Below are 55,664 nucleotides of genomic sequence, written 5' to 3'. Positions count from 1 at the left end.
CGACGAAGCCCGTGAACAGGCTCGTGTCGAAGCTGAACGTGTGAAGGCTCAGGCTCAGGCCGAGATCGAACAGGAACTGAACGGCGTCAAAGACGCGCTGCGCGCCCAACTGGGCAGCCTGGCAGTCAACGGCGCAGAGAAGATCCTGGGTGCCACAATCGATCAAAACGCGCACGCAGAGCTGGTTAACAAACTGGCTGCTGAAATTTAAGCGAGGGCGATCATGGCAGAACTGACCACGTTGGCCCGACCTTACGCTAAGGCGGCCTTCGAGCACGCTCAGGCCCACCAGCAGCTGGCCTCTTGGTCAGCCATGCTCGGCCTGGCTGCAGCGGTGTCACAAGATGACACCATGCAGCGCGTGCTTAAGGCCCCGCGACTGACGAGCGCAGAAAAGGCCAGCACTTTTATCGAAGTGTGTGGCGACAAGTTTGATGCACAGGCACAGAATTTCATTCACGTTGCCGCCGAAAACGACCGTCTCCTGCTGTTGCCGGAGATCTCCGCTCTGTTCGACCTGTACAAGGCCGAGCAAGAGAAATCGGTGGATGTGGATGTGACCAGTGCGTTCGCATTGAACCAAGAACAGCAAGACAAACTCGCCAAGGTTCTCAGTGCACGGCTCGGCCGGGAAGTGCGACTGCACGCTGCGGAGGATGCCAGCCTTATTGGTGGCGTCGTAATCCGCGCCGGCGACCTGGTTATCGATGGCTCGATTCGCGGCAAACTCGCGAACCTTGCCGAAGCATTGAAATCTTGAGTTTGAAGGGGCAGCAGAGCAATGCAGCAACTCAATCCTTCCGAAATAAGTGAAATTATCAAGGGCCGCATCGAAAAGCTCGATGTGACCTCCCAAGCCCGTAACGAAGGCACTGTCGTCAGCGTATCTGACGGCATCGTGCGGATTCACGGTCTGGCCGACGTTATGTATGGCGAGATGATCGAGTTTCCGGGCGGCGTCTACGGTATGGCCCTCAACCTGGAGCAAGACTCCGTAGGTGCCGTTGTATTGGGCGCGTACACCAGTCTGGCTGAAGGCATGAGCGCCAAGTGCACTGGCCGCATCCTGGAGGTTCCGGTTGGTAAGGAACTGCTGGGTCGCGTAGTCGACGCACTGGGTAACCCAGTTGACGGCAAAGGTCCGCTGAACAACACCGAGACCGACGCGGTCGAGAAAGTTGCTCCAGGCGTGATCTGGCGTAAGTCGGTAGACCAGCCTGTACAGACTGGCTACAAGGCTGTCGATGCCATGATCCCAGTCGGCCGTGGCCAGCGTGAGCTGATCATCGGTGACCGTCAGATCGGTAAGACCGCTCTGGCGATCGACGCGATCATCAACCAGAAAGACAGCGGCATTTTCTGCGTCTACGTGGCTATCGGTCAGAAGCAATCGACCATCGCCAACGTGGTTCGCAAGCTGGAAGAAAACGGTGCACTGGCTAACACCATCATCGTTGCAGCGAGCGCTTCGGAATCTGCAGCACTGCAATTCCTGGCTCCGTACTCCGGTTGCACCATGGGCGAATACTTCCGCGACCGCGGTGAAGACGCGCTGATCGTTTATGACGATCTGTCCAAGCAAGCAGTGGCTTACCGCCAGATTTCCCTGCTGCTGCGCCGTCCACCAGGCCGTGAAGCTTACCCAGGCGACGTGTTCTATCTCCACTCCCGTCTGCTGGAGCGCGCATCCCGCGTTTCCGAAGAGTACGTAGAGAAGTTCACCAACGGCGCAGTGACTGGCAAGACCGGTTCCCTGACCGCTCTGCCGATCATCGAAACCCAGGCTGGCGACGTTTCCGCGTTCGTTCCGACCAACGTGATCTCCATCACCGACGGTCAGATCTTCCTGGAATCGGCCATGTTCAACTCCGGGATCCGTCCTGCTGTGAACGCCGGTGTTTCGGTATCCCGTGTGGGTGGTGCCGCTCAGACCAAGATCATCAAGAAGCTGTCCGGTGGTATCCGTACCGCTCTGGCTCAGTACCGTGAACTGGCGGCATTCGCCCAGTTCGCTTCTGACCTGGACGAAGCGACCCGTAAGCAACTTGAGCATGGTCAGCGCGTTACCGAGCTGATGAAGCAGAAGCAATATGCGCCGATGTCCATCGCCGACATGTCCTTGTCCCTGTATGCCGCTGAACGTGGCTTCCTGACGGACGTCGAGATTGCCAAAGTTGGTAGCTTCGAACAGGCCATGATTGCTTACTTCAACCGCGATCACGCCGACCTGATGGCGAAGATCAACGTGAAGGGTGACTTCAATGACGAAATCGACGCTGGCCTGAAAGCCGGTATCGAGAAGTTCAAAGCCACCCAAACCTGGTAAGCCGCAGCGGGAGCCGCAAGGCTCCCGCTTGCTAACCTGATAGGTGTTACATGGCAGGCGCAAAAGAGATTCGCAGTAAGATTGCGAGCATCAAAAGCACGCAAAAAATTACCAGCGCCATGGAAAAAGTGGCGGTCAGCAAAATGCGCAAGGCACAAATGCGCATGGCTGCTAGCCGTCCTTATGCGGAGCGCATCCGCCAGGTTATTGGTCATCTGGCCAACGCCAACCCGGAATATCGTCACCCGTTCATGATCGACCGTGCTATCAAGCGCGTCGGTTACGTTGTGGTGAGCAGTGACCGTGGTCTGTGTGGTGGCTTGAACACCAACCTGTTCAAGGCCCTGGTCAAGGACATGGCGGTAAACCGCGAACAAGGCGTCGAGATCGATCTGTGTGTGGTCGGTAGCAAGGGTGCGGCCTTCTTCCGCAACTTCGGCGGGAACGTCGTTGCAGCTATCAGCCATCTGGGTGAAGAGCCGTCGATCAATGATCTGATCGGCAGCGTCAAGGTGATGCTGGATGCGTACCTGGAAGGCCGGATTGACCGCCTGTCCGTGGTATCCAACAAGTTCATCAACACCATGACCCAGCAGCCGACCGTGGAGCAGTTGATTCCACTGGAGGCAACCCCGGATCAAGAACTCAAGCACCACTGGGACTACCTCTACGAACCGGATGCCAAGGAGCTGCTGGACGGCTTGATGGTCCGTTACGTGGAGTCGCAGGTCTACCAGGCGGTGGTCGAGAACAACGCAGCTGAACAAGCGGCGCGGATGATCGCAATGAAGAACGCTACCGACAACGCCGGTGATTTGATCAGCGATTTGCAGCTGATCTACAACAAGGCGCGTCAGGCTGCGATCACCCAAGAGATCTCGGAAATCGTCGGCGGCGCTGCCGCGGTTTAACGGTTCAAATATTCAGAGGATCCAGCTATGAGTAGCGGACGTATCGTTCAAATCATCGGCGCCGTTATCGACGTGGAATTTCCACGCGACAGCGTACCGAGCATCTACGACGCCTTGAAGGTTCAAGGCGCCGAAACCACTCTGGAAGTTCAGCAGCAGCTGGGCGACGGCGTGGTGCGTACCATTGCGATGGGCTCCACCGAAGGCTTGAAGCGCGGTCTGGACGTCAACAACACTGGCGCAGCCATCTCCGTACCGGTCGGTAAAGCGACCCTGGGCCGGATCATGGACGTACTGGGCAACCCAATCGACGAAGCCGGTCCTATCGGTGAAGAAGAGCGTTGGGGCATCCACCGTCCAGCACCTTCCTTCGCAGAACAGGCAGGCGGCAACGACCTGCTGGAAACCGGGATCAAGGTAATTGACCTGGTTTGCCCGTTCGCCAAGGGCGGTAAAGTCGGTCTGTTCGGTGGTGCCGGTGTAGGCAAGACCGTAAACATGATGGAACTGATCCGTAACATCGCCATCGAGCACAGCGGTTATTCCGTGTTCGCCGGTGTGGGTGAGCGTACTCGTGAGGGTAACGACTTCTACCACGAGATGAAGGACTCCAACGTTCTGGACAAAGTGGCACTGGTCTACGGCCAGATGAACGAGCCGCCGGGAAACCGTCTGCGCGTAGCCCTGACCGGCCTGACCATGGCCGAGAAGTTCCGTGACGAAGGTAACGACGTTCTGCTGTTCGTCGACAACATCTACCGTTACACCCTGGCCGGTACCGAAGTATCCGCACTGCTGGGCCGTATGCCTTCCGCAGTAGGCTACCAGCCGACCCTGGCTGAAGAGATGGGCGTTCTGCAAGAACGTATCACTTCGACCAAGCAAGGCTCGATCACCTCGATCCAAGCGGTATACGTACCTGCGGACGACTTGACCGACCCGTCGCCAGCGACCACCTTCGCCCACTTGGACGCCACCGTCGTTCTGTCCCGTGACATCGCTTCCCTGGGTATCTACCCAGCGGTAGACCCACTGGACTCGACCTCCCGTCAGCTGGACCCGAACGTGATCGGCAACGAGCACTACGAAACCGCTCGCGGCGTTCAGTACGTACTGCAGCGTTACAAAGAGCTGAAGGACATCATTGCGATCCTGGGTATGGACGAGCTGTCGGAAACCGACAAGCAGTTGGTATCCCGCGCTCGTAAGATCCAGCGCTTCTTGTCGCAGCCGTTCTTCGTGGCTGAAGTCTTCACTGGTTCTCCAGGCAAATACGTTTCCCTGAAAGACACCATCGCTGGCTTCAAAGGCATCCTCAACGGTGACTACGACCACCTGCCAGAACAAGCGTTCTACATGGTCGGCGGCATCGACGAAGCGATCGAGAAAGCCAAGAAACTGTAATCCCGGCGCCCGGCAACGGGCGCTAATTTAGGTTGAGGCAAGCAGATGGCTATGACAGTCCATTGCGATATCGTCAGCGCGGAAGGGGAAATCTTCTCCGGTCTGGTGGAGATGGTGGTTGCGCACGGTGAACTGGGTGATCTTGGTATCGCTCTGGGTCACGCACCGCTGATCACCAACCTGAAGCCAGGTCCGATCCGCTTGATCAAGCAGGGCGGGGAAGCCGAGGTGTTCTACATCTCCGGTGGTTTCCTCGAGGTTCAGCCGAACATGGTCAAGGTTCTTGCCGACACCGTGCAACGTGCTGCCGACCTGGACGAAGCCTCCGCTCAGGAAGCCGTCAAGGCTGCTGAGAAGGCCCTGAATGAAAAAGGCGCAGATTTCGACTACGGTTCTGCTGCTGCACGTCTGGCCGAGGCCGCAGCTCAGCTGCGTACCGTCCAGCAGATCCGCAAGAAGTTCGGCGGCTAAGCCGCAGGCTTTCTGTGTGATTGATTAAAAAGGGTAGCCTCGGCTACCCTTTTTATTTTCCGCCATTCACCCCCCTCTTGGTCGCAGTCTGACCTTCCAGGATTGGTAGCCAGTCATGTCTCTCGAAATCGTTATCCTCGCCGCAGGCCAGGGCACCCGCATGCGTTCGGCGCTGCCCAAGGTTCTTCACCCGGTCGCCGGCAACTCCATGCTCGGGCATGTTATCCACAGCGCCCGGCAACTCGATCCACAGCGTATTCATGTGGTGATCGGCCACGGTGCGGATGCGGTGCGTGAGCGTTTGGCGGCCGATGACCTGAATTTCGTGTTGCAGGACAAGCAACTGGGCACCGGTCATGCGGTGGCCCAGGCCGTGCCTTTTATCACTGCTGACACGGTGCTGATCCTCTACGGCGACGTGCCGCTGATCGAAGTCGAGACCCTGCAGCGCCTGCTCAAGCAGGTGGGGCCGGAGCAACTGGGCCTGCTTACCGTCGAGCTGGACGACCCTACCGGCTACGGGCGCATCGTTCGTGATGCCGACGGCAAAGTCGTCGCGATTGTCGAGCAGAAGGATGCTGACGAAGCCACCCGCGCCATCACCGAAGGCAACACCGGCATTCTCGCAGTGCCCGGCAAGCGCCTGGGCGACTGGACCGGCCGGCTGTCCAACAACAACGCCCAGGGCGAGTACTACCTCACCGACGTGATCGCCATGGCGGTCAGCGACGGCCTGATCGTCGCCACTGAGCAGCCCCACGACGCCATGGAAGTGCAGGGCGCCAACGACCGCAAGCAACTGGCCGAGCTGGAGCGGCACTACCAGCTGCGGGCCGGCCGCCGGTTGATGGCCCAGGGCGTGACCTTGCGCGACCCGGCACGTTTTGATGTGCGTGGCGAAGTCACCGTTGGCCGTGATGTGCTGATCGACATCAACGTGATTCTCGAAGGCCGGGTAGTGATCGAGGACGACGTGGTGATCGGCCCCAACTGCGTGATCAAGGACAGCACCCTGCGCAAGGGCGCGGTGATCAAGGCCAACAGCCATCTCGATGGCGCGGTGATGGGCGAGGGCAGCGATGCCGGTCCGTTCGCCCGGCTGCGTCCCGGTACCGTGCTGGAAGCCAGGGCTCATGTGGGTAACTTCGTCGAACTGAAGAATGCCCACCTGGGCCAGGGTGCCAAGGCCGGCCACCTGACCTACCTGGGCGACGCGGTGATCGGTGCGCGCACCAACATTGGCGCCGGCACCATCACCTGCAACTACGATGGGGTGAACAAGCACAAGACGATCATGGGCGAAGACGTGTTCATCGGCTCCAACAACTCGTTGGTAGCACCTGTGGATATCTCCTCCGGCGCCACCACGGCTGCCGGTTCCACCATCACCCAGGATGTGGCCCCGGCTCAACTGGCGGTCGGCCGCGCCCGGCAGAAGAACATCGATGGCTGGAAACGGCCGGAGAAGATCAAGAAGGACTGAGGTTATCCACAACCGCGGAACCCTGTTCGCCGGCAAGTTGGCTCTTACACCCATCTGTAGGAGCCGGCTTGCCGGCGATTTTTTTTCACCTGCGCGCTTGACGAAGTTTCGATCTTGGGTTTTTATTGCTTCCGTTATCTTTCGAATCGAAACTTAAAGCCATCATGTCAAAACGCAACACACCTCAACGTCGCCACAATATCCTCGCCTTGCTCAATGAACAGGGCGAAGTGAGCGTTGACGAGTTGGCCAAGCGTTTCGAAACCTCTGAAGTTACGATTCGAAAGGACCTGGCCGCCCTGGAGAGCAATGGCTTGCTGCTGCGCCGTTACGGTGGAGCGATCACCATGCCCCAGGAACTGGTCAGCGATATTGGCCAGCCCGTATCCCTCTACAAGCAGGCCATTGCCCGCGCTGCGGTGCAGCGTATCCGTGAGCATGCCCGGATCATCATCGACAGTGGCAGCACCACCGCCGCGATGATCCCCGAGCTGGGCCTGCAGCCTGGCCTGGTGGTCATGACCAACTCGCTGAATGTGGCCAACGCCCTGAGCGAGCTGGAGCACGAGCCGGTGCTGTTGATGACCGGTGGCACCTGGGATCCGCATTCCGAGTCCTTCCAGGGCCAGGTGGCCGAGCAGGTTCTACGCTCATACGACTTCGACCAGCTGTTTATCGGTGCCGATGGCATCGATCTGGCCCGTGGCACTACCACTTTCAACGAACTGCTGGGTTTGAGCCGGGTCATGGCCGAAGTGGCCCGGGAAGTGGTGGTGATGGTCGAATCCGACAAGATCGGCCGCAAGATTCCCAACCTGGAGCTGCCGTGGAGCAGCGTCCATACCCTTATTACCGATGATCGCCTGCCCTTAGAGGTCCGCGACCAGATCCAGGCCCGCGGCATAACTCTGATTTGCGCGGCTGTCAGCTAGGAGAGAAACCATGTGTGGAATTGTTGGCGCCGTTGCTGAACGCAATATCACCGCCATTTTGCTGGAAGGCCTCAAGCGCCTCGAATACCGCGGCTACGACAGCGCCGGTGTGGCGGTCTATACCAATGCCGGCAAGCTGGAGCGCATGCGGCGCCCGGGCAAGGTCAGCGAACTGGAGCAGGCCCTGGCCAGTGAGCCGCTGGTCGGCCGCCTGGGCATCGCCCACACCCGCTGGGCCACCCACGGTGCGCCATGCGAACGTAATGCCCACCCGCATTTCTCCGGCGACCTGGCGATCGTGCACAACGGCATCATCGAGAACCACGAAGCCTTGCGCGCTCAGCTCGGCGCCCTGGGTTACGAGTTCACTTCGGACACCGACACCGAAGTCATCGCCCACTTGCTGAACCACAAGCTCAAGGACCTGGGAGACCTCACCAAGGCCCTCAAGGCCACCGTCAAGGAGCTGCATGGTGCCTACGGCCTGGCCGTGATCAGCGCCAGCCAGCCGGACCGCCTGGTTGCGGCCCGCAGCGGCAGCCCGCTGGTGATCGGCCTGGGCCTGGGGGAAAACTTCCTCGCCTCCGACCAGTTGGCCCTGCGCCAGGTCACCGACCGCTTCATGTACCTGGAAGAAGGTGATATCGCCGAAATCCGCCGCGACAGCGTGCAGATCTGGGACATCAACGGCAAGGCCGTGGAACGCGAAGCGGTGCAGTACCGCGATGGCGCCGAAGCGGCAGAGAAGGGCGAGTTCCGCCACTTCATGCTCAAGGAAATCCACGAGCAGCCATCCGTGGTGCAGCGCACCCTGGAAGGCCGTCTGAGTGCCAACCAGGTACTGGTCCAGGCCTTCGGTCCGCAAGCCGCCGAGCTGTTCGCCAAGGTGCGCAATGTGCAGATCGTCGCCTGCGGCACCAGCTACCACGCCGGCATGGTCGCCCGTTACTGGCTGGAAGAACTGGCCGGCATCCCCTGCCAGGTGGAAGTGGCCAGCGAGTTCCGCTACCGCAAGGTGGTGGTGCAGCCCGACACCCTGTTCGTGACCATCTCCCAGTCCGGCGAAACCGCCGACACTTTGGCCGCTCTGCGCAATGCCAAGGAGCTGGGCTTCCTCGCCAGCCTGGCGATCTGCAACGTCGGCATCAGCTCCCTGGTGCGTGAATCGGACCTGACCCTGCTGACCCAGGCCGGTCGCGAGATCGGCGTGGCCTCGACCAAGGCCTTCACCACCCAACTGGTGGGCCTGCTGCTGCTGACCCTGTCCCTGGGCCAGGTACGTGGCACCCTGGCCGCCGGCGTGGAAGCCGAGCTGGTGGAAGAGCTGCGTCGCCTGCCGATCCGCCTGGGCGAAGCCCTGGCCATGGATGGCGTGGTGGAAAAAACGGCCGAGCTGTTTGCCGACAAGCACCACACCCTGTTCCTCGGCCGTGGTGCCCAGTACCCGGTGGCGATGGAAGGCTCGCTCAAGCTCAAGGAGATTTCCTACATCCACGCCGAAGCCTATCCGGCCGGCGAGCTCAAGCACGGCCCCCTGGCGCTTGTGGATAACGACATGCCGGTGGTTACCGTGGCACCGAACAACGAGTTGCTGGAAAAGCTCAAGTCCAACCTGCAGGAAGTGCGCGCCCGTGGCGGCGAACTGATCGTGTTCGCCGACGAGCAGGCCGGCATGACCAATGGCGAAGGTACCCACGTGATCCAGATGCCGCACATCCACGACATCCTCTCGCCGATCCTCTACACCATCCCGCTGCAGCTGCTGTCCTACTACGTGGCCGTGCTCAAGGGCACCGACGTCGACCAGCCGCGCAACCTCGCCAAGTCGGTGACCGTGGAGTGAGTTATCCACAGTGACCGCCCAGGTGCTCGCTCTTGCAACAAGGCGCTCCAGATGAGCGCCTTGTTGCAGGGGGCTGCTTCACATGGCGCCGACTCAGTTGGGCGCTAGCAGCGAGCGAAAGCGTGAATCGCTGCGGGTTGGGGCCAGGGTGTACAGCTGTTCTTTCTTGTCGATCCAGGTGTAGAGCGCGTATTCCTTGTCGCTGTCACCAACGTGTTTGCCCAGGCCATAAACCGAAAGATGACTGCTCGGGGTATTGCCATACGTGTAGAACATTGAGCAGGTGCGGTTACGTTGTTTGTCGCGCCAGGTGTAGTGATGGACAGCTTGATTGCCAATGTACAGGGGCTCGCCATCCACCGTCAGGTTGCCACGATCAAGGCGATCGAAGAGGAAGTTCATGGCTTCGATCTCGAAACCATCATGGTTGAATTGGTCAAGGTTGCCGACCAGTGTGATTGCAGGATTCAAAGTGGGCATATCAGGCCTCTCTCTACTGTGATGGGTTGCCAAAATGGCAAGCCCATCTCAGCGCCATGCCGCTGCCAGCATCAGTAGGAAACAATTCCGCGACAGCATTCGGGGCGATATTTCCTTGGGCTGGCGAGACAGTCTTTAATCTTCACTATCACTCAAGTGATGGTCCTGGATCATCGAAGCTGACACAGCAAGAGGGGAGCCCAGCCAAGCTCCCCTCTTTGTTATTTCCCTTTGCCTGCCTGCAGCGCTCGTCGCTCAGGCGTGGCGGTGCTGAACAGCGCTCAGCGCGAATGCTGTATCGAAACAATGTCGCCAGTCGACGCGTCGATATCCACCCTGAACATTGCCTGGTCACGCTGACGGCTGAACATGCAGGTAAAGATGCTGGGCGAAACCTGCGGGAACTGCTCGAACCAGCTGTAGATACCTGCTTCGAGCTGGCCATTGATCAGTAACTTGTCGGCAATCCTGATCTGTTGCTGGCGGTCGCCGGAGACCACGTAGAGGGTTGCGGCCACGCCCGTATCGTCATCGTTCCACAGGATGGCCAGGTGTTGCCGATCCGGCACCACGATCGCCAGCAGGCCGCGGCTGTTGACCACGCTCAGGAGCTGTTCCTGCCAGCGCCAGCGAGCCTCGACGACCCGGCAAGGAGACCACCCCAGGGCGATCATCTGGTCCACCGTCATGTTTTCGTCGATGACCTTGCCGTCTTCGCGGATCCGCTCGAAATCACTAATCACAACTTTCACTCCACAGGCAGCACACCAGGCGTGCCGACAATTTTCAGATTCCTGTCACCGACGAACTCCACCTGCTGCACGCCGCCCTTGTAGTTCTCCAGCGGGCCGGTGATACCACTGTGAATCTTTTGCGGTGCGGTGGTTTCGACGGTGATCACATGGGATACGTCTGTCTTGAATCGATCGAGGATCACCAGTTTATCCCGAGCGTAGGCCTGGCTGGGAATCGGCTCGGGGGCGGCGAAACCTCCGAAGGCTGGCTTGCCCTGCATGATGGCTTCGGCCTGGCCCTTGGCGACGACCATCTGGTATTGCCTTCCCGGTGGCACTATTTCGGTCTTGACCTGGGTGCCTTCCAGCCAAGCCGGCAAGTTGCCCTCGGCGACCATCGCCTCGTTGACCTGGGCGGCCGTGCGCACCTCGAGCACCTGCGACTGGTTGGCCAGTCGCGCGGCATTGCGTTCGGCGCTCAACTTGGCCATTTTCGGCCCGGCGCCGAGCAGCGCCAGGCCGGCGATACCTTGCAGCAGGTCGCGGTAGCCCGGGCCGAGCCGGTCGCCGAGCTGGCCCAGCAACTCCATGCCGCCATAGATCGCGGCCCCCACCGCCACGGTGGTCAGCAGGGCCGCGAGGCCGGCCATGGCGGCCAGCACCAGCGCGCCGGCGGCGGCGACCAGGCCCAGCGCCTCCAGGCCGGTATGCAGCCAGCCCTCGATATCCAGCACGAATTCCACCTGCAGCGTCGGACCGCCGATGAAGGTGTTCGGGCTACCCGACTTGATATGCGCGCCGCAGGTCATCTTGCTGCTCAGTCGCGCCGCCGGCTTGCCGTTGATATACACGGTAGCGCTGCCTTCGGCGATGGTGACCGGGAAGGGCCAGGGGGGATGCGCCACGGGAAAGCCGGTACAGGAACTGGACACGTCCTCGCCGGCACGCATGGCATTGCGCAAGTTGACGAATACGTTGGGACTGCCCCTTATGAGTTCACCGGTGGTTGGCTCGGGCAGATCGAAGATGGTCGACAGCCCCTTCACCAGCTGGAACATCGACAGGCCACCGGCGGCGACCGAACCCGCCAGGATCACCACCGCCAGGCCGCCTGTTGCCGCGGTCGCCGCAATGATGGCCGCGCCAATGAGAGCGCCTGCGACCGCGCCGGCGAGCATGGCAGCAACTCCGAATCCATGGGCGATGTCGTCGCCCAACCGCGCTGCGGCCTGTACATCCATGCTGAGACTCCGCCTGCGATGCGATACGCATCTTCCCTGGGGCCAGTGGGTGGCCCGAGCGGCGGATTATCAAAGAGTAACCGGGGGCGCGGCAAGAGCTGGAAGGCAGTCTGTCGTCACAGGGGACCACTCGCGCTTCACGCCGCCGGCGGGAAGGAACCAAACGGCTGGGGTGCACCCTTGTCCTTGCTCGCCTGTCCGCGTTGGATCTTCGAAAAACAATTGAAATCAGAGCGTTATTTTTGTGCGACAGTTTTGGTTCTGCGAATCCACTGCGAGTGCCAGTGGACGCCCCGGCGAATCCCGACTTGTGCACAGGCCGGAATTTTTTAGCGCGCTAATGGAAAACCAATGACACTTCGCCTGATTCATGGATGGATGATCGTTCTGATGGTGGCTGTCCTGGGCCTGGGAGTCCTGACCCCAGTGCTCTCCAACAGCCTCTTGCTGCTGATGGACCGAACCAATTTCATTCCTGCTGAATCGTCCATCTGGACCTTTGAACCGACCCTGATCAACCAGGGTTCCTCTTCCTATTGGCTATACGGTGAAGATCAGCAGTACTACTTCTATTTTTCCTACGCCCAAGACCAACCTTACCGGTTGATTGCCAAAACCAACCGTTGCCCTGGATTCGACAAGCACGAGGTGCAGACCTGGTGCGCTCCCTGACGTCGTGGCCGTGGATTATGCTGCGCGTGCGGGGCGCCTGTCGGGCGGGCGCTGCCAGGTGAGATAAGACATGGACAGGTTTCAGGAAATGCAGGTGTTCGTCTGTGTCGCCCAGGAGCAGGGGTTCGCCGCGGCTGCGCGGCGCCTTAACCTGTCGGCGGCCAGCGTCACCCGGGCCGTGGCAGCCCTCGAACAGCGCATCGGCACCCAGTTGCTGGTACGCACCACCCGCAAGGTGCACCTGAGCGAAGCCGGGCAACGTTATCTGGAGGACTGCCGACGCATTCTCGCCGAGGTGCAGGATGCCGAGGCCTCGGCCGCCGGCATCCACGCCCAGCCACGGGGGCAACTGAGCCTGACTGCGCCGGTGCTGTTCGGCGATCTGTTCGTCACCCCGCTGCTGGTGCGTTACCTGCAACGTTATCCACAGGTCAGCATCAACGCCTTGCTGGTGGACCGAGTGGCGAACATGGTGGATGAAGGCATCGATGTGGCGGTGCGCATCGGCGAATTGCCGGACAGCGGCCAGCACAGCATCCGAGTAGGCCAGGTGCGCCGGGTGGTCTGTGCAGCCCCCGGATTCCTGGCGGCCCATGGTTGCCCCCAGCACCCCGATGACCTGCGCCAGGCTCCGCTGATTGCGCCATCCTCCACCGGCCAGGCGCGCCACTGGCAATTCAACGACGCCGGGCGCGCTCTGAGCCTGCGCCCGGAACCGCGGCTGCTGGTGAGCGCCAACCAGGCCGCCATCAGTGCCGCCTGCCTGGGGCTGGGCCTGACCCGGGTGCTGTCCTATCAGGTGGCCGATCAGGTCGCTGCCGGCCAGTTGCAGATCGTGTTGGCGGATTTCGAGCTGCCGCCCTTGCCGATCCACGTGGTGTACCAGGGCGGTCGCAAGGCGCCGGCGCGGGTACGCAGCTTTGTCGATTTCGCCGTGCAGGCCCTGCGCGAGCATCCATCGCTCAATACTTGATCAGCTTTATTGCGCTGGCTGAAATGCCGGATTGCGATTTCTGGTGATTCTGTTGTTTTGCGTCATGGACCAAGATGGCCCTGCCAGCGCGGCCCTTCGACCGCGTCCCAGCCTGCGGAGTCGAGCATGTCCCTGCTTCCCATCAAGTTCTACAACTTTCCCCGGTCCGGCCACGCTCACCGCGTCGAGCTGATGCTGTCGCTGCTGGACCTGCCTACCGAAACCATCTTTGTCGACCTGGCCCAGGGTGCCCACAAGCAGCCCGAATTCCTGGCCCTCAACGCCTTTGGCCAAGTACCGGTGATCGATGACCAGGGCACGGTGCTGGCGGACTCCAACGCGATCCTGGTGTACCTGGCGCAACGCTATGGCAGCGGCCGCTGGTTGCCCACCGACCCGGTGGGCGCGGCGCAGGTACAGCGCTGGTTGTCGGTGGCGGCGGGGCCGATCGCCTTCGGTCCGGCGGCGGCGCGACTGATCACGGTGTTCGGCGCCACCTTCAATGCCGAGGAGGTCATTGCCCGCGCCCACGGCCTGCTCAAGGTCATGGACCAGGAACTGGCGAACCGGCCGTTCCTGGTGGGTGAACAGGCGACCATCGCTGACGTCGCCGGCTACAGCTATATCGCCCACGCGCCGGAGGGCAACGTGTCCCTGGCCGATTATCCCAACGTGCGGGCCTGGCTGGCGCGGATCGAGGCCTTGCCGGGCTTCGTGCCCATGCCGTCCACGGCGGCGGGGCTCAAAAGCGCCTGAGGCGCACCTGCGGAGGCAGCACCATGAGCAGCAGTTCCCCCTGGCATGCCGGCGAGCGGCAGTTGCAGGCCCGGGCCGGAGTGGCCGAGCGCATGGAGGCCTTTGGCACCAAGGTGATCCGCCAGGCGATGCCGGATCAGCACCGGCAGTTCTACGGGCAGTTGCCGTTCATCCTGGTGGGCGCGGTGGATGCCCAGGGCAACCCCTGGGCGAGCATTCTCGAAGGCCCGCCCGGTTTCGCCCAGGCCCCCGAGGCGACCCGGCTGCGCCTGGGCAGCCTGCCTGCCGCCGACGACCCCGTGCAGTTGCAGGAAGGTGCGGCCCTGGGCTTGCTGGGCATTGAACTGCACACCCGGCGGCGCAACCGCCTCAATGGCCGGGTCAGTGCTGTGGACCGTCACGGCTTCAGCGTGAGGGTGCAACAGGCGTTCGGCAATTGCCCGCAATACATCCAGCAGCGCGAGCTGCAGCAGGTGCCCTTGAGCGACCCCGCCAGCCGGCCGGCAAAGTATCGCGACGGCCTGGATGCTGAGGCTCGGGCCCTGATCGGTGGCGCCGACACCTTCTTTGTCGCCAGCTACGTCGACCTGGACGGCCAGCGCTCGGTGGATGTGTCCCACCGTGGCGGCCAGGCCGGGTTCGTCCGGGTCGAGGGCAATTGCCTGACCATCCCGGATTTTGCCGGCAACCTGCACTTCAACACCCTGGGCAACCTGCTGCTCAACCCCCGGGCCGGCTTGTTGTTCATCGACTTTCCCAGCGGTGAGCTGCTGCAGCTCAGCGGCCGCACCGAAATCATCCACGACGGGCCGCTGGTCAAGGCCTTCCAGGGCGCCGAGCGGTTGTGGCGCTTTACCGTGGAGCGGCTGGTACGGCGCCCGGCGGCGCTGTCCCTGCGTTGGCAGTTGCAGGGCTTTTCCCCCAACAGCCTGCTGACCGGCAGTTGGCCGCAAGCCGAGGCTCGGCTGCGCGCCACGGCCCTGGGCCAGCAGTGGCGGCCATTGCGGGTGACCCGGATCGAAGACGAAAGCAGCAGCATTCGCTCCTTCTACCTGGAACCGGCGGATGCAGCCGGCGCCCCAAGCTTTGTGCCCGGCCAGCACCTGCCCGTGCAGGTCGTGCTCGACGGCCAGCCGCTGATTCGCACCTACAGCCTGTCCAGCGCGCCTTCCGATGACTTTCTGCGTATCAGCGTCAAGCGCGAGGGCCAGGTTTCCCGGCACCTGCATCAGGCACTCAAGGTCGGCGACTTGCTGCAGGCCCGCGCCCCACAGGGGCGTTTCACTGCCGATGCGCTGTCGTCACAGCCACTGGTGCTGCTGGCGGCCGGGGTCGGCATCACACCGTTGCTGTCGATGCTGCGGGAGGTGCTGTACCAGGGCCTGCGCACCCGGCATACCCGGCCCACCTGGTTGATCCAGGGTTCGCGCACGCTTGCCGAGCAACCCTTTGCCAAGGAGCTGCAAACCCTGCTGGCGCAGGCTGGGGATTCAGTGCGGCTGCTGCGCCTGCTCAGCCAGCCGGAAGCCGGGGCCCGGCCGGGTGCTGGCTTCGATCATTGCGGGCGCATCGACGTGCAACTGCTGCTGGCGCAACCGGACCTGGATCTTGACCGCGCAGACTTCGTGCTCTGCGGCCCCGGGGCCTTTACCCAGGGCCTGTACGACAGCCTGCGGGACCTGGATATCGACGACCGGCAGATCCATGCCGAAACCTTCGGCCCTTCGACCCTGCGCCGCCGGCCGGACGCCGAGGCCGTGCCCTTTGCCCAACCGCCTGCCGCCACCCGGGCCGTGGCAGTGCGGTTCCAGCAGGCCGGCCGGGAGCTGTCCTGGGAGCCGACCAGCGGCAGCCTGCTGCAACTGGCGGAAAGCGCCGGCCTGCATCCGCCATTCAGTTGCCGTGGCGGCTCCTGCGGCACTTGCCAGACCCGGTTGATCAGCGGCCAGGTGAATTATCCACAGGTGCCTGCACAGTTACCGGAACCGGGGCAGGTGCTGATCTGCTGCGCGGTGCCGGCGGCTGTGGATAACCTGGTGCCAGCGTTGGTGCTGGACCTGTAGAAGCGGGAAAAAAGTCCTTGCGGCGATTGCTGCCAACCGCGCTGCTGCGTAGGCTGGCGGCTGCTTTGTCGCGGTAGCTGCGGGTTGTAAGTGAGGGGGAAGGCCCTGCGGTTCTTTTCGTTGCCTCGCGGGCCCGGTAGCGGCTACAGGCGATGTCGATCAGGTGTATGGCGCCCGGTATTCCGGGGCTTTTGCGTTAAAGGGAATCAACGATTCATGCTCCCCCGGTTTTTGCTCCGTCTTTGCGCCGTGCTGGTCTGCGGGCTGCTGCTCAATGCCTGTCGTCATGAAGAGGGGCCGCCCCTGGATCAGCAGCTCTATATCTGGCAACGCCAGTGGACCCCGGCCCACGCCGACGCCCTGGCAGGCTCGCGGGCGGACTTTTCCACCGTCCGGGTGCTGGCCCTGCAGGCTTTTCCACAGGCCGGCTGGAGCCGGGCGCGGATCGACGCCGCCTTGCTCAAGCAAGACGGTCGCCCACTGATTGCGGTGGTGCGCCTGGATGGCCAACTGCCGTCCCTGAACCAGGACGACATCCTCCAGCAGGTGCAGCAACTGCTGGCCGACTGGCAAGGGCAGGGCCTGACCCTGGCCGGCCTGGAGATCGACCACGATGCCGGCAGCGCCCGGCTGCCGGCCTATGCCGGGCTCCTGCGGCGGCTGCGCGAGGTGCTGCCGCAGCAGCTGGCCCTGAGCATCACCGCGCTGCCCGCCTGGCTCGACAGCCGCGAGTTGCCCGGGCTGCTGGCTCAGGTCGACAGCAGCGTGCTCCAGGTACATGCGGTCAGCGACCCCCGGCGCGGGCTGTTCGACCCGCACCAGGCTGAACAATGGGCCAGGCGCTGGGCTGGGGTAAGCGACAAGCCGTTCTACCTGGCCCTGCCTGCCTACGGCGTGGCCTTGCTGCCCGGCACCGCCCAGGCTCCAGTGGTGGAAAGCGAGGCGCCCATTGCGCGCCGGGGCCAGCGTCGGGAGCTGATGGCCGACCCCGAGCAACTGAGCCAACTGGCCAAGACCCTGCGCAATGATCCGCCGGCCCATCTGGCCGGGCTGATCTGGTTTCGCCTGCCGCTCAAGGGCGATGTCCGCGCCTGGAGCCTGGATACCCTGCGCGCGGTGGCCCGTGGAGACGTGCTGGACAGCCGCTTGGGCATCAGCCTGCAGGAGCAGGACGGTCTCTTCGATATCCGCTTGGACAACCCGGGCAATCTCGACCGCCCTTTGCCTGAACAACTGACCCTGGCCGTTGCCCAATGCGACGGATTCGACGGGCTGGGCGGTTATGCCGCCGAGCTGCGTGACGGCCAGCTGCTATTGACCCGCCAGCAGGCCGGCCGTCTGGCGGCGGGCGGCACCCGGGCCGTGGGCTGGGCCCGCTGTACAAAAATTGACCAAGGAGCTGCACATGTTCGTCCCTAGATCCCGCTACCTGCTGTGCCTGAGCCTGTGCCTGCCCTTGGCCCCGGCCTTGGCGTGCGGCCCGACCTTTCCCATGCGCCTGCTGGGGGATCGCCCGCAGACCCTGGCGCAGTTGCCGGAAGGCAGTTTCCTGTTCGAGGTCAGCCGCCTGGGCAAGCCCATCGTCGGGCTCAAGCCAGTCGTCCAGGATGGCTTCAGCCGCGATTACAACCTGCCTGAAAGCTATGAGGTGCAGGAGCGTAACTGGGCCGAACAGCAAGGGCTGGACGACGCCCAGAAAACCCTGGTCAGGCAGTTGCGCACGCTCAATGACCCGCGCCTGGCGGAGCAGCAAGGGGCCAGCCTGCCGCCGGAGATCAACCTCTACACCGCGGGCGCGGTGGCCTTCAGCGCCGGGGATCACGAGCGGGCGGCAGAGTATTTCCGCAAGGTGCTGGCGCTGCCCGCCGAGCAGCGGGCGCTGCGCAGTACCTGGGCCGCCTATTCCCTGGGCCGGGCCCTGCAAGCCATCAGTGAAGAAGCCAACGAGCTGGATGATCAGGGGCGCAGCGACACTTTGCTGGCGGCGCGCCAGGCGTTCGCCCAGACCCGCCAATTGAATATCGACGGCTTCAGCGACCCCCTGGAACTGGGCATCGCCAGCCTGGGGGAAGAGGCGCGCATTCTGAAGAACCAGAACCACTGGAGCGAGGCCATCGACCTGTATGCCAGCCAGAACCTGATGGGTTCGGACGTCGGCTACAGCTCGCTGAAGCAGGTGGTGGGGGAGTTGGGCGGCCTGTCGGACGCGCAGTTGCGCGAGCAGCTCAAGCAGCCTTCGGTGGCGCGCTTGCTCACCGCTTCGCTGGTCTCGCACCTGGGCTGGTCCTTCGGCGAACGGCCGGAATCCGAGGTGAAACTGATCAAGCTGCTGAGCCAGGGCACCGCCGGCACTTTCGACAACGCCGACCGCCTGGCGGCGCTGAATTACCAGAACGGCGATTTCGTCACCACCCAGCAGTTGCTCGAACATGCCGGCGACGGCGGCCTGGCCTGGTGGCTGCGGGCCAAGATGGCCGTGCGCAACGGCGACAAGGTGGCGGCTGCCGCGGCCTATGCCAAGGCCGCCGCGGCTTTCCCCCGGGAAGAGAGCTGGGGCTTTCGCGGTGATTACGACGGCAACTACGAAGACCTCAAGCCGGGCTGCCGGGTAGAAGGCGAAAGCGCCGTGCTGGCCCTGGACCGTGGCGACTATGTGCAGGCGTTCGAGCTGCTCTACCGCAGTGGCGACATTTACTGGCACGACGCGGCAACCGTGGCTGAGCGGGTGCTGACCCTGGATGAACTCAAGCATTTCGTCGACACCCAGGTTCCGGCGCCGCCGCTCGTCCCCCAGCAGCCCGATGCCTACTACGAGAGCCTGCCGATTGCCGCCCAGGTGCGCGAACTGCTGGGCCGGCGGCTGTTGCGCGAGGGCCGCTACGAAGAGGGCTGGGGCTACTTCTACACCCCCGAGCGCCAGGCTATCGCCAAGGCCTACGGCGAGTACCGGCGCAGCGCCGAGTCGGCCTGGCTGCCAACACGGCGAGCCGAGGCCTATTACCAGGCGGGCAAGCTGGCACGGGCTTCGGGGATGGAGATCCTCGGCTACGAGATGGGTCCGGACTACCACAGCCTGTGGGGCAGCTACAGCCTGGAAATCCCTCCGGTACAGGCCGGCCCGCTGATCAGTGCCGACGAAGTGCAGCGCCAGCAGGCCACCACTGCCGAGCCCGATGTGCGCTACCACTATCGCTACGTGGCCGGCGAGCTGGGCAACCAGGCGGCGGACTTCCTGCCCCACACCAGCCAGGCCTATGCCGCGGTGCTGTGCAAGGCGGCGCGCTGGACCCGGGGCAGCGATGCCGAGATCGAGTACTACCGGCGCTATGTGCAGAACGGTCCCTTTGTGGAGTGGGCCGGCAACTTCGGCATGAACTGTGAGGAACCGGACTTCGGCAGCGCCAACAAGCGCTACCTGACCCAGTGGCTGGACGCATCCCGTTCCGCGGTGGCCGAGCACAGGCTGGCTGCCGGCGCCGGTGCCGGCGTGCTGCTGTTGGGGGCGGCCTACCTGTTCCGACGCCGCCGCGCGGTGTCCTCGCACAAGGCGACATAAAAGCGTGCCCAGGATCCTGTAGCCGCTGCGGCAGGCTGCGTACGAGCTGGGCGGCACTCCGACGCAGCGGTCGCGGCGATTTCTGGGGCGAACATTTTGCCGGGGATCGCCAGGCAAGGTCCTGCGGACCTTCGCGCAGCTTCGCCGAGGCTCGGCAGCGGCTACAGGTGCCGTCAGGCCTGCTGGACGAACGTCAGGCGCAGGGCGAAGCCGATCAGCAGGCTGCCGAACAGCCATTGCTGCACTCGTTGCGCCGACGGGCTGCGCTGCATCCAGCGGCCCAGCACGGCACCGGCCAGGGCGTAGCAGCAGTCGAACAGGCCGCCCACGGCCACCAGCAGCACCCCCAGGGTCATGAATTGCGGGACCACCGCACCGGCCTGGGGATCGACGAACTGCGGCAGCAGTACCGAACAGAACAGCAATGCCTTGGGGTTCAGTAGGTTGGTCAACAGGCCGCGCTGGATCGCCTCGCGCCAGCGCAGGGGCGTGGCTGCGGCGGTGCCGGGCTCAAGGTTGGGCAACAGGTTCGCCCGCAGGCACTGGATACCAATCCACAGCAGGTAGGCGGCGCCCGCCAGGCGTACCAGGTCGAAGGTCCAGGGCGCGGCCTTGAACAGCGCGGCCAGGCCCAGCGCGGCCAGGGCCACATGGCAGCCGCGGGACAGGGCCAGGCCCAGCGCGGTGGCCAGAGCCTGGGCCTTGCCCTGGCGGGCGCCGGTTTGCAGCAGCAGGATCATGTCGGGGCCGGGCAGCAGGTAGACCACCGCCAGAGCCAGGAAATACATCCACAGTTGCGCCACCTTGCACCCCCTTCGTTGTCGAGTCGGTGCGCCCAGTTTAGGGCCACAGGCCAGGGCAGGTGCTTGCGTAATCAACCAACGGGAAAGCTGAAATTGGCATAATGTTCCACTAATGAACGGAATCACCATCTGGATATGCCAAACATGAAACTTGATGCCTATGACCGCAAGATCCTCGCCGCGCTGCAGCGCGATGGTCGCCTGAGCAACGTGCAACTGGCCGAAGAGATCGGCCTGTCGCCGTCACCCTGCCTGCGCCGGGTGCGCATGCTGGAAGAGGCCGGGGTGATCCGTGGCTACCAGGCCACCCTGGACCGCGACGAGGTGGGCCTGGGGCTGACCGTGTTCGTCGGGGTCAAGGTGGAGCGACACAACGATGCCGAGGCCGAAGCCTTCCGCCAGGCGGTATTGCAGTTGCCGGAGGTGATCTCGGCGTTCCTGGTATCGGGTGAATCGGATTTCCTGCTGCAAGTGGTGGTCCCGGACCTGCGTGGGTATGACCGCTTTCTGACCGGCCACTTGCTGAAGATCCCCGGGGTCAGCGACATCCGCAGCAACTTCGCGATTCACACGGTGAAAACCCCGGGGCCCCTGCCATTGGGGCATCTACCGGGCTGAAGGGTTCAGGTCCACCAGTAGCGCACCAGGTGGAAGAAGATCGGCGCGGCAAAGCACACCGAATCCAGGCGATCGAGCATGCCGCCGTGGCCCTCGATCATGTGCCCCCAGTCCTTGACCCCGCGATCGCGCTTGATCGCCGACATGACGATGCCGCCGGCAAAGCCCAGCAGGTTGATCAGCAGGGCGATGAGGAACGACTGCCAGACATTGAACGGGGTGATCCAGAACAGCGCCCCACCGATCATCGAAGCCAGCAGGATGCCGCCGACAAAGCCTTCCACGGTCTTGGACGGCGACAGGTTGGGGGCGATCTTGCGCTTGCCGAAGAGTTTTCCACAGACGTACTGCAGCACGTCCGAGAGCTGCACCACGATCACCAGGTAAGCGATCAGCAGCAGGTTGCGGCCTTCATAGCCGGCGATGTCCAGGGTCAGCAGGGCGGGCACGAAGGACACGCAGAACACCGCGATCATCAGCCCCCACTGGACCTTGGAGGCACGCTCCAGGAAGTGCGTGCTGTCGCCACCGAGCGACGCGAGGATCGGCAGCAGCAGGAACACGTAGACCGGAATGAAGATCGAGAACAGCCCGTACCAGTCGGAGTAGATCAGCAGGTATTGCAGGGGCAGGGCCAGGTAGAAGGCCGCCACCAGGGCCGGGTAGTCGCTGCGCCGGGTCGGGGTCAGGGTGAGGAACTCGCGCAGGGCGTAGAACGACACCGCATAGAACAGCAGGATCACCGCCGCGGTGCCGAGCCAGAAGGCGATACCGATCACCAGCACCATCACCCACCAGGCATTGATCCGCGCATTGAGGTTGTCGATCACCGGGTTGGGCGCGCCACGGGTGCGCCATTGGAGGATGAAACCGATCAGCGAGGCCAGCACCAGAATGGCGCCGATGCCGCCGAATAACATCAGGGTCTGCTTATCCATCTCAGGCGTGCTCCGGGGCCAGGGCCAGCAGCGCGGCGCGGCTGCGTTCGAGGAAGTGTTCCTTGCTTTCGTCTTCTTCCAGGGTCAGGGGGGCGCCGAAACTGGTGGTGCACAGCAGCGGCAGGGGCAGGAAGCGGCCCTTGGGCATGACCCGGTTGAGGTTGGCGATCCACACCGGAATCACCTCAACCTGTGGATAACGTTTGGCCAGGTGGTAGATCCCGCTCTTGAACGGCAGCAGGCCGTCTTCGGGGTTGCGCGTGCCTTCCGGAAAGATGATCAGCGAGTCGCCGTTCTCCAGGGCATCGATCATGGGTTGCAGGGGGTTGTTATCCACAGCCTCCTTGCGCTCGCGGTCGATCAGCACGCCGTTGAACACCCGATTGATGATGTAGCGGCGCAGGTTGCTTTTCTGCCAGTAGTCGGCGCCGGCCACGGGCCGCGTCAGTTTGCGCAGGGCCGGCGGCAGGGAGGCCCAGAGCAGTACGAAGTCGCCGTGGCTGCTGTGGTTGGCGAAGTAGATCCGCTGCACCGCGCGCGGTGCCGAGCCCAGCCACAGGCTGCGGGCGCCGGTGATGCTGCGGGCGGCGGAGGTGATGAGATTGGCGACCAGGGGTTCGAACATGGGCATTCCTTATCCGGCAAAGGTCAGCCAGGGGCTGACCAGGATCACGCTCAGTATCACCAGCACTTGTGCTGCCAGCAGTAATGCCTGGCGGCGCAGCAGGCCCAGGGCCCCGCGGCTGCGTTGGTCCCAGGGCCGGCCGCCGCGCTGCGCGGGTTGCAGGCCGAGGGCGCTCAGGGCCTGGTCCAGGGCCTGGGTACTGTGTTCCAGGGTAGTTGGGGCGTCGGCCACGCGTTGAAACAGGTCGGCGTCGAAGGCTACCCGCAGCGCCAGGTACTTTTCCACAAGCCCCAGCAGCACCAGGGCCAGGCTGACCAGCAGCCCGCCCAGGGTGACGCTGGTCAGCAGGTACTGGCCCAGGCCATACAGCGCGCCGAGCAGGGTCAGGCCTGTGGATAACTGATCCAGGGCGCGGCCCCGGCGCAGCAGGCTGGCCACGCTGTAGAGCTGCATTTCAGTGGACATGGGCCGTTCTCCCGGCGCTGCTCAGGGCTTGCAGCGCCTGGCGGTGGGCGGGGTGCAGGACGATCTGTGGGCGGGCCCGCTGGATCTGCACGATGGCGGCATCCACCGTGGCTGCGCGGCCGCTGTGCAGCAGCCAGGCGGCAATCGCCGTGGCGCTGCGCGAATAACCCAGGGCGCAGCACACCAGCAGCGGCCCTTGCTGGCGCAGGCGTTCGATGGCGTGGGCGGCGGCCAGGCACTGCTCGGCACTGGGGGCGCACAGGTCCAGCACCGGCAGGCTCTGGTAGGCCCGCAGCCCGCGGCTGTCCAGGGACAGCTCGGCGCACAGGTCGAGCACGGCGTCGAACGGGCTGTCCTTGAGCTCGGCCGGTGTCGGCAGGCGCCCGAGCCAGACGTTATCCACAACCGGGTCCGGCTGTGGATGTTTTTTTGTCCACAGCCGCGAGTTGATCCAGGCCGCCGCCAGGTAAGGCGCCAGCAACCAGCGTGCAGCGGGGCTGAGGCTGCCGTCCTGGCGCTTCTGGAAACCCTCGGCACCCAGCAGGGCGTAGTTCAAGGCCACCAGCAACAGCGCCACGGCGGGCCAGATCAGCCACAGCGCGGCGCCGCCCCAGGCAAAGGCTGCCCCGGCGAACAGCGCCGCACCCAGGCCATAGCGCAGGGCCAGCTGGCGGCGCTTCGGGTCCTGGGTCGCACGGGCACTGAACAATGGGCTGGGACGGTCCAGCGGCCATAGCCAGACACACAGCCAGCCGGCCAGGGCGCCTGTGGGTACATCGATGAAGTGGTGTTGATAAGTACTCAGCACCGAGACCCCGATCAGCGCGAACCAGCCATGCACCAGCCAGCGCCAGAAACCCTGGGTATGCCGTGCGTAGCAGACCCAGAGCACCACCAGCAGGGCGATGTGCAGCGACGGCGCCTGGTTGAAGGGCTTGTCGAAGCCGGCCAGCACCGCGAACAGCCAGCCGAAAACCCCGTCCAGTTCCGGCCGGGAGAAGGTGAAGCTCAATGGCCAGATCAGGAAGCAACTGACCGCGATCACCTGGGCGGTGAGCAGGCGCAGGGCGTGGCGCTTGAGCTCGTCACGGCTGCGCGGCAACAGCAGGGAGAAGCCGTAGAGCAGGTCGATGGACCAGTAGGGCACGATGGTCCAGGCCCAGAACGGCATGTGCCGTTCCCAGTCGAAGACCATGCTGCCGACGTCGTCGCGCTGGGCGGTGACCCAGGTGGCGAAGCCGTAGGTGCTGAAGAACAGCGGTGCCAGCAACAGCAGCCAGAGCACCGCGGGTTTCAGCAGGCCCGGCTCCCGGGCCGGCAAGGCGCCTGCGGCCATCATTGCACCCGTTGCGCCAGGGATACGCTGAAAATCCCCCATTCATCCACACGCATGGTGACCTTGCGAAAGCCGGCGGCCTCCACCAGTTGGTCCATCTCCGCCTGGGTGCGGCGGCGCATGACCCAGGCCTGGCCTTCGCGGTGGCTGGTCAGGGCGCGGGCGATCAGTTCCAGCTGCGGGTGCCACGGCTGGCCGGTGTACACCAGGTAGCCGCCGGGCTCCACGGCACTGGCCAGGCCCGCCAGGGAGCCGCCGACCATCTGGTTGTCGGCGAACAGCTCATAGAGCCCGGAGACCACCGCCAGGGTGGGTTTCGGGTCCAGGGCTGCGAGGTCCTCGCGGTCGAAGGCGTTGCCTTTGACGAAGCGGGCGATGTCCCCCAGGCCTTTCTCCTGGATCAGCGCACTGCCGTCGCGCACGTTGATATCGCTGTAGTCGCGCAGCAGGATCGATTCCGGCAGCGGGCTGACCCCTTGCAGGGCTTCGAGGATGTAGCGGCCGTGGCCGGCGGCGATATCGACGATGCGCACTTCGCTGTTTTGCTCACGGAGTTTTTCCATGGCCAGGCGCAGCAGTTCTTCCACATGCAGCTTGCGCTGGCGGATGCCGCGCCAACCGATGGAGTTCAGGTAGTTCTGGTCGATCATCCGGCCCAGTGCGGAATGCCCGGTGGGGCGGTTGCGGTAGACGTAGTCCAGGGTGCTGCCGGAGTCGAAACCGGTGTCGAAGCCCAGCTTGACCCCCGCCGACAGCTGGCTGCCCAGGCGCATGCTGGCACGGGTGGCGCGCCAGTACAGGTCGCGCAGGGAATTGTGCGGCAGCGGCGCGGCCAGGGCTTCGGACTCGGCGCAGGTAACGCCCAGGCGGTCGGCGTCCAGCAGGGCAGGGCGGTTCAGCGGGCGCTCGAAATTCTGCAGGATGAAGCGACGGATGCTGGCCATGGCCGGCGCCCGGTTCTTTTCCCCCAGGGTGTCGTGGAAGAAGCCCGGGAGGATGTGCTTTTCCTTGTGCAGGCTGCCCAGGCGCTCGAAGAACTGCTCCTGGGGCTTGCGATGCACCACGAAGTCGGAGCCGGAGATCAGCAACTGGGTCGGCACCTGGATCGCCTGGGCGTCGGCTACCACCCGGTCTGCCGCTTCATACAGGCCCAGCAGTACATTCACCGAGATCGCCTTGGTGATCAGTGGGTCGCTGTCATAGCTGCGGACCCGCTCCGGGTCGTGGCTCAGGAAGCGCGCCTTGACGTAGCTGTTGACGAAGAAGTTGCCACGAAAGCGCCGCATCAGGGCCAGGCCGGGCCGGGCGAAGGGCACGTACAGCTTGACCTTGAACGCTGGCGAGGCCAGCACCAGGGAGCGGATGCGCGGCGCGTAGTCGTGGACCCAGGTGGACGCGATCACCGCGCCCACGCTCTGGGCCACCACGGCGATGTTTTCCTCGGCGATCCCGTGGGTGCTGCCCAGGTGATCACAGAAGGTCTGCACGTCGCGCACGCTGGTAGCGAAGCTCGGGCTGTCGCCACGGGCGCCCGGCGACTGGCCATGGCCACGGGCATCCCAGGCGAAGAAATCGAACTGGGGCAGGTTCAGCTCTTCCACCAGGTGGGCAATGCGCCCGGAGTGTTCGTGACCGCGGTGGAACAGCATCACCGCTTGCCGCGGTTCGCCAGGGGCCACTTCAGTGGCTGGCCAGTGGCGGTAGAACAGTTCGACACCGTCATGGGTTCGGAACGTCTGGTGTTGAGCGTCGCGCATAGCCATTTCCTTATGCAGAGGGAGCATTGTGCTGAACTTCTTTGAGGCCCTGGCGGACCCGATTGATCAGGGTGTAGACCAGCAGTGCGGCGACCAGTGCCAGCACGCCGTTTATCCACAGGGCGCTGAGCCAGCCCAGGGCGATGCCGGTGGCCAGTACGCCGAGGATGAAGGCGCGGTCGCTCTTGCCCATGGGCCCGTCGTAGCGCCGCGAGGCCCCGACCATGGGCCCGAGCACCCCGGCGTATTCACTGAACAGCGCCAGCAGGGTCACGGCCAGCACCAGCAGCAGGCTGGCCCCGGGCAACAGGGCGAAAGGCAGGATCAGGGCGCTGTCGGCGACCACGTCGCAGAGTTCGTTGAGGTAGGCCCCCAGGCGCGATTGCTGGCCGAATTCCCGCGCCAGCATGCCGTCGATGGCATTGAGCGCCATGCGCAGGATCATCCACAGGGGAATCAGGGCGAACAGCCAGGCATGGCCGGGGAACAGGGCGATGACGGTGCCGACCAGGACCGAGATGACGGCGGCCAGGACAGTGATCTGGTTGGCCGTGGTGCCGTTGTCGTACAGGCGCTGCACCAACGGCCGCAGCAGGTTCTGAAAGCGCGGTTTGAGCTGGTAAATCGAGAGCATGATGGGACGGTTCCTTGTCGCACGCGGTGAGCAGGGCTGGATTATTGCCTTAAATGCCAGGGGGCTGACATCAGAAGTTTTGTCATGAGCAAACAGCTGTCTCTGTGTCTACGACGTACGCAATAGATGAAAAGGCATGGCGGGGGACAAAAATTTCACTCGGCTCGTTATATAGTAACGAATTGTTTCGAATTTCTTCGGCTCGTGGGTTTATCCACAGGGCCGGACCAGAGCGGCGGGGTGGTATGCAAGTCGATCTTGAGACGCAAGGTGGCGAGGTGGCTGCCTTGCCACGGTTTCAGCAGGCGGCGTCCCATGCGGCGCGTTTGCAGCGCTGGGGCGCCGCTTTGCTGGGCCTGGCGGTGCTGGGGCTGGTGGCGGCGGTGTTTGTCGATCTGTTTGCGGCGCTGACCATCTGGCCGGCACTGCTGGTGAACCTTTCGTGTGCCTTGCTGGTGGTGGTGGCCGGGCTGCAATCGGCGTGCTGGGTCAGCCGCTGGCGCGAAGAGGTGATCGCCCCGGCGCCGGTTGTCACGCCCGAGGCCGGGGAGGATCGGCAGCCACAGGGCCGGCTGGCGGCTGCCCTGACCCTGCGCGGGCGGCGCCTGTTGCAGCAGATCGGCGCGCCTACCCTGTGGCTTGGTGGCTGGTCGCTGCTGATCCTGTACAGCGTGGTGCAGGTGTTCAACCTGTCGTTGCCCGCCACCGCCCTGGGCCTGAGTGCCAGCGTGGTGGCGGTGCTGGCTCTGCTGCTGGCGTTTGCCCTGCTGGTGCTGGAACGCCAACTGGCCCAGGAGCACCCAGGGGAATGGCCGGAAGCCGGCGCCCTGGCGCAGCTGCTGCGGGTGGCGATTATCTGTTTGCTGGTGAGCGCCCTGTGCCTGTTGTTCAGCAGCGACACGGCCTTGTGGCCAGTACGGCTGGCGGTGCTGACGGGGCTGCTGCCGGCATTGGTGGCCGGCGAGTTGTTGTTGCGCGCGGTGCTGTCGCTGTTCAGCCCACAGCGCGAACAGCTGGAGCCACGGCTTCTGGCCCACAGTTTTGTTGCCGACATGCTGCGTTGGCCGCCCCAACCCCTGCTCAGCCTGCAGCATGAATTGCACAACCGTTTTGGCATCGATCTGCGGCAGATCTGGGCCTTCGCCTATATGCGCCGGGCCTTTGTACCGGTATTGCTGGTGGTGTTGGCGGTAGGTTGGCTGTTGACCGGCGTTCATGAACTTTCCATGCAAAATCGCGGTATTTACGAGCGTTTCGGCAAACCGGTACAGGTCTTTGGCCCGGGCCTGCATCTGGGCCTGCCCTGGCCCCTGGGGCGGGTACTGACGGTGGAAAACGGCGTGGTCCATGAACTGGCCACCAGCGTGGGCGAAAGCTCGCAGCCGTTTCAAGCGGCTCCTGCCGAAGGCCCGGCCCCCGCCATTGCCAACCGCCTGTGGGATGCCAGCCACGTGAATGACAAATCCCAGGTGATCGCCAGCGGCAATGCCCAGCAACAGAGTTTTCAGATCGTCAACATGGACGTGCGCTTCGTCTACCGCATCGGCCTGGGCGACGCTGCGGCGCTGGCCGCCACTTACAACAGCAGCGATGTGCCGACGCTGATCCGCAGTACCGCCAGCCGCGTGCTGGTGCACGACTTTGCTTCGCGCACCCTCGATGGCCTGCTGGGGCAGGACCGCACCGGGCTGGCCGATGACATCGGCAGGGCCGTGCAGGGCGATCTGGATCGGCTCGACAGCGGGGTGGAGATTCTCGCCACGGTAGTCGAGGCCATCCATCCGCCGGCTGGCGCGGCCAATGCCTACCACGGTGTGCAAGCGGCGCAGATTGGCGCCCAGGCGCTGATTTCCCGGGAACGTGGAGCGGCTGCCGAGCAGACCAACCAGGCGCAGTTGCAAGCCAGCGTGGCCCGTGACCAGGCCCAGGCCGATGCGCGCGAAGTGCAGGCGGCGGCCCAGGCTGCCGACCTGCGCTTTGCCGCCGAACAGAAAGCCTTCGCCAGTGCGGGGCAGGCCTTCGTCCTCGAGCAGTACCTGAGCCAGCTGAGCCAGGGCCTGAGCCAGGCCAAGCTGCTGATTCTTGATCATCGTCTGGGGGGCGACAGCGCGCCGACCCTCGACCTGCGTACGTTCACCTTGCCGGCCGACCCTTCGGCGCCGCGTAAAGCCGCTCAGCCAGGAGCCGTCCATTGAGCCAGTCCTCCCACTCCCACGATCACGCCGGCCACGACCACGGGCACGGCCATCACCACCATCACGGGCATCACCACCATCATCATGGGGCGCCGGCCGAGGCCGGGCCTTTCCCCTGGCGGCGCATGGGCTGGGCCGTGCTACTGGTGCTGTTTGCCGTGGCCGCGGCGAGCCTGGTGCAAGTGCGCTCCGGCGAGGCCACGGTAATCACCCGCTTCGGCAACCCGGCGCGGGTGCTGCTGGAGCCGGGCCTGAACTGGCGCTGGCCGGCACCCTTTGAAGCGGCGATCCCGGTGGACCTGCGCCTGCGCACCACGTCCAGTGGCTTGCAGGATGTGGGCACCCGCGACGGTTTGCGGATTATCGTCCAGGCCTACGTGGCCTGGCGGGTCCAGGGCGACGCGGACAATGTGCAGCGTTTCATGCGGGCGGTGCAGAACCAGCCGGACGAAGCGGCGCGGCAGATCCGCACCTTTGTCGGTTCGGCCCTGGAAACCACCGCCAGCAGCTTCGATCTGGCCAACCTGGTGAACACCGATGCCAGCCAGGTGCGCATCGCTGATTTCGAAGCGCAACTGCGCAAGCAGATCGAACAGCAATTGCTTTCCACTTATGGAGTGCGAGTGGTGCAGGTGGGAGTGGAGCGTCTGACCCTGCCCTCGGTGACCCTGACCGCCACCGTGGACCGCATGCGCGCCGAGCGTGAAACCATCGCCACGGAACGCACCGCCATCGGCAAGCGCGAAGCGGCGCAAATCCGCTCTGGCGCCGAACGCGATGCGCGGATCGTCCAGGCCGATGCCACGGTGAAGGCCGCGGATATCGAGGCGCAATCCCGGGTTGAAGCGGCGCAGATTTATGGCCGCGCCTACGCCAGTTCCCCGCAGCTGTACAACTTGCTGCGCTCACTGGACACCCTGGGTAATGTGGTGACTCCGGGCACCAAGTTGATCCTGCGCACCGACGCGGCGCCTTTCCGGGTGCTGGTGGATGGCCCGCCAAACCTGCCGGGCAAAGCCGCTGGTTCGCAACCATGAATAAGGTTCCACGTGGAACAAATGAGTTGAGCAGCCCGTGGATCCAGGCCGGGCGTCTGGCATTCATCGCCTTGTACGGGGTGACAGTACTGGCGGCGCTGGCCTGGGCCTTCTCCAATGTGCGGCAGATCGACCCGCAGAACCGGGCCATGGTCTTGCACTTTGGCAAATTGGAAAGGGTGCAGAGCGCCGGATTGCTCTTGGCCTGGCCCCAGCCTTTTGAGCAGGTGGTGCTGCTGCCCGCCGCTGACCGGGTACTGGAGCGGCGGGTGGAGGGTTTGCTGCGTTCCGAGGCGGCTCTGGAAGGGGACCGGGTTGCCACCCTGGCCACGCCTTTGAACGACACCCTGGCCGGGTCCGGTTACCTGCTGACTGGCGATGCCGGTGTGGTACAGCTGGACGTGCGGGTGTTCTACAAGGTCAGCGATCCCTACGCCTATGTGCTCCAGGCTGACCACGTGCTGCCGGCCCTGGATCGGTTGGTGACCCGCAGCGCCGTGGCCCTGACCGCCGCCCGTGACCTGGACACCATCCTGGTGGCGCGCCCGGAACTGATGGGTAGCGACAACCAGGCCGCCGAGCGTCGTGAGCGGCTGCGGGGCGATCTGCTGCAAAGCATCAACCAGCGCCTGGCGCAGTTGGCCACCAGCGGCCAGGGCATTGGCGTCGAGGCAACGCGGGTGGATGTGCAATCGAGCCTGCCCGGCCCGGCGGTCAGCGCCTTCAACGCGGTGCTCACTGCCAGCCAGCAAGCCGACAAGGCGGTCGCCAACGCCCGCACCGAAGCGGAAAAGCTGACCCAGGGCGCCAACCAGCAGGCGGACCGCAGCCTGCAAGTGGCCCATGCCCAGGCCAGCGAACGGCTGGCCCTGGCCCGGGCCCAGACTGCCACGGTGCAGAGCCTGGCCCAGGCGCAGCGCAACGGCACCGACCCGGAAATGCTGCTGCGTATCTACCGTGAACGCCTGCCGAAGATTCTCGGGCAGGCCGGTTCGGTGACCACGGTCAATCCCCAAGACGATTCACGCCTGATCATTCAGGGAGCCGAACAATGACTGCCACCACCCATGCCTCGCCCCCCGCCAGCATGCTGACCTCGGCCGAGCAACGCAGCGCCGCCCGCCAGCTGACCCTGGCCATGCTCGCCCTGGGGCTTCTGGCCCTTGGCCTGGTCTGGCGCTGGCTGGCCCCAGGCCAGGTGGGCGTCAGCCAGTTGCTGTTGGGTGTCGCCTCGCTGCTGGTGGCGGTGCCGGTGATGCGCTCGGCCTGGTTCAGCCTGCGTTACCCGAGCCTGCACGGCATTACCGACCAACTGATCGCCCTGGCGATGCTCGGCGCCTGGGCCACTGGCGACCTGCTGACCGCGGCCCTGTTGCCGATCATCATGATCTTCGGCCACGTACTGGAAGAGCGCAGCGTGATCGGCTCCGAGGAAGCCATCGACGCCCTGGGCCGCTTGACCCGCAGCCTGGCGCGACAGGTACGGGCCGATGGCAGCGTCGTGGAAGTGGACAACGCCAGCCTCAAGGCCGGCGACCTGGTGGAAGTACGCGCCGGCGATCGGGTGCCCGCCGATGGTCTGGTGGTGTCCGGCCAGGCGAGCCTGGATACCGCGCCGATCACTGGCGAATCGGTCCCCCTGGAAGCGGTTCAGGGCATGCAGATATTTGGCGGCGCAATCAATCTCGATGGACTGTTGCGTGTGCAGGTCACCCGTACCGGCGAGGAGTCGACCTTGGGCAAGGTGATTGCCCTGATGCAAAGCGCCGAGCGCGCCAAGCCGCCCATCACCCGTTTGCTGGAGCGCTATGCCGGCAGTTACATGGTGCTGGTGTTGCTGTTGGCGGCGGTGACCTGGTTCATCACCAACGATGCCCAAGCCATGCTCGCGGTGCTGGTGGCGGCCTGTCCCTGTGCGTTGGTGCTGTCGGCGCCGGCCACCGCCATCGCCGGGATCGCTGTGGCCGCGCGCCACGGCATCCTGATTCGCAGTTCGGCCTTTCTCGAGGAGCTGGCGGACCTGACCTCCCTGGTCGTGGACAAGACCGGCACCCTGACGTACGGCACCTTGCGTTTGCAGGCCATCGACAGCCCCCGGGAAGACCAGCGAAGCCTGCTCACTCTGGCCGCCAGCCTCGGCTCGGCCAGCAGCCACCCGGTCAGCCGGGCCCTGGCAGGGCTGGTGCCCCAGGAAGAGCAATGGCCACTGGGGGACATTCATGAACGCCAGGGCCTGGGTGTGGTAGCCCGTACCGAGGAGGGCGAAGCGGCCCTTGGCCGCCCGGAGCTGTTCCGCCAGTTGGGTATCGACACCAGCCCGGTGCCGGGGCACGACGGGCCGATTGCCGGCCTGGCGCTTGATGGCGAATTTCTCGGTTGGCTGTTGCTGGCCGACAGCGTCAAACCCGAGGCCCGGCATGCCCTGGGCGAGTTGCGCGAACTGGGGTTGGGCCGGCAGTTGCTGCTCACCGGCGACCGCCAGAGTGTGGCCGACAGCCTGGCGCTGGAAGTGGGAATCGCCGACGTCGAGGCCCAGGCCCTGCCGCAAGACAAGCTTGAGCGGGTACTGGAGGAGATCGACAAGGGCTTCCGGCCGATGGTGGTCGGCGACGGCATCAACGACTCCCTGGCTCTCAAGGCCGGGGTGGTGGGGGTGGCCATGGGCGCCGGTGGTGCGGACATCGCCCTGGCTTCGGCGGATGTGGTGCTGATCGGCAGCGACCTGCGACGCCTGGGCACCTGCGTGCGCCTGAGCCGTGAATGCCGGCGGACCTTGCAGGTCAACGTGATCATCGGCCTGGGCTGGACCCTGGCCATCGTCGCCTTTGCCGCGTTCGGCTGGCTGGGGGCGGCGGGGGCGATGATCGCTGCGGTGCTGCACAACCTGAGCACCTTGCTGGTGTTGGGCAATGCCGGTCGCCTGCTGCGTTTCCAGGAGCCGCTGTTGAAGCTGTAGACGCCGCCGCGCAGTTTTTTTCATCCCGGCTGTAACGCCGGGATGCTTCCTCTCTCTAGTGCTATGACGGGATTGCACAAGCACCCGCCGATCCCCTGCGACTATTGAGGAAACAAAAATGAACATGAAGAAAACCGCCGCCGGCGCTGCCCTGGCTTTTGCTGCCGCCACTCTGTTTGCCGGTGTCGTGACTCAAGCGTCTGCTGCCGATGCCCAGGTGCACTGCTACGGCGTCAACGCCTGCAAAGGGCAGAACGACTGCAAGACCAAGGATCACGCCTGCAAGGGCATGGGCGCCTGTAAAGGCCAGGGCTTCAAGGCCATGACCCAGGCCGCGTGTGACAAAGCAGGCGGCAAAGTCGGCGAGTAAGCGGCGTTCGAGTGCTGCCGCAGTGGGGTTGGCAACCACTGCGGCCACTTGGCAAGGAGTTGGCGATGTCTGAATTTTCTTCCAGCCTGGGCTATGGCCTGGGTTTGCGCAGTGCCTACTACCAGCAGATTCTCGACGAGGCGCCGGACGTCGACTGGTTTGAAGTGGTGTCCGAGAACTTCATGGTGCAGGGTGGCATGGCGCTGTATTACCTGGATGCGATCGCCGAGCGCTACCCCATCGTGATGCACGGGGTGTCGCTGTCCATCGGCGGCCCCCATGCCCTGGACCGGGATTACCTGCTGCGGCTCAGGCAACTGGCCAGCCGGGCAAACCCGGCGTGGATCTCCGATCACCTGTGCTGGAGCCGGGGCAACGCCCATCAACTGCACGACCTGCTGCCGCTGCCCTACACCGAGGAGAGCCTGCACTACGTGGCAGGGCGAGTGCGTCAGGTGCAGGACATTCTGGAGCGCCCCCTGGTGCTGGAGAACGTCTCCAGTTATGTGCGGGCGGCGGCCGACGAGTTCAGCGAGTGGGAATTTCTCGCCGCCTTGAGCCAGCTCAGCGGCTGCGAACTGCTGCTGGATGTGAACAACGTCTACGTCAGTTCGCGCAACCATGGTTTCGATCCCTGGCACTTCATCCAGGCGCTGCCGGCGCAGCGCGTGCGGCAACTGCATCTGGCCGGGCACCAGGATTATGGCGACTACGTGATCGACACCCACGACCACCCGGTCTGCGATCCCGTCTGGGCGCTGTATCAACGCACCCTTGAACACCTGGGGCCGGTGGCCACCCTGCTGGAGCGCGACGATCATTTTCCACCCCTGGAAGAGCTGCTCAGCGAACTGCACAAGGCCCGAGATCTCGGGCAACAGATCCTGGCCGGGAGGCAGCAATGCGCCTGAACGACTGGCAACTGGCTTTTGAAGCCTATCTGTTGGGTGAACAGGCCCAGGCCCGCGCCGTCCTGCAAGACAGCCTGATCGGTGGCCCGACCCTGGATGTCGAGACCGGCCTGGCGATCTATCACAACGCCTACATGGCCCGGTTGCAGGAGGTCATGGGCAGCGACTTCCCGGCCATCCGGCACTGGTTGGGGGATGCAGAATTCCAGGCCCTGACGCAGGCCTATATTCGCCAGTGCCCGTCCCGGCATTTCAGCCTGCGCTGGCTGGGGCAGGGCTTTGCCGAATTCATCCAGGGCCATCTGGTGCCGGAGCAGGGCGCCCCCCTGGCGGAACTGGCGCGCCTGGAGTGGGCCTTCACCCTGGCCTTCGACGCAGCCGAAGCCCAGGTGCTGACGGTGGCGGCCATGGCCGGGCTGGATGTCGAGCAATGGCCGCAGCTGCAACTGCGCCTGGCGCCCTGTGTGCAATGGCTCGACTGCCGCTACAACAGCGTGGCCCAGTGGCGCGCGGTCAAGGAGCAGGCGGATTTCCCCCGCAGTGCTTTACTCGATCAGCAGCAGCTGTGCCTGGTCTGGCGAGCGGACCGGGTCTGCCGTTATCGCAGCCTGCCAGCCGAAGAGGCCACAGCGCTGCGGGGCATGATCGAGCAACGGTGGAATTTTGCGGAACTCTGCGCCGGGCTGGCCGTCACTTATGCCGAGGGGGCCCCGCTGCAGGCGGTTACCTGGTTGAAACAGTGGGTCGAAGATGGCCTGGTGATGCGCAGCGAATCATAGAAAACCACTATCAAATCGATAGCCTGCTATTTTCTAGGATGGTCTACCCTCATTTCAGACGTCTGAAACAAGGGGGGATTTTCCATGCTCGCGCAACTTCCACCGGCCTTACAGAATCTGCATTTGCCTTTACGCCTGCGGCTCTGGGACGGCCATGAATTCAATCTGGGGCCGGATCCCAACGTCACGATCGTGGTCAAGGACCCGCAATTGGTGGCGCAGCTGACTCACCCTAGCCTGGATGCCTTGGGGGGCGCCTTTGTCGAGGGCAAACTGGAACTGGAAGGTTCCATCAGCGAAGTCATCCGGGTCTGCGACGAACTGAGCCAGGCCTTGCTCGACGATGACGACGGCAACCAGCCGGTGCGCTCGCTGCACGACAAGGCGACCGACGCAGCCGCGATTTCCTATCACTACGACCTTTCCAACGCCTTCTACCAACTGTGGCTCGACAGCGACATGGCCTATTCCTGCGCCTATTTCGAGACCGGAAGCGAGTCTCTGGAACAGGCCCAGCAAGCCAAATTCCGCCACCTGTGCCGCAAGCTGCGCCTGCAACCGGGGGACTACCTGCTGGATGTCGGGTGCGGCTGGGGCGGGCTGGCCCGCTACGCCGCGCGTGAGTTCGGCGCCAAGGTGTTCGGCATCACCTTGAGCAAGGAGCAGCTGGCCCTGGCCCGCGAGCGAGTGACCGCCGAAGGCCTGGACGACCTGGTGGACCTGCAACTGCTGGATTACCGCGACCTGCCCCAGGATGGCCGCTTCGATAAGGTGGTCAGTGTCGGCATGTTTGAGCACGTCGGCCACGCCAACTTGCCGGAGTACTGCCAGACCCTGTTCAGGGCCGTGCGCGAGGGCGGGTTGGTGATGAACCACGGCATCACCGCCAAGCACACCGACGGCCGCCCGGTGGGCCGCGGGGCCGGGGACTTCATCGAGCGCTATGTGTTTCCCAATGGCGAGCTGCCGCACCTGGCAATGATCTCGGCGTTCATCAGCGAGGCGGGGCTGGAAATTGTCGATGTCGAGAGCCTGCGCATGCATTACGCGCGGACACTGGATCACTGGAGCGAACGCCTGGAAGACAATCTGGAAGCCGCCGCCAGGCAGGTTCCGGAGCAGGCGCTACGGATCTGGCGGCTGTACCTGGCGGGCTGCGCCTATGCCTTTGCCAAGGGCTGGATCAACCTGCACCAGATCCTGGCGGTCAAGCCCCATGCCGATGGCAGCCATGAACTGCCCTGGACCCGGGATGACCTCTACCATCCATAAGCCTGGCCCTTAAAGGATCGGAGAAATCAGCCGCGCGACCCGCATGCCCAGTTGTTGCAGGCGGTGGGTCTGGCGGCTTTCTTCCTTGGCGATTTCCCGGGCCTTGGCGAAGTCGGCTTCCAACATGTGTTCCACTTCGGTGGCGAAGTCGTCGTCCACCGTCAGCAGCATCACTTCGAAATTCAGGCGGAACGAACGGTTGTCCAGGTTGGCGCTGCCAATGGCGCTGATTTCGTTGTCGATCAGCACCACCTTCTGGTGCAGGAACCCTGGCTGATAGCGGAATACTCGCACCCCGGCGCGCACTGCTTCAAAGGCGTACAGGCTGGAGGCGGCATAGACGATGCGGTGGTCCGGGCGGGCGGGCAGCAGGATGCGCACATCCACGCCCCGCAGCACCGCCAGGCGCAGGGCAGCGAACACCGCCTCATCGGGAATGAAGTACGGGCTGGTGATCCACACCCGCTCGGTGGCCGCGTGGATGGCCTCGACAAAGAACAGCGAGCAGGTTTCGTAGGCATCGGCCGGGCCGCTGGCCAGCAGTTGGCAGAGCACGCCGTCGTCCGGGTAGGTGTCCGGGAGGATCAGCGGCGGCAGTTCCCGGGCGGCCCAGAACCAGTCTTCGGCAAAGGACTCCTGCAGGCAGGCCACCACCGGTCCGCTGACCTGCACGTGGGTATCACGCCAGGGCGCCAGGGGCGGCTTCTTGCCCAAGTATTCGTCGCCGACGTTATGCCCGCCGACGAACCCCAGCATGCCGTCCACCACCACGATCTTGCGGTGATTGCGGAAGTTCACCTGGAAGCGGTTGAGCCAGCCACTGCGGGTGGCGAAGGCGTGCACCTGGACCCCGGCGTCGCGCAGGGTCTGTACGTAGCTGGCGGGCAGGGAGTGGCTGCCGATGCGGTCGTAGAGCAGGTGGATCGACACGCCCTCGGCGGCCTTTTCCAGCAGCAGGCGTTGCAGGCGCCGGCCCAGTTCATCGTCGTGGATGATGAAGAACTGGATCAGCACCGCCTTGTGGGAGCGGCGGATGGCATTGAAGATCGCTTCGAAGGTGGCGTCGCCGTTGACCAGCAGGCGCACCTGATTGTTGGCCAGGCACGGCATGCGCCCCAGCTTGGGCATGGCCCGCAGCGAGGCGTAGGCCTTGGAGGCGCGGGCGGTTAGGGCTTCTTCCACCCAGGGGCGCCAGTTCAGCTCATTGATGGCTTTGTGCATTTCCACATTGGCCTGACGCCGGGCCTGGATGTAGGCGTCGAAGGTACTGCGACCAAACACCAGGTAGGGAATCAGGGTCAGGTAGGGCATGAACAGCAGCGACAGGGCCCAGGCGATGGCGCCCTGGGCGGTCCTGACGGTGAGTACCGCGTGGATCGCGGCGATCAACCCGAGAAAATGCAGCAGTGCGATGAGATAGCCGAAGATGTGCGGGCCAAAATAATCCATGGGGCAGCCTTGCTCCTGAAGATTCAATGCCTAACAGACCATGTTCCACGGTGAATGTCGCTATTTTATTCTGCATGCAACACCGTGCCCCGGCTGAAGTCTAACGGCCACTATTGTCTAGGAGTCATTCGATGAAACTTCGTTTACTGGGTTGGGCCTTGGCGGCAGGGTTGGCGCTTCCGGTGGTGGCGCAGGCGCAGATGCTGCAGCCGGGGTTGTGGGAGCTGACCAGCAGCAACATGAAGATCGACGACCAGAACATGCCGGACCTGTCGCTGATTCTCGGCCAGTTGCAGCAGCAGATGACCCCGCAACAGCGGGCGATGCTGGAGAAACAGGGTGTGACCATGGGCGGCAAGGGGATTCGCGTGTGCCTGACACCGGCCCAGGTGCAGTCGGACACCATCCCGCTGCAGGACCCGCAGTCGGGTTGCCAGCAGCAGGTGACCGAACGCAGTGGCAATCAATGGAAGTTCCGCTTCAGTTGCCCCAAGGCCCAGGGCAATGGAGTGGCCACGTTCATCAGCGATCGTGAGTTCACCACCAACGTGGCCGGCACCTTCAACGCCACCGGCCTGCAGCAGAAGGGCAGCATGGACACCCGTGCCGTGTGGCTGGGCCAGGACTGCGGCACGGTCAAACCCCGCGCCTCCTGACTTTTGGCTGACGCTGGCGCTGCTCGTGCCCCGGGCAGCGCCTAGCGCATCCGGGCCAGGGCCTGCTCCAGGCTCAGGCGGCCCAGGTCTTCGCCATTTCGGCTGCGCAGGCTGACGTAGCCTCCGTCCTTTTCCTTTTCCCCGACCACCAGCAGGTAAGGCACTTTCTGCAGGCTGTGTTCGCGAATCTTGTAGCCGATCTTTTCGTTGCGCAGGTCGGCGCTGGCCCGCAGCCCGTGACGGCGCAAGCTGTCGCTGATTGCCCGGGCGTAGTCGGCCTGGGCTTCGCTGATGTTCAGCACCACCGCTTGTTGCGGTGCCAGCCACAGGGGCAGGGCGCCGCCATGGTGTTCCAGGAGAATGCCGATGAAGCGTTCCAGGGAACCAAACAGCGCCCGGTGCAGCATCACCGGCTGGCAGCGTTCGCCGCGCTCGTCGATGTAGCTGATGGCGAAGCGCTCGGGCAGGTTGAGGTCCACCTGCAGGGTGCCGCACTGCCAGTCGCGACCGATGGCGTCGCGCAGCACGAACTCCAGCTTGGGGCCGTAGAAGGCGCCTTCCCCCGGGTTGATCCGGTAGTCGATGTGCATGCTCTGCAAGGCACCGACCAGGGCCTCTTCCAGCTGGTCCCAGACCTCATCGCTGCCGATGCGGTGGTCGGGGCGGGTCGAAAGCTTCACCGCCACCTGGTCGAAACCGAACTCCTTGTAGATGTCGAATACCAGGGCAATGGTGGCGGCGCATTCGCTTTGCATCTGTTGCGGGGTGCAGAAGATGTGGGCGTCGTCCTGGGTGAAATGGCGCACTCGCAACAGGCCGTGCAGGGCCCCTGAAGGTTCGTAGCGGTGGACTTTGCCGAACTCGGCGATGCGCAGTGGCAGGTCGCGGTAACTCTTGCGGCCATGCCCGAAGATCGCCACCGCGCCGGGGCAGTTCATCGGCTTGAGGGCGAAGGTGCGCTGGTCTTGCGTGGTGGTGGTGAACATGTGGTCGCGGTAGTTCTGCCAGTGCCCGGAGGTTTCCCAGAGGCCGCGGTCCATCACGTCGGGGGTGTTCACTTCCTGGTAGCTGGCCTGTTCCTGGCGCCTGCGCATGTAGCCGATCAGTTCCTGGTACAGGGTCCAGCCCTTGGCGTGCCAGAACACCGAGCCCGGCGCGCAGTCGTCGAAATGGAACAGATCCAGCTGCTGGCCGAGCTTACGGTGGTCGCGCTGTTGCGCCTGTTCCAGGCGCAACAGGTAGGCCTCAAGTTCCGGGCGGGTGCCCCAGCAGGTGCCGTAGATCCGCTGCAGCGGTGCGTTGCGGGCGTCGCCGCGCCAGTAGGCTCCGGCCACCTTGGTCAGCTTGAAGGCGCGCAGTTGGCCAGTGGAACGCAGGTGTGGCCCACGGCACAAATCTTCGAAATCCCCTTGACGGTACAGCGACAGCACAGCATCTGGCGGCAAGTCGCGGATCAGCTCGACCTTGTAGTGCTCGCCCAGGTCGGCGAAATGCTGCAGGGCCTGCTCCCGGGACAATTCCCGGCGGCGCACCGAATGATTGGTGGCGGCCAGGCTATGCATGCGCGCCTCGATCAGTTCCAGGTCCTCTGGGGTGAAGGGGCGCTCGTAGGCGAAGTCGTAGAAGAAGCCATCCTCGATCACCGGGCCGATGGCCACCTGCGCCGAGGGGAACAGCTGTTTCACCGCCATCGCCAGCAGGTGCGCGCAGGAGTGGCGCAGTACTTCCAGGCCCTCGGGGTCGCGGGCGGTGACGATGCTCAAGCGGGCGTCGCTGTGCAACAGGTAGTCACAGTCCACCAGTTGGCCGTTCACTCGCCCGGCCACGGCGGCCTTGGCCAGGCCGCTGCCGATGCTGGCGGCCACCTCGAAAACGGACAACGGCTGGTCGTACTCACGGCACGCGCCATCAGGCAGGGTGATGCGGATCATCTTCGGCGGTCCTTGGGGTCGGGCTATTAACGGGTGAAGCGCAGGGGCAGGCCCTGACAGTCGTCGTACAGGCGGCCCTGGTGCCAGGCGAGCTGGCCCGACACCAGGGTGCTGCTGACGCTGTGGCGAAAGCGCTGGCCGGCAAAGGGCGTCCAGCCGCAGTGGGCGAGGATTGGCTGGCTGTCCACGGCCAGGCCTGTGGGCTCGGCGCGGACCAGCACCAGGTCGGCCCAGTAGCCTTCGCGCAGGTAGCCGCGATCGGGAATGGCGAACAGGTCGGCGACTCGGTGGCTGGTTTTTTCCACCAGGGTGGTCAGGGGCAGCACCCGGTCGGCCACCAGTTCCAGCAGCGCTGGCAATGCATGCTGCACCAGCGGCAGGCCGGAGGGCGCGCGGCTGTAAGGCAGCTGTTTCTGCTCCCAGGTATGGGGCGCGTGGTCGGTGCCGATGACATCCAGGCGCTGGCTGTTCAGGGCCTGGCGCAGGGCATCGCGATCGGCCTGGGTCTTGATCGCCGGGTTGCATTTGATCAGGTGGCCGAGGCGCGGGTAGTCGCGGTCATCGAACAGCAGGTGATGTACGCAGACCTCGGCGGTGATGCGCTTTTGCGCCAGGGGCCGGTCCTCGAACAGCGCCAGTTCCCGGGCGCTGGTCAGGTGCAGCACGTGCAGGCGGGTGCCGTGTTTCTTCGCCAGTTCCACCGCCAGGGATGAGGAGCGAAAGCAGGCCTCGGCATCGCGGATGTGCGGGTGGGCGGCGGCGGGAATCTGCTCGCCATAGAGTTGCAGCCAGCGCTGTTGCCGGGCCTGGATGCTGGGGGTGTGTTCGCAGTGGGCCAGGAGCAGGGTCGGCACCTGGCGGAACAGCCGGTCCAGCACCTCGGGATCGTCCACCAGCATGTTGCCGGTGGAGGCCCCCATGAACACCTTGACCCCGGCCACCTCCGTGGGGTCCAGGGCGGCGACGAGGTCGAGGTTGTCGTTGCTGACCCCGAAGTGAAAGCCATAGTTGGCCACCGAAACGCTCGCTGCGCGGCGCTTCTTGTCGTTCAGGGCGGCAAGATCCAGGGTTGCCGGCGAGGTGTTGGGCATGTCCATGAAGCTGGTGATGCCACCGGCCACCGCCGCCCGCGACTCGCTGTACAGGCTGCCCTTGTCCGGCGCGCCGGGGTCGCGAAAGTGCACCTGGTCGTCGATCATGCCCGGCAGCAGCCACTGGCCGCGGGCGTCGATTTCGATCTCGGCGCTGAGGTGGTCCAGGCTGCCGATGGTGTCGATGCGCCCGTGCGCCACCAGCACATCGGCGTCGAATTCGCGCCCTTCGTTCACCAGGCGGGCATTGCGGATGAGGATTCGGCTCATGCTCAAAACTCGTTCTGCAGGGCCTTGTAGCCACGCACCAGGTCGACGTTGGTGCGCGCCACGTCTTCGGAAAACTCCGAAGCGCTGACACTCACGGGAGGGAACTGCGCCAGGTCGGTCTTGGGCCCGATGCGGGTGGTGGAGGGCACGTAGAAACCCGGCGGCAGGTCGCGGCCATCCACCACGGAGTTGTGTCGAACCACGCTGCCGTCGCCCACTTCGCAGTTGAACAGCACGCTGTTGAAACCGATGAACACTCGGTCGCCGACCACGCAGGGGCCATGGACGATGGAGCGGTGGGCGATGGAAGTGTGCTGGCCGATGGTCACCGCCGCGCCGGATTTGGAGTGGATCACCACGCCATCCTGGATGTTCGAGTTGGCGCCGATGGTGATGGCTTGCATCTGGCCGCTGGCGTCCACTTCGTCGGCGCGGATCACCGCGTACGGGCCGACGAAGACGTTGTCGCCGATCACCACCTTGCCGCAGATGATGGCCGTCTTGTCGACGTAGGCGGATTCGGCGATCACGGGCAGATCGCCGGAGGGGTTTTTACGAATCATGGCGCGAGTCCTTCAAGGGGGAACTGATGACTTCCACCGCGCCATCGCGAATGGCGTTGTAGAAACAGTTGGGGCGCCCGGTGTGGCAGGCCGGTCCTTGCTGATCCACTAGCAGCAGCACGGCATCGCCGTCGCAGTCCAGGCGCGCTTCGATCAGGCGCTGGCGATGCCCGGAGCTTTCGCCCTTGCGCCACAGGCAGCGACGCGAGCGCGACCAGTAGCAGGCCTGGCCGCTGGCCAGGGTTTCGCCCAGGGCCTGGCGGTTCATCCAGGCCAGCATCAGCACCTCGCCGCTGTCGTGCTGCTGGGCAATGGCGGCGATCAGGCCGTCGCTGTTCCAGGGCAGGGCGTCGAGCACTGCGGTCAAGGCCCAGCGGCTGCCTTGGGGCGCGGCTTCCAGATCCAGCAGCGACAGCGGTGGGCGGCGGATCATGGTCGGCTCAGGGCCTGGTACAGGGTGTCGAGGTTGTACTCGAACAGGCCGGTGAAGGTACTGGCCGGACCGCTGGCCGAGAGCGCATCGGAGTACAGGGTGCCGCCGATATGGGCGCCGCTTTCGTCGGCGATCTGCTTGAGCAGGCGGGCGTCCTTGATGTTCTCCATGAACACTGCCTTGACCTTGGCGTTGCGGATCTGGGTAATCAGCGCAGCCACTTCGGCGGCTGAAGGTTCACGCTCGGTGGACAGGCCCTGGGGCGCCATGAAGTCGATACCGTAGGCCTGGCCCAGGTAGCCGAAGGCGTCGTGGGAGGTGACGATCTTGCGGTTGCCCGGGGGCAGGGAACCGAGCTTGGCCTTGGCCTCGGCCAGCAGGCGATAGATCTGTTTCAGGTAGGCCTGGCTGTTGCGCTGGTAGTCGGCCTGGTGGGCCGGGTCGGCAGCGATCAGCGCCTTGGTGATGTTGCTCACATAGAGCTCGCTGTTGGCCAGGTTGTGCCAGGCATGAGGGTCGGGAACGCTTTCGCCGTCTTCCTCCAGGGTGCGTGGAATAACCCCGCGGCTGGCAGTGACGACCTGGGCCTGGGTGGCGGTGCTGGCCACCAGGCGGTCCAGCCAGGGTTCGAAACCCAGGCCATTCTTGATGATCAGCCGGGCCTTGAGCAGGGCCTTGGCGTCATCCGGGCTCGGCTCGTAGGTGTGGGCATCCTCGTCGGCACCCACCAGGTTGGTGATGTACACATGCTCACCGCCGACCTGGCGGGTCATGTCGGCGAGGATGCTGAAGCTGGTGACCACCGCCAGCTTGTCCGCCGCCTGGGCAGTAGGCAGCGACAAGGGCAACAGCAGGCTGAACAGCACGAGTAGAGCGCGCATCGGGAAACACCTCATGGGGATGTGAGCAAAGGTGGGCGGTGCAGCAAGCCGTGCACCGGACCGAACACCACGGACAGCAGGTACAGGCCGCCGGCCACCAGCACGATGGCCGGGCCGCTGGGCAGCGAGTAGTGGAACGACAGCAGCAGGCCGAGCCACACCGAAAGGCAGCCAAACAGCGCGGCGATGCCGATCAGGGCGGGCAGGCGTCGGCTCCAGAAACGCGAGGCGGCGGCCGGCAGCATCATCAGGCCCACCACCATCAGCGCGCCGATGGCCTGGAAACCTATCACCAGGTTGAGCACCACCAGGGTCAGGAACAGGCCGTGGGCCAGGGGGCCGAGGCGGCTGACGCTGTGCAGGAACAGCGGGTCGAGGGTGTCCAGCAGCAGGGCTTTGTAGATCAGCGCCATGGCCAGCAGGCTGAAGAGCGAGACCAGCAGCATACCGTTCAGGGTCGGGCCATCCACCGCCAGGGCCGAGCCGAACAGCAGGTGCAAGAGGTCCAGGCGCTTGCCCGCCAGCCCGAGGATCAGCACGCCGCTGGCCAGGGAAATGGGGTAGATGGCGGCGATGCTGGCGTCTTCCCGCAGGCCGGTGCGCCGGGTGATCCAGGCGGCCAGCCCGGCCATGCCCAACCCGGCACCGAGGCCGCCCAGGGTCAGCGCCGGCAGGCTGAGACCGGCGAACCAGAAACCCAGGGCGGCGCCTGGGAGAATGCCGTGGGCCACGGCGTCACCGATCAGGCTCATGCGCCGCAGGATCAGGAACACCCCCAGGGGTGCGGTGCTGCAGGCCAGCAGCAGGCCGCCGAGCAGGGCCCGGCGCATGAACATGAATTCGCTGAACGGCTGCCAGAAATGTGCGGCGAAGTGCATCAAGCCACCTGCGCGCAGGATTGTGGGGCGATCAGCTCCAGGCTGGAGCCGAATACACAGCCACTGCTTTTTACCAGCAGGGTCTGGGGGATGTGCTGGCGCACGGCGGCCAGGTCATGGCAGACCACCACCAGGGTCCGGCCCTGAGCGTGCCAGTTGTATAAATGGCGCCAGAGCAGGGCCTGGCCGGTTTCGTCGAGGGCGGCGTGGGGCTCGTCCAACAGCAGCAAGGGGGCTTCGGTCAGGCTCAATCGGGCGAGCAGGGCGCGTTGCAATTCACCACCGGAAAGGGCCATCAACGGGCGCTTTTCCAGGCCGCTCAGGCGCCAGTCTTCGAGTACCCTGCGCAGCTTTTCTGCCCTGACCCTGGCCGGTTGACGCTTGCCCCAGAAGCCGCCGGCGACCAGTTCTTCCAGGCTGATGGGGAACTGTCGATCCAGGTGTTGCTGCTGCGGCAAAAAGGACAAGCCGCCTCGGGCAGTGCCGAGGTGGATCTTGCCCGCGAGTGGTTTCTGCAGCCCGGCGATGACTTTCAACAAGCTGCTCTTGCCCGACCCGTTGGCGCCAATGATTGCACTCAGGCTGGCCCTGGGCAGGTGCAGATCCAGGGCTGGAGTCAGGGGTTGTCCCGGAGCGCCCCAACGCAGCTGTTCGCAGCGGATCATCAGGCCTCCCAGTTCCAGCGGCTTTCGGCCACGGCGTCATGGGCATGCAGGCTTTCGGCATGCACGACCCGCAATTGAAAGGCGTTGATTCCGGGGGAACGACGCAGGGCCAGGTTCAAGCGGCGGGCGGCGTCTTCGCAGAACATCAGGTTCTGCCCGTTGGCCAGGGCGAAGGCCTGCTCGTCGGCACGCTTGACCGCGGTTTGCACAGCAGTGCCCAGGGCGTTTTCCGCATCGTTGATCAGGGCAATCAACGGTAATTCGTCGATGAAATCATCCAGGCGCAGATGCAATGCCGCGTTGCTGCGCTGGCTATGGGGCGTCGCGACGATGCCTTGGGGCGAGCCCAGCCAGGCCAGGACGTCGGCGTGTTGCAATGGCCGGTTGGCAAAATCTTCGATGAACTGCTGCTGGATCAACTGCCGCGCCAGCGCCGCCGAACAGGGGCAAGTGGAGGAATAAGGCACGTCGATTTTTAGTTCCACGTGGAACATCGCGTTTTTCAGCCGCGCTTCGATACTCAGCGGGTAGCTTTTCCAGCCGGCCAACGGGCTGACCAAGGCCGGGCGTTTCAACAGCAGATCCAACTGAATGCGCAGGTAGGCGCTGTGGGCCAGGCCTTCATGGCTATCGAGAAAACGCTGCAAGATCCGCCGGAGCAGAGCGGGGGTGAGGTTCTCCTGTTCCAGCATTTCCAGGGCCAGATACAGGCGTGACATGTGAATGCCCCGGGCCTCGCCATCGTCGAGGCTGACACCGGCATCGGCCTTGGCTGCGCTTGGCTGGTTGTTGATCACTACAGGTAAGGCAATGCCGCACATGCCCACCCATTCCAGGGGCAAGGCTTGGCGTGAGGCCTGCGCGGCGATATCCGGCAGAGTCAGCGCGTTCATGAACAGGTCCGTCGTGGGAAGTGATTTCACATGTTATATTATAACAATACGTTCGATGGGAAATTTTTCCTCGACGGTTGTTCATCTTGTCTTGTGAGTAGGGATGCTCCTTTTTTCGCGGTATTTGCCATGCACAGACGTCAATTGCTCAACCTGCTGTTGGCCGGTACGGCCCTGATGTTTCCCTGGAGTGTCCGCGCCGCGCAGATCCGCAACGCACGATTGTGGAAGGACGCAGAAAAGTTGCGGCTGGTGCTCGATCTGAGCGGCCCGGTGCAATACAAGACCTTCAGCTTGAGTGCCCCGGAGCGCTTGATCATCGACTTGAACGGCGCGCGCCTGAGCGGTGATTTCAGCCAGCTGGCCCTGGCCAACACGGTGATCCGCGCCATTCGTTCCGGGCACTTCGGCCAGGGCGATACGCGGATCGTCCTCGACCTGCGCGAGCCGGTGCAGCTCCACAGTTTTCTCCTGCCGCCCCAGGATGGCCAGGGCCATCGGCTGGTGCTGGATCTGTCCAAGGCCACCAGGCAGCCCCTGCCGATCGCTGCGGCCGCCGCGCCGCTGGCCAAGCCCGAGGCCACGACAGGCAAGCCCCATCCCAAGCGCGACATCATCGTGGTAGTAGACCCCGGCCATGGCGGCAAGGACCCGGGCGCCGTGGGGGCCAAGGGCGAACGGGAGAAGGATGTGGTGCTGGCCATCGCCCGCCTGCTGGCCAAGCGGCTCAAGCGCGAGAAGGGTTTCGACGTGAAGCTGGTGCGCAACGATGATTTCTTCGTGCCGCTGCGCAAACGCGTGGAGATTGCCCGCAAGCACCAGGCCGACATGTTCATCTCGGTGCATGCCGATGCCGCGCCGCGGCTTACCGCATCCGGCGCATCGGTGTACGCCCTGTCCGAAGGTGGCGCCACCTCGGCCACCGCGCGCTTGATGGCCCAGCGGGAAAACGGCGCCGACCTGCTGGGGGCGACGACGCTGCTCAACCTCAAGGACAAGGATCCGATGCTGGCGGGGGTGATTGTCGACATGTCGATGAACGCCACCATCGCCGCCAGCCTGCAATTGGGCGGGACTGTGCTGCAGAGCCTGTCGGGCATTACCACCCTGCATCAGAAGCGTGTGGAACAGGCCGGTTTTGCGGTGCTCAAGTCACCGGACGTGCCGTCGATCCTGGTGGAAACCGGCTTCATCTCCAACAGCCGCGACAGCCAGCGCCTGGTCACCGCGCGCCACCAGCAGGCGATTGCCAATGGCCTGTTCAACGGCCTGCAGCGCTACTTCGAGAAAAACCCACCGGTTAACAGCTACATGGCCTGGCTCCAGGAAACCAAGAACAACCGCCCCGCCTGAACGCCGACCTGCAGGAGCCGGCTTGCCGGCGAAGAGGCCGGTGAGTGTTGTGGCTGAGGATGTCTTCGCTGGCAAGCCAGCTTCTACGCAGGCGGTACGGGAAAGGGAGCTAGCAGCCGCTGATGCGGCTGCAAGTGAACTGCCCGCGGCTGCCGCCGGAGCTGGAAAAGCGGTTGCGTGTGGTCCAGCCCACGCGCTGGCTGTAGCCCACCCAGGCCTCGCCGTCGGAGGCCAGGCCGGAGAAGAACGTCAGCTGCCCGTAGCGGCTGTTGGTCTGCGCCCAATAGCGCTTGCCGATCACCTCGAAGCCGCGCAGGTAGGTGGTGCTGCCGGCCGTGGCGACGCTGTAGGCGTTGCCCTGCGGGTCGACGCAGGCCAGCAGGGTGGCGCTGCGGGTGCAGGTGGCCAGGGTACTGGGCACCGCCGCGCTGGCGTGACCAGCCAGCAGCAACAGACCTGAAAGTAGGGTGGGCAGGACAGGGCGCATGGCGAGTCTCGTGACGACAGGGGCGCAGCATCGCGCCCTTCGTCGTGGGCGGCAAGGGAAGGTTGGCTAATTTGTATTGTTATAATATAACATTAAAACACAGCCTGACCCGTGACTCGCCATGACTGAACAAGACCTTCTCGCCCAACCCGAGACGCACTACATGAACGAAGCCCAGCAGGGCTTCTTTCGCCAGCTGCTGCTGGCCCAGCGCAGTGATCTGCAGGAGCGCATTGCCGGCGAGTTCGACCAGCTGCGCGAGCAGGAACCCCACAGCGACCCCGCCGACATCGGCAGTGCCGAAGAGCAGCGCCAGTGGCAACTGCGCCTGCTGGAGCGGGAAAAGAAGCTTCTGGACAAGATCGACGAAGCCCTGGAGCGCCTGGCCCGTGGCGAATACGGCTGGTGCCGCGACACCGGCGAGCCCATCGGCCTCAAGCGCCTGCTGCTGCGGCCCACCGCCACCCTGTGTATCGAAGCCAAAGAACGCCAAGAGCTGCGCGAACGCCATCAACGGGCGCTTTGACCCAGCCGCGATCCTGATGAGGAACAACCCATGACCGACCGTCTCCCCGTTACCGTGCTGTCCGGCTTTCTCGGCGCCGGTAAAAGCACCTTGCTCAATCACATCCTGCGCAACCGCGACCACCTGCGGGTGGCGGTGATCGTCAACGACATGAGCGAAATCAACATCGATGGCAGCGAAGTGCAGCGCGATGTCAGCCTCAATCGCGCCGAAGAAAAACTGGTGGAAATGAGCAACGGCTGCATCTGCTGCACCCTGCGCGAAGACCTGCTGGAGGAAGTGGGCAAGCTGGCCCGCGACGGGCGCTTCGATTACCTGCTGATCGAATCCACCGGGATTTCCGAGCCGCTGCCGGTGGCGGAAACCTTCACCTTTCGCGATGAATCCGGCCAGAGCCTGGCGGATATCGCCCGGCTCGACACCATGGTCACGGTGGTCGACGGCATGAATTTCCTGCTGGACTACCAGGCCGCGCACAGCCTGGCTTCCCGGGGCGAAACCCTGGGCGAAGACGATGAACGTTCCATCAGCGACCTGCTGATCGAACAGGTGGAGTTCGCCGACGTGATCCTGGTCAGCAAGATCGACCTGATCAGCAACGACCAGCGCCAGGAACTGCTGGCCATCCTCAAGAGCCTCAATGCCCAGGCCGAGATCGTGCCCATGGTCATGGGCCAGGTACCGCTGGCGAAGATCCTCGACACCGGGCGCTTCGATTTCGAGCGCGCGGCCCAGGCTCCGGGCTGGCTGCGGGAGTTGCGCGGCGAGCATGTGCCGGAAACCGAGGAGTACGGCATCGCCTCCACCGCCTACCGGGCGCGGCGGCCGTTTCATCCCCAGCGCTTCTTCGACTTCATCAACCGGCCCTGGGTCAACGGCAAGCTGCTGCGCTCCAAGGGCTTCTTCTGGCTGGCCAGCAAGTACCAGGAAGCCGGCAGCTGGTCCCAGGCCGGTGGCCTGATGCGCCATGGCTTTGCCGGGCGCTGGTGGCGCTTCGTGCCCAAGCAGCACTGGCCCCAGGACGAAGAAGGCACCGCGGCGATCATGCACAACTGGACCGCGGCCACCGGCGATTGCCGCCAGGAACTGGTGTTCATCGGCCAGAACATCGACTTCACCCGGCTTTGCGCGGAGCTCGACCTGTGCCTGCTGGATGACGATGAAATGGCCCTCGGCGTCGAGGGCTGGAGCCTGCTGAACGATCCCTTTGGCCCCTGGCATGACGAGGAAGCGGCCTGATGCTGACCCTGAACTTGCCGGTGACTCCACTGGCCAATCCGCCCAGATGGCTGCTGCTGCCGAGCGTGACCGCGCCGGTCTCTCGCCGCCAGGCCATCGGCAGCACCCCGGCGGTGCTCGCCCAGGTGCTGGAGGATGAGGTCAATCTCGGCCTCTGGCAGCGCCAGTTGCCGGCTCACATCGCCGATTTCGCCGAGTTGCTGCTGTCCCTGGACCAGCCGCTGGCCGAATCCCTGTCCCTGGAGCTGCCCGACGAAGACGCGCAACCCAATCTGCGCGGCCTGGCTTCGGGGTTCAGTGATCTGCAGGGTTATGAAGGCTTTATCGCCGATGTTGCCTGGCTGGTCAGCGCTTTTGCCTGCCTGCTCGGGGCCAGGCGCGTCGGGCTGCGCCTGCGGGTCCTGGACAAGGCCATGTGCCCGCGGTTTCACGTGGACCATGTACCGGTGCGGCTGATTACCACCTACGCCGGAGCCGGCAGCCAATGGCTGCGCGAAGGCGCCATGGACCGCAGGAAACTGGGGCAGGCCGAGGGCGAACCACGGGACCCGGCACAGATCCAGCAGATCGCCAGCGGCGACGTGGCGCTGTTCAAGGGCGAGAAATGGCACGGCAACGAAGGCTTTGGTCTGATCCACCGCTCGCCGCAGCCAGCGCCAGGGGAGCGCCGGCTGATCCTCACCCTCGATTGGCTGGGTTGACCTAGGCCCGTGTAGCCGCTTGCCGAGCCTGGGCGAAGCTCCGCAGGACCTTCAGCGCTCCCAAGAGCGGCGTCGAATCGAGCGGATTTTCGCCCAGGGCGGGAAGGGCGTAGCATCACCTCACAGGTTTTCCGGACCCCTTCCCATGCTGCAGAACATCCCCACCCACGTGATCGCCGGCCCCCTGGGCGCCGGCAAGACCAGCCTGATCCGCCATCTGCTGAGCCAGCGCCCGGCCGCCGAGCGCTGGGCAGTGCTGATCAACGAGTTTGGCCAGATCGGCCTGGACGCGGCCTTGCTGACCCGCGACGAAGATGGCATCGCCCTGGGCGAAGTGGCCGGCGGCTGCCTGTGCTGCGTCAACGGTGCACCGTTCCAGGTGGGCCTGGGCCGCCTGTTGCGCAAGGCCCGGCCGGACCGCCTGCTTATCGAGCCCTCGGGCCTCGGCCACCCGGCCCAATTGCTCAAGCAGTTGAATGAAGCGCCCTGGAAGGGCGTGCTGGCGGTACAACCCTGCGTGCTGGTCCTGGATGCCCAGGCGCTGGCCGCTGGCAAGCCGTTGCCCCGGGCACAGCAGGATGCGCTGTCCAGCGCCGGCCTGCTGGTACTGAACAAGGACGAACTGCTCAGCGACAGCGACAGGTTGCGGGTGCTGGAGCAATTGCCGGACCTTCCCTTGTTCTGGACCCGCCATGCCGCCTTGCCCCTGGCCGAGCTGCCGGGCCTGGGAGCCAGCGCCGAAGCGGCCCTGGAGCAGTCGGACATTCCCCAGGGCCTGGCCCAGTTGCCGGCCGTGTGGAGCGATCCGGCGCTGCCGATCTGCCTCAGCCAGTCCCAGGAGGATGGCTGGAGCATCGGCTGGCGCTGGCACCCCAGCCAGCAGTTCGATCTGGTCCGGGTCGAGCACTGGCTGCAGAACCTCGACTGGCGCCGGGCCAAGCTGGTGCTCCACAGTGATCAAGGCTGGCGGTCGGGCAACGGGCTGGATAATTCACCGCTGAACTGGCTGCCCAGCGAATGGCGCCGGGATTCGCGCCTGGAACTGATCTTCAGTAGCCCTCAGGATATTGTCGTCCTGCAGGCCAGTCTCGATGCCTGTCGCCTGTAGAAAAAACGGCGTGCACGCCGCTCTTACGGCTTGAACTTGCGATGTTCCTCGCGCCACTGGCTCAGCTCGATCACCTCGGCACTGGGCAGGGGCTCCTTGGCTTCGAACGGGTAGGGCGCCAGCTCGATATGGGCGCTGTGGGCGCCGAACTGGGTGATGGTCCCGGCATGACGGGTTTCCCCAGTCACGGTGAACTCGAAGTTGTAGACCCGCGCCAGGCGCCGCCGGCCATTGCCATCCTTGACGAAACCGATGCGCTTGAGCGCCACGTTACCGTCCAGCAACTCGATGTCGAGCCGCGCGCAGTGCTGCTTGACCCGCTCCAGGGCCCGTTCGCGCAGGCCGTGGTTGTGCCACAGCCAGGCAGCAGCGGTTGCCAGCAGCATCAGCACAAAGATGTTTCCAAGGGTCAGCATGAAGGTTTGCTCCAACGAGGTGGCGTCAGCTTAACTGCGACTCCGGTCTGTCGTACAGGCTGCGTTTAGTCGCATACTGCGCGGCTTGAATTCCACCGGTTTTATGGAAAATCCTGCATGAAACGTACGCCCCACCTGCTTGCGATCCAGTCCCATGTGGTTTTCGGCCACGCCGGCAACAGTGCCGCGGTATTCCCCATGCAGCGGGTCGGGGTGAATGTCTGGCCGCTGAATACGGTGCAGTTCTCCAACCACACTCAGTATGGTCATTGGGCCGGGGAAGTGCTGGCGCCACAGCAGATTCCCGAGCTGGTGGAAGGCATTGCCGCCATCGGCGAGCTGGGCAACTGCGACGCGGTGCTGTCCGGCTACCTGGGCAGCGCGGCCCAGGGCCGGGCGATCCTCAGCGGTGTGGCGCGGATCAAGGCAGTCAATCCCAAGGCCCTGTACTTGTGTGACCCGGTGATGGGCCACCCGGAGAAGGGCTGCAGCGTGCCGGCTGAAGTCAGCGACTTCCTGCTGGACGAGGCCGTGGCCATGGCGGATTTTCTCTGCCCCAACCAGCTGGAGCTGGACAGCTTCTGCGGGCGCAAGCCGCAATCGCTGTTCGACTGCCTGGGCATGGCCCGGTCGCTGCTGGACAAGGGCCCCAGGGCGGTGCTGGTCAAGCACCTGGACTACCCGGGCAAGCTGGTGGACGGTTTCGAGATGCTGCTGGTGACCGCTGACGGCAGCTGGCACCTGCGCCGTCCATTACTGGCGTTCCCGCGCCAGCCGGTGGGGGTGGGCGACCTGACCTCAGGCCTGTTCCTGGCCCGGGTATTGTTGGGGGACAGCCTGGTGGCGGCCTTCGAATTCACCGCCGCGGCGGTGCATGAAGTACTGCTGGAAACCCAGGCCTGCGCCAGTTACGAGCTGGAGCTGGTGCGCGCCCAGGACCGCATCGCCCACCCACGGGTGCGCTTCGAGGCCACGCCGATCGGCTTCTGAGGCGGGCTCAGGCTTGCTCGGAAAACTGCACGGTCGGCGCGGGCTGGCGAAAGCCCCGGGTGTGTATGCCCAGGTACAGCAGGCCCAGGGCGAACCAGGCCAGGCCGATGCCCAGGGTCAGGGCCGAAAGGCTGGTCCACAGCCAGGCGATCAGGGCAAAGCCGATCAACGGCAGCAGGCCGTACTGCAACAGCCGTGCGGTGCTGCGCGGCTGGCCCTGGCCCAGGTGACTCTTGATCACCGCCAGGTTGACCACCGAGAACGCCACCAGTGCACCGAAGCTGATCATCGACGCCAGGGTGGTGAGGTCGATGACCACCGCCAGCAATGACACCAGCGACACCAGGACAATGGCCACCACCGGGGTCTTGTAGCGCTCGGACAGGGTACCGAACACCCGACGTGGCAGGATGCCGTCACGGCCCATGCTGAACAGAATGCGCGATACCGAGGCCTGGGATGCCAGGGCCGAACCGGCGGCGCCGGCGACATAGGTGGCGGTGAAGAACATCTCCAGGAAGCGTCCGCCGGCGTGCAGCATGACCTCGCTGGCCGCCGAGTCGGCGTCCTTGAAACTGCTGCCGGGGAACGCCAGCTGGCTGGTCATGGCCAGCAGGATGAACAACAGGCCGGCGCCCAGGGTGGTGATGACGATTGCCCGGGGGATGTCCCGGCGCGGATCGCGGGTTTCCTCGGCCAGGGTCGACACCGCGTCAAAGCCCAGGAACGACAGGCACAGCACCGCGGCCCCGGCCATCAGCGGCAACAGCCCATCCTGGCTGCCATCGCCGACCCAGGGTGCGCTCAGGTCCAGGCTCTCGGCCCCTGCCAACTGGCGGACCACCAGGGCCACGAACACCACCACGAAGACCATCTGCGCGCAGACGATCAGGTTGCTCATGCTCGATACCGAGCCGATGCCGCGGATGTTCAGCAGCGTCACCAGGCTGATGGTCGCCACCACGAAGACCCAGGCCGGCACGGCGGGGAAGGCCAGGTTGAGGAACAGGCCGATTACCAGGTAATTGATCATCGGCAGGAACAGGTAATCCAGCAGCAGCGACCAGCCGGCAAGGAAGCCGATGCCCGGGCCGAAACTGAGGCTGGCGTAGGAATAGGCTGAGCCGGCAATGGGGTATTTCTTGACCATTACGCTGTAGGAAAGGGCGGTGAAGATCATCGCCAGCAGGGTGATCACATAGGCTGCGGCGGTGCGCCCGCCGGTGAGCTGGGTGACCACGCCGTAGGTGGTGAAGACGGTCAGAGGGACCATGTACACCAGGCCGAAGAACACCAGGGCCGGCAGGCCGAGGATGCGCCGCAGCGAGGTGCCCTGGGCACTGTGGGTGAAGCCGCCATCGAGGCTGGCGTTATGGACGGACGCAGGGGGGCTGCTGGAGAGAGCATTGGCGCTGGGCATTTTTATTGTTCTCACGCGTTCGTTGGCTCGAAGGCTCCCCGGGCGAGGAGTGCGTTTGTGCCTTGCCCTTCGATTCTGGCAGCGGTGCCCTGGGGGCATAACTCTCGATGTGGTCAAAAAGGGATGGATCTGGCCATTCGGGATGACCGCAGAAGCCTGCTGGCGGGTGTTGGGGTGTGGCGGCCGGAGCGCTGGAGGCTCTGGAGGGGGGAGGACCGTCCGTGGTCCTGCTGAATCAGCGGTGCAGCTTGAGCATCAAGGGCCGTCGGCCTTGATTTCCCGGTAGCGCTGTTCCAGTTCCTGGCGGATCTGCCGGCGCTGCCGGGCCTGGATAAAGCGTCGCTTGCCGTCGGCGGTTTCCGGCTGCAGCGGCGGCACCTGGGCCGGCTTGCGCTGGTCGTCCACCGCCACCATGGTGAAGAAGCAGCTGTTGGTGTGGCGCACCGAACGCTCGCGGATATTCTCGGTGACCACCTTGATGCCCACCTCCATGGAGGTGTTGCCGGTGTAGTTGACCGAGGCCAGGAAGGTCACCAGCTCGCCGACATGGATCGGCTCGCGGAAGATCACCTGGTCCACCGACAGGGTCACCACGTAGCGGCCGGCGTAACGGCTGGCGCAGGCATAGGCGACTTCATCGAGGTACTTGAGCAAGGTGCCGCCGTGGACATTGCCAGAGAAATTGGCCATGTCAGGGGTCATCAATACCGTCATCGACAGTTGGGCGTTTCCGGGTTCCATAGCACGCTCACGGTTCTGGGCAGGGGTTGCTGGAGCACCTCTGCGGGTGCTGGCTCCAAAGGGTTTTCAAACCATCGATAACGGGACGCCGGGCCGGGCCACGTCGTCACGCCCTGGTGGATCTGTTTCCTAATATTGCACCGCCTTCCTGCCGGAAGTCGCGGTGTTAACCTGCAAAACACCCGTTCCAGGGCATTTTCCGCTTCTATTTTGGATATTTCCTTCTACTGATCAGAACATTCTTTTTAGGCGATCACCCCCGCCCAGCATTCCAAGGAGAGCCCCGGCCATGCATGCCATCAGCTTCATTCAGGACCTGGCCGTGATCATGCTGGTCGCAGGCGTGGTGACCATCCTCTTCCATCGCCTCAAGCAGCCTGTCGTGCTGGGCTACATAGTCGCCGGCTTCATCATCGGCCCTCACACTCCGCC

55 protein-coding genes (2 of these 55 running past the window's edge) are annotated in these 55,664 nt (G+C 64.4%); 32 read left to right on the top strand and 23 right to left on the bottom strand.

The window, feature by feature from the left end; genetic code table 11:
- The 9 genes from KI242_RS31555 to glmS form a co-directional block, all read left to right on the top strand.
- A protein-coding gene (locus tag KI242_RS31555) for a F0F1 ATP synthase subunit B (protein ID WP_011064385.1) crosses the window boundary here: on the top strand, positions 1-211 show its 3' end. 260 nt of this gene lie to the left of the window's left edge; only the last 211 of its 471 coding nucleotides appear in the window; the start codon falls outside the window, past its left edge; its stop codon occupies positions 209-211.
- A gap of 12 nt (positions 212-223) precedes the next feature.
- Positions 224-760, top strand: a complete 537-nt coding sequence (locus tag KI242_RS31550; protein ID WP_011064384.1) for a F0F1 ATP synthase subunit delta — start codon at positions 224-226, stop codon at positions 758-760.
- Between the two features lie 21 nt (positions 761-781).
- Positions 782-2,326 carry a F0F1 ATP synthase subunit alpha gene (gene atpA / locus KI242_RS31545; RefSeq protein WP_011064383.1) on the top strand — a complete coding sequence of 515 codons (1,545 nt, stop codon included), beginning with the start codon at positions 782-784 and terminating at the stop codon, positions 2,324-2,326.
- A gap of 50 nt (positions 2,327-2,376) precedes the next feature.
- The gene (gene atpG / locus KI242_RS31540) at positions 2,377-3,237 is read left to right on the top strand and encodes a F0F1 ATP synthase subunit gamma (RefSeq protein WP_011064382.1); all 861 of its coding nucleotides are present in this window, start codon (positions 2,377-2,379) and stop codon (positions 3,235-3,237) included.
- Positions 3,238-3,264: 27 nt separating this feature from the next.
- Positions 3,265-4,641 (top strand): F0F1 ATP synthase subunit beta, encoded by a 1,377-nt coding sequence (gene atpD / locus KI242_RS31535; RefSeq protein ID WP_011064381.1) that lies wholly within the window; start codon positions 3,265-3,267, stop codon positions 4,639-4,641.
- A gap of 45 nt (positions 4,642-4,686) precedes the next feature.
- Positions 4,687-5,112, top strand: a complete 426-nt coding sequence (locus tag KI242_RS31530) for a F0F1 ATP synthase subunit epsilon (RefSeq protein WP_011064380.1) — start codon at positions 4,687-4,689, stop codon at positions 5,110-5,112.
- A 115-nt stretch (positions 5,113-5,227) separates the two neighbouring features.
- Entirely contained in the window at positions 5,228-6,595 is a 1,368-nt protein-coding gene (gene glmU, locus KI242_RS31525; protein WP_077934978.1) for a bifunctional UDP-N-acetylglucosamine diphosphorylase/glucosamine-1-phosphate N-acetyltransferase GlmU, read from the top strand.
- Positions 6,596-6,756: 161 nt separating this feature from the next.
- Positions 6,757-7,527, top strand: coding sequence for a DeoR family transcriptional regulator (locus KI242_RS31520; protein ID WP_169892547.1), 771 nt, complete (start codon positions 6,757-6,759; stop codon positions 7,525-7,527).
- 10 nt (positions 7,528-7,537) lie between these two features.
- The gene (gene glmS / locus KI242_RS31515) at positions 7,538-9,370 is read left to right on the top strand and encodes a glutamine--fructose-6-phosphate transaminase (isomerizing) (protein ID WP_019095991.1); all 1,833 of its coding nucleotides are present in this window, start codon (positions 7,538-7,540) and stop codon (positions 9,368-9,370) included.
- Positions 9,371-9,463: 93 nt separating this feature from the next.
- Here the strand turns inward: glmS and KI242_RS31510 are convergent, their stop codons facing one another.
- The 3 genes from KI242_RS31510 to KI242_RS32035 all read right to left on the bottom strand — a co-directional run bounded on the left by KI242_RS31510 (position 9,464) and on the right by KI242_RS32035 (position 11,825).
- Positions 9,464-9,850, bottom strand: a complete 387-nt coding sequence (locus KI242_RS31510) for a hypothetical protein (protein ID WP_015637570.1) — start codon at positions 9,848-9,850, stop codon at positions 9,464-9,466.
- Positions 9,851-10,131: 281 nt separating this feature from the next.
- A complete protein-coding gene (locus KI242_RS31505; RefSeq protein ID WP_212805813.1) occupies positions 10,132-10,593 on the bottom strand; it encodes a hypothetical protein in 462 nt (153 codons plus the stop codon).
- Positions 10,594-10,598: 5 nt separating this feature from the next.
- Positions 10,599-11,825, bottom strand: a complete 1,227-nt coding sequence (locus KI242_RS32035; protein ID WP_015637569.1) for a PAAR domain-containing protein — start codon at positions 11,823-11,825, stop codon at positions 10,599-10,601.
- A gap of 351 nt (positions 11,826-12,176) precedes the next feature.
- On the opposite strand from KI242_RS32035, the gene KI242_RS31495 reads away from it, so the two are divergent.
- From KI242_RS31495 to KI242_RS31470, 6 genes are all read left to right on the top strand, one after another.
- The gene (locus KI242_RS31495) at positions 12,177-12,497 is read left to right on the top strand and encodes a hypothetical protein (RefSeq protein WP_011064373.1); all 321 of its coding nucleotides are present in this window, start codon (positions 12,177-12,179) and stop codon (positions 12,495-12,497) included.
- Positions 12,498-12,567: 70 nt separating this feature from the next.
- Positions 12,568-13,470 carry a LysR family transcriptional regulator gene (locus KI242_RS31490; protein WP_011064372.1) on the top strand — a complete coding sequence of 301 codons (903 nt, stop codon included), beginning with the start codon at positions 12,568-12,570 and terminating at the stop codon, positions 13,468-13,470.
- Between the two features lie 126 nt (positions 13,471-13,596).
- Positions 13,597-14,226 (top strand): glutathione S-transferase, encoded by a 630-nt coding sequence (locus tag KI242_RS31485; protein WP_015637568.1) that lies wholly within the window; start codon positions 13,597-13,599, stop codon positions 14,224-14,226.
- A gap of 23 nt (positions 14,227-14,249) precedes the next feature.
- Positions 14,250-16,289, top strand: a complete 2,040-nt coding sequence (locus KI242_RS31480) for a pyridoxamine 5'-phosphate oxidase family protein (protein WP_212805812.1) — start codon at positions 14,250-14,252, stop codon at positions 16,287-16,289.
- A gap of 216 nt (positions 16,290-16,505) precedes the next feature.
- A complete protein-coding gene (locus tag KI242_RS31475) occupies positions 16,506-17,708 on the top strand; it encodes a DUF3142 domain-containing protein (RefSeq protein ID WP_015637566.1) in 1,203 nt (400 codons plus the stop codon).
- Positions 17,695-19,845, top strand: a complete 2,151-nt coding sequence (locus tag KI242_RS31470) for a hypothetical protein (RefSeq protein ID WP_015637565.1) — start codon at positions 17,695-17,697, stop codon at positions 19,843-19,845. Before KI242_RS31475 ends, KI242_RS31470 begins: the two co-directional genes overlap by 14 nt.
- Positions 19,846-20,018: 173 nt before the next feature.
- On the opposite strand, the gene KI242_RS31465 is transcribed toward KI242_RS31470, so the two are convergent.
- Positions 20,019-20,648, bottom strand: coding sequence for a LysE family translocator (locus tag KI242_RS31465; protein ID WP_053160536.1), 630 nt, complete (start codon positions 20,646-20,648; stop codon positions 20,019-20,021).
- Between the two features lie 144 nt (positions 20,649-20,792).
- Here KI242_RS31465 and KI242_RS31460 point away from each other — a divergent pair, with 144 nt between their 5' ends.
- Positions 20,793-21,266 carry an Lrp/AsnC family transcriptional regulator gene (locus KI242_RS31460; protein WP_011064366.1) on the top strand — a complete coding sequence of 158 codons (474 nt, stop codon included), beginning with the start codon at positions 20,793-20,795 and terminating at the stop codon, positions 21,264-21,266.
- 5 nt (positions 21,267-21,271) lie between these two features.
- On the opposite strand, the gene KI242_RS31455 is transcribed toward KI242_RS31460, so the two are convergent.
- The 6 genes from KI242_RS31455 to KI242_RS31430 are packed head-to-tail and all read right to left on the bottom strand — an operon-like array spanning position 21,272 to position 27,021.
- Positions 21,272-22,204, bottom strand: coding sequence for a phosphatidate cytidylyltransferase (locus KI242_RS31455; protein ID WP_011064365.1), 933 nt, complete (start codon positions 22,202-22,204; stop codon positions 21,272-21,274).
- Between the two features lies 1 nt (position 22,205).
- A complete protein-coding gene (locus tag KI242_RS31450; RefSeq protein WP_053160534.1) occupies positions 22,206-22,829 on the bottom strand; it encodes a lysophospholipid acyltransferase family protein in 624 nt (207 codons plus the stop codon).
- A gap of 9 nt (positions 22,830-22,838) precedes the next feature.
- Positions 22,839-23,294: a hypothetical protein gene (locus tag KI242_RS31445; RefSeq protein ID WP_015637562.1), complete on the bottom strand. Its 456-nt coding sequence runs from the start codon at positions 23,292-23,294 to the stop codon at positions 22,839-22,841.
- Entirely contained in the window at positions 23,284-24,630 is a 1,347-nt protein-coding gene (locus KI242_RS31440; RefSeq protein ID WP_053160605.1) for a phosphatase PAP2/dual specificity phosphatase family protein, read from the bottom strand. The genes KI242_RS31445 and KI242_RS31440 overlap by 11 nt, the downstream gene beginning before the upstream one ends.
- On the bottom strand, positions 24,630-26,387 hold the full coding sequence (locus KI242_RS31435) for a bifunctional alpha/beta hydrolase/class I SAM-dependent methyltransferase (protein ID WP_053160532.1): 1,758 nt from the start codon (positions 26,385-26,387) through the stop codon (positions 24,630-24,632). Before KI242_RS31435 ends, KI242_RS31440 begins: the two co-directional genes overlap by 1 nt.
- Before the next feature lie 10 nt (positions 26,388-26,397).
- Complete coding sequence (locus tag KI242_RS31430; RefSeq protein ID WP_011064360.1) at positions 26,398-27,021, bottom strand: CDP-alcohol phosphatidyltransferase family protein; 624 nt, start codon at positions 27,019-27,021, stop codon at positions 26,398-26,400.
- 245 nt (positions 27,022-27,266) lie between these two features.
- Between KI242_RS31430 and KI242_RS31425 the strand changes: the two genes are divergently transcribed.
- The 8 genes from KI242_RS31425 to cfaB all read left to right on the top strand — a co-directional run bounded on the left by KI242_RS31425 (position 27,267) and on the right by cfaB (position 36,541).
- Entirely contained in the window at positions 27,267-29,216 is a 1,950-nt protein-coding gene (locus KI242_RS31425) for a protease modulator HflK (RefSeq protein WP_212805811.1), read from the top strand.
- Positions 29,213-30,253, top strand: a complete 1,041-nt coding sequence (locus tag KI242_RS31420; protein WP_212805810.1) for a protease modulator HflC — start codon at positions 29,213-29,215, stop codon at positions 30,251-30,253. Before KI242_RS31425 ends, KI242_RS31420 begins: the two co-directional genes overlap by 4 nt.
- Positions 30,250-31,308: a protease modulator HflK gene (locus tag KI242_RS31415; RefSeq protein WP_212805809.1), complete on the top strand. Its 1,059-nt coding sequence runs from the start codon at positions 30,250-30,252 to the stop codon at positions 31,306-31,308. Before KI242_RS31420 ends, KI242_RS31415 begins: the two co-directional genes overlap by 4 nt.
- Positions 31,305-33,209 carry a cation-translocating P-type ATPase gene (locus KI242_RS31410; RefSeq protein ID WP_212805808.1) on the top strand — a complete coding sequence of 635 codons (1,905 nt, stop codon included), beginning with the start codon at positions 31,305-31,307 and terminating at the stop codon, positions 33,207-33,209. The genes KI242_RS31415 and KI242_RS31410 overlap by 4 nt, the downstream gene beginning before the upstream one ends.
- A 118-nt stretch (positions 33,210-33,327) precedes the next feature.
- The gene (locus tag KI242_RS31405; RefSeq protein ID WP_011064355.1) at positions 33,328-33,579 is read left to right on the top strand and encodes a membrane protein; all 252 of its coding nucleotides are present in this window, start codon (positions 33,328-33,330) and stop codon (positions 33,577-33,579) included.
- A gap of 65 nt (positions 33,580-33,644) precedes the next feature.
- Positions 33,645-34,490, top strand: a complete 846-nt coding sequence (locus KI242_RS31400) for a DUF692 domain-containing protein (protein WP_212805807.1) — start codon at positions 33,645-33,647, stop codon at positions 34,488-34,490.
- Positions 34,481-35,269: a DNA-binding domain-containing protein gene (locus KI242_RS31395; protein WP_123431140.1), complete on the top strand. Its 789-nt coding sequence runs from the start codon at positions 34,481-34,483 to the stop codon at positions 35,267-35,269. The genes KI242_RS31400 and KI242_RS31395 overlap by 10 nt, the downstream gene beginning before the upstream one ends.
- Positions 35,270-35,353: 84 nt before the next feature.
- Positions 35,354-36,541, top strand: coding sequence for a C17 cyclopropane fatty acid synthase CfaB (gene cfaB, locus KI242_RS31390; RefSeq protein WP_015637554.1), 1,188 nt, complete (start codon positions 35,354-35,356; stop codon positions 36,539-36,541).
- A gap of 9 nt (positions 36,542-36,550) precedes the next feature.
- Here the strand turns inward: cfaB and cls are convergent, their stop codons facing one another.
- Positions 36,551-37,990, bottom strand: a complete 1,440-nt coding sequence (gene cls / locus KI242_RS31385) for a cardiolipin synthase (RefSeq protein ID WP_015637553.1) — start codon at positions 37,988-37,990, stop codon at positions 36,551-36,553.
- A gap of 131 nt (positions 37,991-38,121) precedes the next feature.
- On the opposite strand from cls, the gene KI242_RS31380 reads away from it, so the two are divergent.
- A complete protein-coding gene (locus KI242_RS31380) occupies positions 38,122-38,646 on the top strand; it encodes a DUF3617 domain-containing protein (protein ID WP_011064350.1) in 525 nt (174 codons plus the stop codon).
- 41 nt (positions 38,647-38,687) lie between these two features.
- On the opposite strand, the gene thrS is transcribed toward KI242_RS31380, so the two are convergent.
- Genes thrS through folE2 form a run of 8 tightly spaced genes read right to left on the bottom strand, consistent with a single transcriptional unit; the run spans position 38,688 to position 46,251 of the window.
- The gene (gene thrS / locus KI242_RS31375; protein WP_212805806.1) at positions 38,688-40,577 is read right to left on the bottom strand and encodes a threonine--tRNA ligase; all 1,890 of its coding nucleotides are present in this window, start codon (positions 40,575-40,577) and stop codon (positions 38,688-38,690) included.
- A gap of 26 nt (positions 40,578-40,603) precedes the next feature.
- Complete coding sequence (locus tag KI242_RS31370) at positions 40,604-41,938, bottom strand: dihydroorotase (protein WP_015637551.1); 1,335 nt, start codon at positions 41,936-41,938, stop codon at positions 40,604-40,606.
- A 2-nt stretch (positions 41,939-41,940) separates the two neighbouring features.
- Complete coding sequence (locus KI242_RS31365; RefSeq protein ID WP_011064347.1) at positions 41,941-42,501, bottom strand: carbonate dehydratase; 561 nt, start codon at positions 42,499-42,501, stop codon at positions 41,941-41,943.
- A complete protein-coding gene (hisI, locus tag KI242_RS31360; protein ID WP_019093405.1) occupies positions 42,491-42,934 on the bottom strand; it encodes a phosphoribosyl-AMP cyclohydrolase in 444 nt (147 codons plus the stop codon). Before hisI ends, KI242_RS31365 begins: the two co-directional genes overlap by 11 nt.
- Positions 42,931-43,815, bottom strand: a complete 885-nt coding sequence (locus KI242_RS31355; protein ID WP_053160522.1) for a metal ABC transporter substrate-binding protein — start codon at positions 43,813-43,815, stop codon at positions 42,931-42,933. Before KI242_RS31355 ends, hisI begins: the two co-directional genes overlap by 4 nt.
- Before the next feature lie 11 nt (positions 43,816-43,826).
- Positions 43,827-44,693 carry a metal ABC transporter permease gene (locus tag KI242_RS31350; protein WP_041120481.1) on the bottom strand — a complete coding sequence of 289 codons (867 nt, stop codon included), beginning with the start codon at positions 44,691-44,693 and terminating at the stop codon, positions 43,827-43,829.
- Positions 44,693-45,358, bottom strand: a complete 666-nt coding sequence (locus KI242_RS31345; protein ID WP_053160520.1) for an ATP-binding cassette domain-containing protein — start codon at positions 45,356-45,358, stop codon at positions 44,693-44,695. Before KI242_RS31345 ends, KI242_RS31350 begins: the two co-directional genes overlap by 1 nt.
- The gene (gene folE2, locus KI242_RS31340) at positions 45,358-46,251 is read right to left on the bottom strand and encodes a GTP cyclohydrolase FolE2 (RefSeq protein WP_015637546.1); all 894 of its coding nucleotides are present in this window, start codon (positions 46,249-46,251) and stop codon (positions 45,358-45,360) included. Before folE2 ends, KI242_RS31345 begins: the two co-directional genes overlap by 1 nt.
- Before the next feature lie 129 nt (positions 46,252-46,380).
- On the opposite strand from folE2, the gene KI242_RS31335 reads away from it, so the two are divergent.
- Positions 46,381-47,604: an N-acetylmuramoyl-L-alanine amidase gene (locus KI242_RS31335; protein WP_212805805.1), complete on the top strand. Its 1,224-nt coding sequence runs from the start codon at positions 46,381-46,383 to the stop codon at positions 47,602-47,604.
- Positions 47,605-47,713: 109 nt separating this feature from the next.
- Here the strand turns inward: KI242_RS31335 and KI242_RS31330 are convergent, their stop codons facing one another.
- Positions 47,714-48,091 (bottom strand): glutamine synthetase, encoded by a 378-nt coding sequence (locus KI242_RS31330; protein ID WP_077934969.1) that lies wholly within the window; start codon positions 48,089-48,091, stop codon positions 47,714-47,716.
- A gap of 121 nt (positions 48,092-48,212) precedes the next feature.
- Here KI242_RS31330 and dksA point away from each other — a divergent pair, with 121 nt between their 5' ends.
- The 4 genes from dksA (at position 48,213) to KI242_RS31310 (ending at position 51,665) form a co-directional block, all read left to right on the top strand.
- Complete coding sequence (gene dksA, locus KI242_RS31325; protein ID WP_011064339.1) at positions 48,213-48,617, top strand: RNA polymerase-binding protein DksA; 405 nt, start codon at positions 48,213-48,215, stop codon at positions 48,615-48,617.
- Between the two features lie 30 nt (positions 48,618-48,647).
- Positions 48,648-49,856, top strand: coding sequence for a zinc metallochaperone GTPase ZigA (gene zigA, locus KI242_RS31320; RefSeq protein ID WP_212805804.1), 1,209 nt, complete (start codon positions 48,648-48,650; stop codon positions 49,854-49,856).
- On the top strand, positions 49,856-50,557 hold the full coding sequence (locus KI242_RS31315; RefSeq protein WP_015637542.1) for a DUF1826 domain-containing protein: 702 nt from the start codon (positions 49,856-49,858) through the stop codon (positions 50,555-50,557). The genes zigA and KI242_RS31315 overlap by 1 nt, the downstream gene beginning before the upstream one ends.
- Before the next feature lie 145 nt (positions 50,558-50,702).
- Positions 50,703-51,665, top strand: coding sequence for a CobW-like GTP-binding protein (locus tag KI242_RS31310; RefSeq protein WP_053160511.1), 963 nt, complete (start codon positions 50,703-50,705; stop codon positions 51,663-51,665).
- A gap of 23 nt (positions 51,666-51,688) precedes the next feature.
- Here the strand turns inward: KI242_RS31310 and KI242_RS31305 are convergent, their stop codons facing one another.
- Positions 51,689-52,081 carry a DUF3301 domain-containing protein gene (locus KI242_RS31305; protein WP_015637540.1) on the bottom strand — a complete coding sequence of 131 codons (393 nt, stop codon included), beginning with the start codon at positions 52,079-52,081 and terminating at the stop codon, positions 51,689-51,691.
- Between the two features lie 117 nt (positions 52,082-52,198).
- Here KI242_RS31305 and pdxY point away from each other — a divergent pair, with 117 nt between their 5' ends.
- The gene (pdxY, locus tag KI242_RS31300; RefSeq protein WP_041120474.1) at positions 52,199-53,071 is read left to right on the top strand and encodes a pyridoxal kinase PdxY; all 873 of its coding nucleotides are present in this window, start codon (positions 52,199-52,201) and stop codon (positions 53,069-53,071) included.
- Positions 53,072-53,078: 7 nt separating this feature from the next.
- Here the strand turns inward: pdxY and KI242_RS31295 are convergent, their stop codons facing one another.
- Together KI242_RS31295 and KI242_RS31290 are read right to left on the bottom strand one after the other, a co-directional pair.
- A complete protein-coding gene (locus KI242_RS31295) occupies positions 53,079-54,491 on the bottom strand; it encodes an APC family permease (RefSeq protein ID WP_212805803.1) in 1,413 nt (470 codons plus the stop codon).
- Between the two features lie 255 nt (positions 54,492-54,746).
- Entirely contained in the window at positions 54,747-55,232 is a 486-nt protein-coding gene (locus KI242_RS31290) for an acyl-CoA thioesterase (protein ID WP_011064332.1), read from the bottom strand.
- A gap of 289 nt (positions 55,233-55,521) precedes the next feature.
- Between KI242_RS31290 and KI242_RS31285 the strand changes: the two genes are divergently transcribed.
- Positions 55,522-55,664, top strand: partial view of a cation:proton antiporter gene (locus KI242_RS31285; RefSeq protein ID WP_011064331.1) — the 5' portion only. Its footprint extends 1,621 nt past the window's final position; the window shows 143 of its 1,764 coding nt (coding positions 1-143); it begins with the start codon at positions 55,522-55,524; the stop codon falls past the right edge of the window.

The sequence above is a fragment of the Pseudomonas sp. Eqa60 genome, assembly GCF_018326405.1.
GTDB lineage: Bacteria > Pseudomonadota > Gammaproteobacteria > Pseudomonadales > Pseudomonadaceae > Aquipseudomonas > Aquipseudomonas protegens.
The sequence above is the reverse complement of the archived record's forward strand: the minus strand, read 5'-3'. Positions and strand labels throughout refer to the sequence as shown.

Bases quoted from the DNA above. Each gene is read 5' to 3' on its own strand.
- glmU (WP_077934978.1), top strand. From the start codon at position 5,228: ATGTCTCTCGAAATCGTTATCCTCGCCGCAGGCCAGGGCACCCGCATG.
- KI242_RS31445 (WP_015637562.1), bottom strand. From the start codon at position 23,294: ATGTCCACTGAAATGCAGCTCTACAGCGTGGCCAGCCTGCTGCGCCGG.
- cfaB (WP_015637554.1), top strand. From the start codon at position 35,354: ATGCTCGCGCAACTTCCACCGGCCTTACAGAATCTGCATTTGCCTTTA.
- folE2 (WP_015637546.1), bottom strand. From the start codon at position 46,251: ATGAACGCGCTGACTCTGCCGGATATCGCCGCGCAGGCCTCACGCCAA.
- KI242_RS31405 (WP_011064355.1), top strand. From the start codon at position 33,328: ATGAACATGAAGAAAACCGCCGCCGGCGCTGCCCTGGCTTTTGCTGCC.
- dksA (WP_011064339.1), top strand. From the start codon at position 48,213: ATGACTGAACAAGACCTTCTCGCCCAACCCGAGACGCACTACATGAAC.
- KI242_RS31370 (WP_015637551.1), bottom strand. From the start codon at position 41,938: ATGAGCCGAATCCTCATCCGCAATGCCCGCCTGGTGAACGAAGGGCGC.
- KI242_RS31330 (WP_077934969.1), bottom strand. From the start codon at position 48,091: ATGCGCCCTGTCCTGCCCACCCTACTTTCAGGTCTGTTGCTGCTGGCT.
- hisI (WP_019093405.1), bottom strand. From the start codon at position 42,934: ATGATCCGCCGCCCACCGCTGTCGCTGCTGGATCTGGAAGCCGCGCCC.
- KI242_RS31490 (WP_011064372.1), top strand. From the start codon at position 12,568: ATGGACAGGTTTCAGGAAATGCAGGTGTTCGTCTGTGTCGCCCAGGAG.
- KI242_RS31315 (WP_015637542.1), top strand. From the start codon at position 49,856: ATGCTGACCCTGAACTTGCCGGTGACTCCACTGGCCAATCCGCCCAGA.
- KI242_RS31350 (WP_041120481.1), bottom strand. From the start codon at position 44,693: ATGCACTTCGCCGCACATTTCTGGCAGCCGTTCAGCGAATTCATGTTC.
- KI242_RS31365 (WP_011064347.1), bottom strand. From the start codon at position 42,501: ATGATTCGTAAAAACCCCTCCGGCGATCTGCCCGTGATCGCCGAATCC.
- KI242_RS31295 (WP_212805803.1), bottom strand. From the start codon at position 54,491: ATGCCCAGCGCCAATGCTCTCTCCAGCAGCCCCCCTGCGTCCGTCCAT.
- KI242_RS31430 (WP_011064360.1), bottom strand. From the start codon at position 27,021: ATGCTCTCGATTTACCAGCTCAAACCGCGCTTTCAGAACCTGCTGCGG.
- KI242_RS31380 (WP_011064350.1), top strand. From the start codon at position 38,122: ATGAAACTTCGTTTACTGGGTTGGGCCTTGGCGGCAGGGTTGGCGCTT.
- KI242_RS31470 (WP_015637565.1), top strand. From the start codon at position 17,695: ATGTTCGTCCCTAGATCCCGCTACCTGCTGTGCCTGAGCCTGTGCCTG.
- KI242_RS31510 (WP_015637570.1), bottom strand. From the start codon at position 9,850: ATGCCCACTTTGAATCCTGCAATCACACTGGTCGGCAACCTTGACCAA.
- pdxY (WP_041120474.1), top strand. From the start codon at position 52,199: ATGAAACGTACGCCCCACCTGCTTGCGATCCAGTCCCATGTGGTTTTC.
- KI242_RS31480 (WP_212805812.1), top strand. From the start codon at position 14,250: ATGAGCAGCAGTTCCCCCTGGCATGCCGGCGAGCGGCAGTTGCAGGCC.
- KI242_RS31475 (WP_015637566.1), top strand. From the start codon at position 16,506: ATGCTCCCCCGGTTTTTGCTCCGTCTTTGCGCCGTGCTGGTCTGCGGG.
- KI242_RS31440 (WP_053160605.1), bottom strand. From the start codon at position 24,630: ATGGCCGCAGGCGCCTTGCCGGCCCGGGAGCCGGGCCTGCTGAAACCC.
- atpG (WP_011064382.1), top strand. From the start codon at position 2,377: ATGGCAGGCGCAAAAGAGATTCGCAGTAAGATTGCGAGCATCAAAAGC.
- KI242_RS31530 (WP_011064380.1), top strand. From the start codon at position 4,687: ATGGCTATGACAGTCCATTGCGATATCGTCAGCGCGGAAGGGGAAATC.
- thrS (WP_212805806.1), bottom strand. From the start codon at position 40,577: ATGATCCGCATCACCCTGCCTGATGGCGCGTGCCGTGAGTACGACCAG.
- zigA (WP_212805804.1), top strand. From the start codon at position 48,648: ATGACCGACCGTCTCCCCGTTACCGTGCTGTCCGGCTTTCTCGGCGCC.
- KI242_RS31495 (WP_011064373.1), top strand. From the start codon at position 12,177: ATGACACTTCGCCTGATTCATGGATGGATGATCGTTCTGATGGTGGCT.
- KI242_RS31355 (WP_053160522.1), bottom strand. From the start codon at position 43,815: ATGCGCGCTCTACTCGTGCTGTTCAGCCTGCTGTTGCCCTTGTCGCTG.
- KI242_RS31485 (WP_015637568.1), top strand. From the start codon at position 13,597: ATGTCCCTGCTTCCCATCAAGTTCTACAACTTTCCCCGGTCCGGCCAC.
- glmS (WP_019095991.1), top strand. From the start codon at position 7,538: ATGTGTGGAATTGTTGGCGCCGTTGCTGAACGCAATATCACCGCCATT.
- atpA (WP_011064383.1), top strand. From the start codon at position 782: ATGCAGCAACTCAATCCTTCCGAAATAAGTGAAATTATCAAGGGCCGC.
- KI242_RS31410 (WP_212805808.1), top strand. From the start codon at position 31,305: ATGACTGCCACCACCCATGCCTCGCCCCCCGCCAGCATGCTGACCTCG.
- cls (WP_015637553.1), bottom strand. From the start codon at position 37,990: ATGGATTATTTTGGCCCGCACATCTTCGGCTATCTCATCGCACTGCTG.
- KI242_RS31290 (WP_011064332.1), bottom strand. From the start codon at position 55,232: ATGGAACCCGGAAACGCCCAACTGTCGATGACGGTATTGATGACCCCT.
- KI242_RS31305 (WP_015637540.1), bottom strand. From the start codon at position 52,081: ATGCTGACCCTTGGAAACATCTTTGTGCTGATGCTGCTGGCAACCGCT.
- KI242_RS31435 (WP_053160532.1), bottom strand. From the start codon at position 26,387: ATGCGCGACGCTCAACACCAGACGTTCCGAACCCATGACGGTGTCGAA.
- KI242_RS31460 (WP_011064366.1), top strand. From the start codon at position 20,793: ATGAAACTTGATGCCTATGACCGCAAGATCCTCGCCGCGCTGCAGCGC.
- KI242_RS31335 (WP_212805805.1), top strand. From the start codon at position 46,381: ATGCACAGACGTCAATTGCTCAACCTGCTGTTGGCCGGTACGGCCCTG.
- KI242_RS31450 (WP_053160534.1), bottom strand. From the start codon at position 22,829: ATGTTCGAACCCCTGGTCGCCAATCTCATCACCTCCGCCGCCCGCAGC.
- KI242_RS31415 (WP_212805809.1), top strand. From the start codon at position 30,250: ATGAATAAGGTTCCACGTGGAACAAATGAGTTGAGCAGCCCGTGGATC.
- KI242_RS31425 (WP_212805811.1), top strand. From the start codon at position 27,267: ATGCAAGTCGATCTTGAGACGCAAGGTGGCGAGGTGGCTGCCTTGCCA.
- KI242_RS31455 (WP_011064365.1), bottom strand. From the start codon at position 22,204: ATGGATAAGCAGACCCTGATGTTATTCGGCGGCATCGGCGCCATTCTG.
- KI242_RS31310 (WP_053160511.1), top strand. From the start codon at position 50,703: ATGCTGCAGAACATCCCCACCCACGTGATCGCCGGCCCCCTGGGCGCC.
- KI242_RS31550 (WP_011064384.1), top strand. From the start codon at position 224: ATGGCAGAACTGACCACGTTGGCCCGACCTTACGCTAAGGCGGCCTTC.
- atpD (WP_011064381.1), top strand. From the start codon at position 3,265: ATGAGTAGCGGACGTATCGTTCAAATCATCGGCGCCGTTATCGACGTG.
- KI242_RS32035 (WP_015637569.1), bottom strand. From the start codon at position 11,825: ATGGATGTACAGGCCGCAGCGCGGTTGGGCGACGACATCGCCCATGGA.
- KI242_RS31395 (WP_123431140.1), top strand. From the start codon at position 34,481: ATGCGCCTGAACGACTGGCAACTGGCTTTTGAAGCCTATCTGTTGGGT.
- KI242_RS31345 (WP_053160520.1), bottom strand. From the start codon at position 45,358: ATGATCCGCTGCGAACAGCTGCGTTGGGGCGCTCCGGGACAACCCCTG.
- KI242_RS31400 (WP_212805807.1), top strand. From the start codon at position 33,645: ATGTCTGAATTTTCTTCCAGCCTGGGCTATGGCCTGGGTTTGCGCAGT.